The 57,078-nt window shown below is 74.6% G+C and carries 51 protein-coding genes, 3 tRNA genes and 3 pseudogenes (1 of these 57 only partly in view); 36 read left to right on the forward strand and 21 right to left on the reverse strand.

The features are described from left to right. The 9 genes and pseudogenes from WHI96_RS17265 to WHI96_RS17305 all read left to right on the forward strand — a co-directional run. Window positions 1-135, forward strand: a pseudogene (locus WHI96_RS17265) (electron transfer flavoprotein subunit alpha/FixB family protein); the annotation flags it as partial. A gap of 195 nt (window positions 136-330) precedes the next feature. After that, the gene (locus WHI96_RS17270; protein ID WP_345644607.1) at window positions 331-1,098 is read left to right on the forward strand and encodes a GNAT family N-acetyltransferase; all 768 of its coding nucleotides are present in this window, start codon (window positions 331-333) and stop codon (window positions 1,096-1,098) included. 203 nt (window positions 1,099-1,301) lie between these two features. Further along, window positions 1,302-2,222 (forward strand): lysophospholipid acyltransferase family protein, encoded by a 921-nt coding sequence (locus tag WHI96_RS17275; RefSeq protein WP_349302408.1) that lies wholly within the window; start codon window positions 1,302-1,304, stop codon window positions 2,220-2,222. Window positions 2,223-2,289: 67 nt separating this feature from the next. Beyond that, window positions 2,290-3,498 carry a cysteine desulfurase family protein gene (locus tag WHI96_RS17280; protein ID WP_345644563.1) on the forward strand — a complete coding sequence of 403 codons (1,209 nt, stop codon included), beginning with the start codon at window positions 2,290-2,292 and terminating at the stop codon, window positions 3,496-3,498. A gap of 3 nt (window positions 3,499-3,501) precedes the next feature. Further along, a complete protein-coding gene (gene mnmA, locus WHI96_RS17285; protein ID WP_345644560.1) occupies window positions 3,502-4,584 on the forward strand; it encodes a tRNA 2-thiouridine(34) synthase MnmA in 1,083 nt (360 codons plus the stop codon). Between the two features lie 188 nt (window positions 4,585-4,772). Next, entirely contained in the window at window positions 4,773-5,234 is a 462-nt protein-coding gene (locus WHI96_RS17290) for a nitroreductase family deazaflavin-dependent oxidoreductase (protein WP_345644557.1), read from the forward strand. Window positions 5,235-5,335: 101 nt separating this feature from the next. After that, entirely contained in the window at window positions 5,336-5,782 is a 447-nt protein-coding gene (locus WHI96_RS17295; RefSeq protein ID WP_345644554.1) for a nitroreductase/quinone reductase family protein, read from the forward strand. Window positions 5,783-6,116: 334 nt separating this feature from the next. Continuing rightward, window positions 6,117-7,151: a uroporphyrinogen decarboxylase/cobalamine-independent methonine synthase family protein gene (locus WHI96_RS17300; RefSeq protein ID WP_345644604.1), complete on the forward strand. Its 1,035-nt coding sequence runs from the start codon at window positions 6,117-6,119 to the stop codon at window positions 7,149-7,151. Window positions 7,152-7,329: 178 nt separating this feature from the next. Beyond that, a pseudogene (locus WHI96_RS17305) lies at window positions 7,330-7,659 on the forward strand (GMC family oxidoreductase); the annotation flags it as partial. 129 nt (window positions 7,660-7,788) lie between these two features. On the opposite strand, the gene WHI96_RS17310 reads toward WHI96_RS17305, so the two are convergent. Further along, on the reverse strand, window positions 7,789-8,568 hold the full coding sequence (locus WHI96_RS17310) for an isocitrate lyase/PEP mutase family protein (RefSeq protein ID WP_345644551.1): 780 nt from the start codon (window positions 8,566-8,568) through the stop codon (window positions 7,789-7,791). Window positions 8,569-8,672: 104 nt separating this feature from the next. Here WHI96_RS17310 and WHI96_RS17315 point away from each other — a divergent pair, with 104 nt between their 5' ends. The 3 genes and pseudogenes from WHI96_RS17315 (at window position 8,673) to WHI96_RS17325 (ending at window position 10,570) form a co-directional block, all read left to right on the forward strand. Continuing rightward, entirely contained in the window at window positions 8,673-9,074 is a 402-nt protein-coding gene (locus WHI96_RS17315; protein WP_345644548.1) for a hypothetical protein, read from the forward strand. 352 nt (window positions 9,075-9,426) lie between these two features. Next, window positions 9,427-10,014, forward strand: a pseudogene (locus WHI96_RS17320) (SDR family NAD(P)-dependent oxidoreductase); the annotation flags it as partial. 160 nt (window positions 10,015-10,174) lie between these two features. Further along, window positions 10,175-10,570 (forward strand): VOC family protein, encoded by a 396-nt coding sequence (locus tag WHI96_RS17325; RefSeq protein ID WP_345644545.1) that lies wholly within the window; start codon window positions 10,175-10,177, stop codon window positions 10,568-10,570. On the opposite strand, the gene WHI96_RS17330 is transcribed toward WHI96_RS17325, so the two are convergent. Further along, window positions 10,501-11,028, reverse strand: a complete 528-nt coding sequence (locus WHI96_RS17330; protein ID WP_345644542.1) for an SRPBCC family protein — start codon at window positions 11,026-11,028, stop codon at window positions 10,501-10,503. The genes WHI96_RS17325 and WHI96_RS17330 overlap by 70 nt on opposite strands. 66 nt (window positions 11,029-11,094) lie before the next feature. Between WHI96_RS17330 and WHI96_RS17335 the strand changes: the two genes are divergently transcribed. Next, window positions 11,095-11,601 (forward strand): MarR family winged helix-turn-helix transcriptional regulator, encoded by a 507-nt coding sequence (locus tag WHI96_RS17335; RefSeq protein ID WP_345644538.1) that lies wholly within the window; start codon window positions 11,095-11,097, stop codon window positions 11,599-11,601. Here WHI96_RS17335 and WHI96_RS17340 read toward each other — a convergent pair. The 4 genes from WHI96_RS17340 to WHI96_RS17355 are packed head-to-tail and all read right to left on the reverse strand — an operon-like array spanning window position 11,566 to window position 14,896. Next, window positions 11,566-12,450, reverse strand: a complete 885-nt coding sequence (locus WHI96_RS17340; protein ID WP_349302416.1) for a DMT family transporter — start codon at window positions 12,448-12,450, stop codon at window positions 11,566-11,568. The two genes, WHI96_RS17335 and WHI96_RS17340, sit on opposite strands and share 36 nt — an antisense overlap. Window positions 12,451-12,454: 4 nt before the next feature. Further along, entirely contained in the window at window positions 12,455-14,101 is a 1,647-nt protein-coding gene (locus WHI96_RS17345; RefSeq protein WP_345644535.1) for a peptide chain release factor 3, read from the reverse strand. A gap of 9 nt (window positions 14,102-14,110) precedes the next feature. Beyond that, complete coding sequence (locus WHI96_RS17350; protein WP_345644532.1) at window positions 14,111-14,509, reverse strand: VOC family protein; 399 nt, start codon at window positions 14,507-14,509, stop codon at window positions 14,111-14,113. Window positions 14,510-14,512: 3 nt separating this feature from the next. After that, complete coding sequence (locus WHI96_RS17355; RefSeq protein ID WP_345644529.1) at window positions 14,513-14,896, reverse strand: ankyrin repeat domain-containing protein; 384 nt, start codon at window positions 14,894-14,896, stop codon at window positions 14,513-14,515. Between the two features lie 115 nt (window positions 14,897-15,011). Between WHI96_RS17355 and ligA the strand changes: the two genes are divergently transcribed. Continuing rightward, the gene (gene ligA / locus WHI96_RS17360; protein WP_345644526.1) at window positions 15,012-17,327 is read left to right on the forward strand and encodes an NAD-dependent DNA ligase LigA; all 2,316 of its coding nucleotides are present in this window, start codon (window positions 15,012-15,014) and stop codon (window positions 17,325-17,327) included. Between the two features lie 239 nt (window positions 17,328-17,566). Beyond that, on the forward strand, window positions 17,567-18,286 hold the full coding sequence (locus WHI96_RS17365) for a 3-keto-5-aminohexanoate cleavage protein (protein ID WP_062397181.1): 720 nt from the start codon (window positions 17,567-17,569) through the stop codon (window positions 18,284-18,286). A 44-nt stretch (window positions 18,287-18,330) separates the two neighbouring features. Here the strand turns inward: WHI96_RS17365 and WHI96_RS17370 are convergent, their stop codons facing one another. After that, window positions 18,331-18,987 carry an ACT domain-containing protein gene (locus WHI96_RS17370; protein WP_073578441.1) on the reverse strand — a complete coding sequence of 219 codons (657 nt, stop codon included), beginning with the start codon at window positions 18,985-18,987 and terminating at the stop codon, window positions 18,331-18,333. A gap of 337 nt (window positions 18,988-19,324) precedes the next feature. Here WHI96_RS17370 and gatC point away from each other — a divergent pair, with 337 nt between their 5' ends. The 3 genes from gatC to gatB are packed head-to-tail and all read left to right on the forward strand — an operon-like array spanning window position 19,325 to window position 22,649. After that, window positions 19,325-19,651, forward strand: coding sequence for an Asp-tRNA(Asn)/Glu-tRNA(Gln) amidotransferase subunit GatC (gatC, locus tag WHI96_RS17375; RefSeq protein ID WP_226350187.1), 327 nt, complete (start codon window positions 19,325-19,327; stop codon window positions 19,649-19,651). Continuing rightward, on the forward strand, window positions 19,648-21,147 hold the full coding sequence (gatA, locus tag WHI96_RS17380; RefSeq protein WP_345644520.1) for an Asp-tRNA(Asn)/Glu-tRNA(Gln) amidotransferase subunit GatA: 1,500 nt from the start codon (window positions 19,648-19,650) through the stop codon (window positions 21,145-21,147). The genes gatC and gatA overlap by 4 nt, the downstream gene beginning before the upstream one ends. Beyond that, window positions 21,144-22,649: an Asp-tRNA(Asn)/Glu-tRNA(Gln) amidotransferase subunit GatB gene (gatB, locus tag WHI96_RS17385; protein WP_345644517.1), complete on the forward strand. Its 1,506-nt coding sequence runs from the start codon at window positions 21,144-21,146 to the stop codon at window positions 22,647-22,649. Before gatA ends, gatB begins: the two co-directional genes overlap by 4 nt. 213 nt (window positions 22,650-22,862) lie before the next feature. Here gatB and WHI96_RS17390 read toward each other — a convergent pair whose 3' ends face one another. Next, window positions 22,863-23,960 carry a PQQ-dependent sugar dehydrogenase gene (locus WHI96_RS17390; protein ID WP_345644514.1) on the reverse strand — a complete coding sequence of 366 codons (1,098 nt, stop codon included), beginning with the start codon at window positions 23,958-23,960 and terminating at the stop codon, window positions 22,863-22,865. A 55-nt stretch (window positions 23,961-24,015) separates the two neighbouring features. Here WHI96_RS17390 and WHI96_RS17395 point away from each other — a divergent pair, with 55 nt between their 5' ends. Genes WHI96_RS17395 through WHI96_RS17405 form a run of 3 tightly spaced genes read left to right on the forward strand, consistent with a single transcriptional unit; the run spans window position 24,016 to window position 26,466 of the window. After that, window positions 24,016-24,936, forward strand: a complete 921-nt coding sequence (locus tag WHI96_RS17395; protein ID WP_345644511.1) for a 2-hydroxyacid dehydrogenase — start codon at window positions 24,016-24,018, stop codon at window positions 24,934-24,936. A gap of 25 nt (window positions 24,937-24,961) precedes the next feature. Beyond that, on the forward strand, window positions 24,962-25,564 hold the full coding sequence (locus tag WHI96_RS17400; protein WP_345644509.1) for a DoxX family membrane protein: 603 nt from the start codon (window positions 24,962-24,964) through the stop codon (window positions 25,562-25,564). Then, complete coding sequence (locus WHI96_RS17405; protein WP_345644507.1) at window positions 25,561-26,466, forward strand: phosphotransferase; 906 nt, start codon at window positions 25,561-25,563, stop codon at window positions 26,464-26,466. Before WHI96_RS17400 ends, WHI96_RS17405 begins: the two co-directional genes overlap by 4 nt. Before the next feature lie 7 nt (window positions 26,467-26,473). On the opposite strand, the gene WHI96_RS17410 is transcribed toward WHI96_RS17405, so the two are convergent. Beyond that, entirely contained in the window at window positions 26,474-27,856 is a 1,383-nt protein-coding gene (locus WHI96_RS17410; RefSeq protein ID WP_345644504.1) for an NAD-dependent succinate-semialdehyde dehydrogenase, read from the reverse strand. Between the two features lie 182 nt (window positions 27,857-28,038). Further along, window positions 28,039-28,869 carry a hypothetical protein gene (locus WHI96_RS17415; RefSeq protein WP_345644501.1) on the reverse strand — a complete coding sequence of 277 codons (831 nt, stop codon included), beginning with the start codon at window positions 28,867-28,869 and terminating at the stop codon, window positions 28,039-28,041. A gap of 89 nt (window positions 28,870-28,958) precedes the next feature. Here WHI96_RS17415 and WHI96_RS17420 point away from each other — a divergent pair, with 89 nt between their 5' ends. Beyond that, window positions 28,959-29,573, forward strand: a complete 615-nt coding sequence (locus WHI96_RS17420) for a VC0807 family protein (protein ID WP_345644498.1) — start codon at window positions 28,959-28,961, stop codon at window positions 29,571-29,573. Window positions 29,574-29,594: 21 nt separating this feature from the next. On the opposite strand, the gene WHI96_RS17425 is transcribed toward WHI96_RS17420, so the two are convergent. From WHI96_RS17425 to WHI96_RS17435, 3 genes are all read right to left on the reverse strand, one after another. Further along, complete coding sequence (locus WHI96_RS17425) at window positions 29,595-30,581, reverse strand: aldo/keto reductase (protein ID WP_345644494.1); 987 nt, start codon at window positions 30,579-30,581, stop codon at window positions 29,595-29,597. A 160-nt stretch (window positions 30,582-30,741) separates the two neighbouring features. Further along, window positions 30,742-32,583: a dihydroxy-acid dehydratase gene (gene ilvD / locus WHI96_RS17430; protein ID WP_345644491.1), complete on the reverse strand. Its 1,842-nt coding sequence runs from the start codon at window positions 32,581-32,583 to the stop codon at window positions 30,742-30,744. Window positions 32,584-32,753: 170 nt separating this feature from the next. Beyond that, the gene (locus WHI96_RS17435; RefSeq protein ID WP_345644488.1) at window positions 32,754-33,299 is read right to left on the reverse strand and encodes a PH domain-containing protein; all 546 of its coding nucleotides are present in this window, start codon (window positions 33,297-33,299) and stop codon (window positions 32,754-32,756) included. 280 nt (window positions 33,300-33,579) lie between these two features. On the opposite strand from WHI96_RS17435, the gene WHI96_RS17440 reads away from it, so the two are divergent. The 4 genes from WHI96_RS17440 to serA all read left to right on the forward strand — a co-directional run bounded on the left by WHI96_RS17440 (window position 33,580) and on the right by serA (window position 38,936). Continuing rightward, on the forward strand, window positions 33,580-35,523 hold the full coding sequence (locus WHI96_RS17440) for an acetolactate synthase large subunit (protein WP_345644485.1): 1,944 nt from the start codon (window positions 33,580-33,582) through the stop codon (window positions 35,521-35,523). Further along, on the forward strand, window positions 35,520-36,029 hold the full coding sequence (ilvN, locus tag WHI96_RS17445; RefSeq protein WP_062397155.1) for an acetolactate synthase small subunit: 510 nt from the start codon (window positions 35,520-35,522) through the stop codon (window positions 36,027-36,029). Before WHI96_RS17440 ends, ilvN begins: the two co-directional genes overlap by 4 nt. Window positions 36,030-36,073: 44 nt before the next feature. Then, entirely contained in the window at window positions 36,074-37,078 is a 1,005-nt protein-coding gene (ilvC, locus tag WHI96_RS17450) for a ketol-acid reductoisomerase (protein ID WP_345644481.1), read from the forward strand. 247 nt (window positions 37,079-37,325) lie between these two features. After that, a complete protein-coding gene (gene serA, locus WHI96_RS17455; protein ID WP_345644478.1) occupies window positions 37,326-38,936 on the forward strand; it encodes a phosphoglycerate dehydrogenase in 1,611 nt (536 codons plus the stop codon). A gap of 139 nt (window positions 38,937-39,075) precedes the next feature. Here the strand turns inward: serA and WHI96_RS17460 are convergent, their stop codons facing one another. Continuing rightward, window positions 39,076-40,086 (reverse strand): LLM class flavin-dependent oxidoreductase, encoded by a 1,011-nt coding sequence (locus WHI96_RS17460; RefSeq protein ID WP_345644475.1) that lies wholly within the window; start codon window positions 40,084-40,086, stop codon window positions 39,076-39,078. Window positions 40,087-40,332: 246 nt separating this feature from the next. Between WHI96_RS17460 and WHI96_RS17465 the strand changes: the two genes are divergently transcribed. Beyond that, entirely contained in the window at window positions 40,333-41,373 is a 1,041-nt protein-coding gene (locus WHI96_RS17465; protein ID WP_062397147.1) for a 3-isopropylmalate dehydrogenase, read from the forward strand. 43 nt (window positions 41,374-41,416) lie between these two features. On the opposite strand, the gene WHI96_RS17470 is transcribed toward WHI96_RS17465, so the two are convergent. Next, a complete protein-coding gene (locus WHI96_RS17470) occupies window positions 41,417-41,725 on the reverse strand; it encodes an EthD family reductase (RefSeq protein WP_345644470.1) in 309 nt (102 codons plus the stop codon). 116 nt (window positions 41,726-41,841) lie between these two features. On the opposite strand from WHI96_RS17470, the gene gltX reads away from it, so the two are divergent. From gltX to WHI96_RS17490, 4 genes are all read left to right on the forward strand, one after another. Continuing rightward, window positions 41,842-43,320, forward strand: a complete 1,479-nt coding sequence (gene gltX / locus WHI96_RS17475; RefSeq protein ID WP_345644468.1) for a glutamate--tRNA ligase — start codon at window positions 41,842-41,844, stop codon at window positions 43,318-43,320. Window positions 43,321-43,375: 55 nt separating this feature from the next. After that, window positions 43,376-43,447 (forward strand) — tRNA-Gln (locus WHI96_RS17480). Window positions 43,448-43,505: 58 nt separating this feature from the next. Next, window positions 43,506-43,581 (forward strand) — tRNA-Glu (locus WHI96_RS17485). A gap of 47 nt (window positions 43,582-43,628) precedes the next feature. Next, window positions 43,629-43,701 (forward strand) — tRNA-Glu (locus tag WHI96_RS17490). 380 nt (window positions 43,702-44,081) lie between these two features. Here the strand turns inward: WHI96_RS17490 and WHI96_RS17495 are convergent. After that, entirely contained in the window at window positions 44,082-45,839 is a 1,758-nt protein-coding gene (locus WHI96_RS17495) for an Hsp70 family protein (protein ID WP_345644465.1), read from the reverse strand. A gap of 116 nt (window positions 45,840-45,955) precedes the next feature. After that, complete coding sequence (locus tag WHI96_RS17500) at window positions 45,956-46,660, reverse strand: IclR family transcriptional regulator (RefSeq protein ID WP_345644462.1); 705 nt, start codon at window positions 46,658-46,660, stop codon at window positions 45,956-45,958. Between the two features lie 74 nt (window positions 46,661-46,734). Here WHI96_RS17500 and leuC point away from each other — a divergent pair, with 74 nt between their 5' ends. From leuC to WHI96_RS17515, 3 genes are all read left to right on the forward strand, one after another. Continuing rightward, window positions 46,735-48,162: a 3-isopropylmalate dehydratase large subunit gene (gene leuC, locus WHI96_RS17505; RefSeq protein ID WP_345644459.1), complete on the forward strand. Its 1,428-nt coding sequence runs from the start codon at window positions 46,735-46,737 to the stop codon at window positions 48,160-48,162. Continuing rightward, window positions 48,162-48,752: a 3-isopropylmalate dehydratase small subunit gene (gene leuD, locus WHI96_RS17510; RefSeq protein ID WP_100878533.1), complete on the forward strand. Its 591-nt coding sequence runs from the start codon at window positions 48,162-48,164 to the stop codon at window positions 48,750-48,752. Before leuC ends, leuD begins: the two co-directional genes overlap by 1 nt. Window positions 48,753-48,890: 138 nt before the next feature. Beyond that, window positions 48,891-49,379, forward strand: coding sequence for an HU family DNA-binding protein (locus WHI96_RS17515; RefSeq protein WP_345644454.1), 489 nt, complete (start codon window positions 48,891-48,893; stop codon window positions 49,377-49,379). 803 nt (window positions 49,380-50,182) lie between these two features. On the opposite strand, the gene WHI96_RS17520 is transcribed toward WHI96_RS17515, so the two are convergent. The 4 genes from WHI96_RS17520 to cofC all read right to left on the reverse strand — a co-directional run bounded on the left by WHI96_RS17520 (window position 50,183) and on the right by cofC (window position 55,447). Further along, complete coding sequence (locus tag WHI96_RS17520) at window positions 50,183-51,115, reverse strand: endonuclease domain-containing protein (protein ID WP_345644451.1); 933 nt, start codon at window positions 51,113-51,115, stop codon at window positions 50,183-50,185. A 204-nt stretch (window positions 51,116-51,319) separates the two neighbouring features. Next, window positions 51,320-52,267, reverse strand: coding sequence for an NUDIX hydrolase (locus tag WHI96_RS17525; RefSeq protein ID WP_345644448.1), 948 nt, complete (start codon window positions 52,265-52,267; stop codon window positions 51,320-51,322). Then, window positions 52,267-54,648: an RNA degradosome polyphosphate kinase gene (locus WHI96_RS17530; protein ID WP_425571581.1), complete on the reverse strand. Its 2,382-nt coding sequence runs from the start codon at window positions 54,646-54,648 to the stop codon at window positions 52,267-52,269. The genes WHI96_RS17525 and WHI96_RS17530 overlap by 1 nt, the downstream gene beginning before the upstream one ends. Window positions 54,649-54,709: 61 nt before the next feature. Beyond that, window positions 54,710-55,447, reverse strand: a complete 738-nt coding sequence (gene cofC, locus WHI96_RS17535) for a 2-phospho-L-lactate guanylyltransferase (RefSeq protein ID WP_345644445.1) — start codon at window positions 55,445-55,447, stop codon at window positions 54,710-54,712. Window positions 55,448-55,576: 129 nt separating this feature from the next. Between cofC and WHI96_RS17540 the strand changes: the two genes are divergently transcribed. After that, a complete protein-coding gene (locus tag WHI96_RS17540; protein ID WP_345644443.1) occupies window positions 55,577-56,296 on the forward strand; it encodes a lysophospholipid acyltransferase family protein in 720 nt (239 codons plus the stop codon). Beyond that, a protein-coding gene (locus tag WHI96_RS17545) for an NAD(P)H-dependent glycerol-3-phosphate dehydrogenase (RefSeq protein WP_345644441.1) crosses the window boundary here: on the forward strand, window positions 56,293-57,078 show its 5' portion. Its footprint extends 273 nt past the window's final position; 786 of the gene's 1,059 nt are visible here — the first part of the coding sequence; it begins with the start codon at window positions 56,293-56,295; its stop codon lies off the right edge, out of view. Before WHI96_RS17540 ends, WHI96_RS17545 begins: the two co-directional genes overlap by 4 nt.

A 57,078-nucleotide genomic window follows, 5' to 3' on the forward strand; every position in this document is an offset into this window, starting at 1 on the left:
ACGTCGAAGACGATCGTCGCGGTGAACAAGGACGAGGAGGCGCCGATCTTCGAGATCGCCGACTTCGGCATCGTGGGTGACCTGTTCACGGTCGCGCCGCAGCTGCAGGAGGAAGTGGCCAAGCGCAAGGGCTGACCCCTCCCGGTCCTCCACCGCGTCGACGCCCGGGTGCCGCGTGCACCCGGGCGTCGACGTGTGTGCGGGGCCCGTTCACCCGCTCCTGCCTGCGACGACACCTGTCCGGGTCCGTTCACCCCGATGCCACCGACGTGTCGTCGCGGAACCGTCCGGGTGTCGCACCCGGCCGGTACCAAGCCGGGTGTGAACCAGGTGATCGTCTCGACCCCGGAGACCGCCGCCCGGCGGTACTCCCTGCTCCTCACGACCGACGACGGCGACGTCGCCGCGGCGCAGGCGCTGCGGCACCGGGTGTTCGCGGGTGAGCTCGGCGCCCGGCTCGACAGCCCCGTCCCCGGCCGCGACGTCGACCGCTTCGACGCCCACTGCGACCACCTCGTGGTCCGCGAGGACGCCACCGGCGAGATCGTCGGCACCTACCGGATGCTCCCGCCGCAGCGGGCGCGCGCCGCGGGCGGCCTCTACGCCGACGGCGAGTTCGACCTGTCCCGCCTGGACCCGCTGCGCCCCGGCATGGTCGAGACCGGGCGCTCCTGTGTGCACCCCGACCACCGCGGCGGCGCCGTCGTCGGGCTGGTGTGGGCCGGGCTCGCCCGCTACATGCTGCTCACCGGGCACCGCTGGCTGATCGGCTGCGCCAGCGTCTCCCTCGCCGACGGCGGCACCCGGGCCGCCGCGGTCTGGGACCGGGTCCGCGCGAAGCACCTCGCGCCCGAGGAGTACCGCACCGTCCCGCTCCGGCCCTGGGACCCGACCGGCGCGCCCGCGGGCCGGGGCGGCGGCATCCCGCCGCTGCTGCGCGGCTACCTGCGCCTGAACACCTGGGTGTGCGGGCCGCCCGCGCACGACCCGGACTTCGGCGTCGCGGACTTCCCGGTGCTGCTGGGGATGGACCACATCGACCAGCGCTACCTGCGCTTCTTCCTGGGCGAGGACGCCGCCGGGGTGACGGGCGCATGACCCTCGCCGCCGGGCCGGAGGACGACGCCGGCGCGCCCCTTCGCCCGCGCCGCCGGTTCCGGTCGCGCGGCCGTGCCTCCGCCGTCTCCGTCCCCTCTGCCGGGGCCGCGGTGCTGTCGTCCGCCCCGCAGGCGGCCCCGGCTGCCCCGGTCGTCCCGCCGGCCCCGGTAGTCCCGACTGTCCCGGGGGACTCCCGTGGTGCCGTGCACCACCCGGCCCGCGCCGCCCTGCGGACCCCGGTGCACCCGCTCGTCGACCACCCCACGCACCCGCCGGCCCCGCCCGCCGCGCAGCGGCCGGGCGGGCCGTGGGCGGCCTGGTCGCCGTGCACCCCGCAGGAGTGCCTGCCCCCACGCGCGACGACCGGCACGCTGCGCCTGGCCCGCCGTACCGCGGCACTGCTGTCGGTGCTGGCGGTGGCCGTGACCGTCGTCCCGGTCGCCGCGCTGCTCGGCGCCCGTGTGCTGGATCCGGTCCTGCGGGCGTTGCACCGCGCGGTGCTCCGCGCCGCCGGGGTCCGGCTCGTCGTGCGCGGCGGGCCGCTCGCGCCCGCGGACGGGCGGGGCGCGCTGGTCGTCGCCGACCACACGTCGTGGATCGACATCCCGGCGCTCGGTGCGATCGGGCCGGTCACCATGCTCGCCAAGCGGGAGGTCCGGGACTGGCCCCTGATCGGCGCGCTCGCCGCCCGCACCGGCACCCAGTTCGTAGACCGCGAGGGCCTGTCCCGGTTGCCCGACACCGTCGCGACCTGCGCCGACGCGCTGCGGGACGGTGCACTGGTCGGTGTCTTCCCCGAGGCGACGACGTGGTGCGGCGCGATCTCGGGGGACTACCGGCGCGCGCCGTTCCAGGCCGCGATCGACGCGGGCGCCCCGGTCCGGCCGGTCACCGTCGCGGTCACCACCCCGGACGGGCGGCCGACGACGGCCGCCGCGTTCGTCGGCGAGCAGACCCTCGGCGACACCGTCGGCCGGGTGCTGCGGCTGCCCGGCCTGGTCTGCGAGGTCACCGTCGGCGGGCTCGTCGAGCCGGGCCCGCACACCGACCGGCGCGCGCTGGCCGCCCGTGCCCGGGACCGGGTCCGTCACCCGCGCCCGGCCCCGACCGCCACGGCCGTGTGAGACGGACGGTCGTCCACGACGGGTTCGGCACGCACCGCCGTCAGGACGGGGTCTACCCTGGAGGCCGATGACGTACCTGGACCACGCGGCGACCACACCGATGCTGCCCGTTGCCGTCGCCGCCATGAGCGACGCGCTCGGCCGCACCGGCAACGCGTCGTCGCTGCACTCGTCGGGCCGCCGCGCCCGGCGCGCGGTCGAGGAGGGGCGCGAGCGGATCGCCGAGGCGGTCGGCGCGCGCCCGTCCGAGGTCGTGTTCACCACCGGCGGCACCGAGAGCGACAACCTCGCGGTCAAGGGCCTGTTCTGGGCCCGCCGGGCCGTGGACCCGCGCCGCACCCGGGTGCTGGTCTCGGCCGTCGAGCACCACGCGGTCGTCGACGCGGCGGAGTGGCTGGCCACCCACGAGGGTGCCCGGCTGCGGCTGCTCGAGGTCGACGCGACCGGTCGCGTCCACCCGGAGACGCTGCGCGCCGCGCTCGCCGAGGACCCGGACGGGAACGCCCTGGTCTCGGTCATGTGGGCCAACAACGAGGTCGGTACCGTCAACCCGGTGCGCGAGCTCGCCGCCGTCGCCCACGAGTTCGGGGTGCCGTTCCACACCGACGCCGTGCAGGCCGTCGGCATCCTCGACGTCGACTTCGCCGCGAGCGGCGCCGACGCCCTCACCCTGACCGGGCACAAGCTCGGCGGCCCGTACGGCGCGGGTGCGCTGCTGCTCGGCCGCGAGGTGACCTGCACCCCGCTGCTGCACGGCGGCGGCCAGGAGCGCGACGTCCGCTCCGGCACCCTGGACGTGCCGTCGCTGGCCGGGCTGGCGACGGCCGTCGTCGAGTCCGTCGCCGCCGCGCCGCGCCGCCGCATGCACCTGGCCGGGCTGCGGGACGAGCTGGTCCGCGCCGTGCGCACCGAGGTGCCCGACGCGGTCCTGAACGGTGACACCGCCGACTCCCGGGTCGACGGCGGTCCCGGCAGGCTGCCCGGCAACGCGCACCTGTCGTTCCCCGGCTGCGAGGGCGACAGCCTGCTCATGCTGCTCGACGCCAACGGCATCGACTGTTCCACCGGCTCGGCCTGCACCGCGGGCGTCGCCCAGCCCAGTCACGTGCTGCTGGCGATGGGCGCCGACGAGTGCACCGCCCGCGGGTCGCTGCGCTTCTCCCTGGGCCACACCAGCACCTCCGCCGACGTGGCCGCGGTCGCCGGGGCCATCGGGTCGGTCGTGGAGCGCGCCCGCAACGCCGGCCGTCGCACCCCCGCGTCGGTCACGGGCTGAGCCGTGCGGGTCCTCGCTGCGATGAGTGGCGGCGTCGACTCCGCGGTGGCCGCCGCGCGGGCGGTCGCCGCCGGGCACGACGTCGTCGGCGTGCACCTCGCGCTGTCGCGCACCCGCGACGCGATGCGGTCCGGGTCGCGCGGCTGCTGCTCCAAGGAGGACGCGGGCGACGCCGCCCGCGCCGCGGACGTCCTCGGCATCCCGTACTACGTCTGGGACCTGTCCGAGGAGTTCACCCGCGACGTCGTGGACGACTTCGTCGCCGCCTACGCCGCCGGGGAGACCCCGAACCCCTGCCTGCGCTGCAACGAGAAGATCAAGTTCGCGGCCGTGCTGGACCGGGCGCTCGCCCTCGGCTTCGACGCCGTCTGCACCGGCCACTACGCCCGGCTCGACCCGGCCGGGCCGGTGCTGCGCCGCTCGGCCGACGCGGGCAAGGACCAGTCCTACGTGCTGGCCGTGCTGCGCGCCGACCAGTTGCGGCACGCGATGTTCCCGGTCGGCGACACCCCGAAGCCGGAGATCCGGGCCGAGGCCGCCCGGCTCGGGCTGCGCGTCGCCGGCAAGCCCGACAGCCACGACATCTGCTTCATCCCCACCGGCGACACCCGCGGCTTCCTGGCCGACCGCCTGGGCGCCACCCCCGGCGCCCTGGTCGACGCCGCCTCCGGCGAGACCCTCGGCACCCACGACGGCGTGCACGGCTTCACCGTCGGGCAGCGCAAGGGCCTCGGGATCGACCGCCCGGCCGCCGACGGCCGCCCCCGCTACGTGCTCGGCATCGAGCCGGTCAGCGGCACCGTGCGGGTCGGCCCGGAGGCCGCGCTCGACGTCACCGCGATCACCGCGCGCACCCCCGTGTGGACCTCGGGCGCGGCGCCGGACGCACCGTTCGGCTGCGTCGTGCAGGTCCGCGCGCACGGCGGCACCGCACCCGCCACCGTCACCCCGCTCGACTCCGCCGTGCAGGTGGAGCTGGCCGAGCCGCTGCGCGGTGTCGCCCCGGGGCAGGCCGTCGCCTTCTACCGCCCCGACGGCGACGGCGACGTCGTCCTGGGGTCGGCGACGATCACCGGGACGGCCTGACCGAGGCCGCCCGGCGGCACCTGACCGACCCGGGCACGCCCGGTCACGTCGGCCGGACCGCGCCTTCCCGACCCGCCTCCGCCTGGCTCGGTCGCTCTGGTGCCGCTTCGCCCGTGCGGCTCCGCCGCACCGACCTTGACGAGAGCACTGCTCTTGCTTTTGTGCGACGACTGGTGAACACTGCTCTCATGACGAACCAGCGCTCTCAGCCTCACTACCTCGCCCCCGGCCGCATCACCCGCCGGGTGATGAACCCCCTGGTCGCCGGGCTGACCCGGCTCGGCATCCCGCTCGCCGGCTCCGCGGTGCTCGGCGTCCGCGGCCGCCGCTCCGGCGAGGTCCGCACCACGCCGGTCAATCCGCTGCGCCACGACGGCGCCCGCTACCTCGTCGCCGCCCGTGGCGAGACCCAGTGGGTGCGCAACCTGCGCGTCGCGGGGGAGGCGGAGCTGACGGTCGGCCGTCGCACCGAGCGGGTGGCCGCGACCGAGCTGACCGAGCCGGCCGTCGTCGTCCCGGTGCTGCGGGAGTACCTGCGTCGCTGGGCCTGGGAGGTCGGGGCGTTCTTCGACGGGGTCGACGCCTCCTCGTCCGACGCCGAGCTCGCCGCCGTCGCCCACCGCCACCCGATCTTCGTCCTGGCCGCATGATCCTTCTCCGCGGAGCCGGGAGCGCCCTCTCGGGCGCCGTGGGCTCCGGGGAGAGGGATCACCGGAGCGACGGACGCGACGATCGGTGAGAGGCTGTCGCCATGAGCGACCGTGACTACCGAGCACCCGGCCTGCTGGTGCGCCGCGTCCTGAACCCGCTGGTCGGGGCCCTGGCGCAGCGCGGCATCACTCCGGGTGACACGGCCGTGCTCGCCGTCCGCGGTCGGCGCAGCGGCACGGTCCGCACCGTCCCGCTGACCCCGGTCCTGCTCGACGGGACCCGCCACCTCATCTCGCCGCGCGGTGAGACCGACTGGGTCCGCAACCTGCGCGCGGCCGGCGGGAGCGCCGAGCTGCGCGGTCGTGGGGGAGCGGAGCCGGTGTCCGCCACCGAGCTCGACGCCGCGGCGGCCGTCCCCGTACTGCGCGCCTACCTGCGCGGACTCGGCCGGGCCGCCGGGATGCTGTTCGACGACGTCGGTCCCGCCTCCTCCGACGCCGAGCTCGCCGCCGCCGCACCCCGCCACCCGGTGTTCGCCCTGGGGTGATCGCCAGGAGCCGACGCCGAGCTCGCCGCCGCACCCCGCCACCCGGTGGTCGCCCTGCGGTGATCGCCAGGAGTACAGCGCCGGGCGCAGCCCACCCGCCTCCCTACTCCACTCCCTGCGATCATGACCGCCGGCGCCGGACCGGGGGCGCGCGGACCCGGACGGGGCGGCGGAGGACACTGGGGGCGTGACCGTCCCGGACCCCACCGACCCGCTGGCCGCCGCGCTCGCCGCCGCCGGACTCGGCGACGTGCGTCCCGGTGAGACCCTCCCGCCCCCGCCGCGCATCGAGGTCGTCGACGACGCCCCCGCCGAGCCCGCCGCGCCCCGCGCCCTGTGGCCCGCGGGTGTCGGCACCGGGGTCGGCTCGCTGCCCGGCACCGACGTCCGCGAGGCGTGTGCGCTGGTCACCGGTGAGAACCCGGAGTTCCCGGCGCTGCCCGAGCTGCCCGCCCGTGGCGTCGGCGCGGACATGGTCGGCCGCACGGCCGGACTGCTGGTGGACCTGGCCGTCGAGGTCGTGCCGACCGGCTGGCGGGTCACCGCCCACCCCGGGCGCGACCTGCGCCGGGCCCGCGACCTGATGTCCGGCGACCTGGACGCCTTCGACGACGCCTGCGACCGCATCCGCCCGTCCTGGGTGAAGGTCCAGGTCACCGGCCCGTGGACGCTCGCCGCCTCGGTCGAGCTCGCCGCCGGGCACCGGGTGCTCACCGACCGCGGCGCCGTCCGCGAGTTCGCCGCCAGCCTGACCGAGGGGCTGCGCGCCCACGTCGCCGAGGTGGCGCAGCGGACCGGGGCGACGGTCGTCGTCCAGCTCGACGAGCCCGGCCTGCCGGCCGTGCTCGCCGGGTCGCTGCCGACCGCGTCCGGCTACGGCACCGTCCGCTCGATCGCCGCGCCGGACGCCCAGGACCTGCTCCGGGACCTGATCGCCGGCGTCGACGCCCCGGTCGTCGTGCACTGCTGCGCGGACCGTCCGCCGATCCGGCTGCTCGCCGGGACCGGCGCGGCCGCCGTCGGGATCGACGCGACCCGGCCGGCGTTCGCCGGGGCCACCGCCGAACCGCGCGCCCTCGACGCGATCGGCGAGACCTGGGACAGCGGTGTCCCGCTGTTCCTCGGGTTGCTGCCCGGCACCGCGCCGGCCCGCGAACCGGCGATCGGCGACCTCGCCCGCATCGGCTACGACCTCGCCGACCGGCTGGGCTTCGCCCGGCCGCGGCTGGCCCGGCTCGCCGTCCCGACGCCCGCCTGCGGGCTCGCCGGGGCGACCCCGGCCTGGGCGCACCGCGCGCTCGCCCTGTCCCGCGAGCTGGGGAAGGCCTTCGCCGACCCCGACGAGGTCCCGCCCGCCGACGAGCGCTGACCCCGCACGCCCCGCCCCCGCCGGACGCACCGACTCAGCGCTGATCCACTCGTCGCGCGCTGATCCGCTCCGCGCGCGTGTCCGGACGCGCGCGTCGGACGGATCACCGCGCGGCGGGGGGATCACCGCGCGGCGGGGGGATCACCGCGCGGCGGGGGGATCACCGCGCGGCGGGCGGATCGCCGCGGCGCGGGGCGGACCAGCGTGCGGCGGGGAGAGACCCGCGCCGCACCTGAACTACGAGCTGCACCCGAACGACGTCGCGCTCGCGGAGTACGGCATCGGCAAGATCTTCGAGGCCACCCGCGCGGTCGGGGCGGTGGAGACCAACGACACCGGCGTGCTCCACCCGCCGCCGGCCTGGCACCTCATGGGCACCTGCCGGATGGGCAACCACCCCGGCGACTCGGTGCTCGACGAGTGGTGCCAGACCTGGGACGTGCCGAACCTGTTCGTCTGCGACGGCAGCACCCTCACCACGGGCGCCGCGGTCAACCCGACGAGCACCATCGGCGCGCTGTCCCAGCGCACGGGGCGCACATCCTGCGCAGCCGGGATGCCGCACTCATGGAGCTCAAGTCCTGTGGCACCGAACCGAAGCTCCATGAGTGCGGCAACCCCTGGGCGGGTCGGGGGGTCAGTTCAGCTTGCGGGTGCCCTCGGGCAGACCGCCGCCGGCGTAGACGTCCTCGGCGAGGCCCGCCAGCGCGGTCAGTGCCACGTTCTGGCTCCACGGCCCGTAGGACACGCGGGCGACGCCCAGCTCCTGCGCGGTCTTCAGCGGGATCGATCCGGGGATGCCGATCAGGTTGACCCTGCGCTCGCCGAGTGCCTCGACCAGGCGTCCGACCTGGGTCTCGTCGAGCTTGCCGGGCACGAAGAAGTTCGACGCGCCGGCGTCGAGATAGGCCTTCCCGCGCTCGATCGCGTCGGCCAGCACGGTCTCGGGGTCCTTGTCGCCCGCCTTGAGGAACGCGTCGGTGCGGGCGTTCAGCACGAAGTCCACGCCCGCCGACTCCGCCGCGGCGACGGCCGCCTCGACCGCCTTCACGGCGTCGGCGAGCGGCTTGACCTGGTCCTCCAGGTTCGCCCCGACGATGCCGACGTCGATCGCGCGGGCGACGGTGCCGCCCGGGTCGCCGTAGCCGGCCTCCAGGTCAGCGGTGACCGGCAGGTCGCCCGCGACCTTCGCGATCAGCCCGACCTCGGCGATCATGAGGTCGCGCGGGATGTTCTCGCCGTCCTCGTGACCGCGGGAGGCGGCGATGCCGTGGCTGGCGGTGGCCAGGGCCTTGGTGCCCGGCGTCTCGGCGACGACCTTCGCGGTGATCGCGTCCCAGACGTTGACGACGAGCAGCAGCTCGGACGCGGCGTGCAGCTCCTGCAGCTTCGTGGCCTTCTCGGCGGTGGAGGTCATGCGATCACCGTAGGCCGGTTCCGGCGCCGCCGCCGCGTACTCAGAACTGAGGAACTGTCGTGTCACTGACAGCGGTGGGGCCGTCCGACCCGGATTCTGGTGCCGTGCTCCGAGACCGGTCCGACACCCGACACCCGACCACCCCGCGGGGTGGCCTCGGGTCGTCCGCGCTCGTGCTGGGAGCGCTGGGCTCGGTGTTCGTGGCCGTCGCGATCGCGCTGTCCGCGGTGTCGCCGCCGGCCGTCGCCGGTCTCGCCCTCGCCTCCGCCGGGGTGGTCCTGACCATCGGCGGTCTGGTGCTCGGCACGCTGGGCGCGGTCCGCGCCTGCCCGGGCCGGTCGCGCACCGCGATCTCCGCCGCGGGACTGTCGGTGGCCGGGCTGGCCGGCGGACTGATCTGGCTGGCCGTGTTCGTGATCCTCGCCGTCACCGGGCCGGGGTCCGCCCCACTGGACGGCACCGACACCACACCGGCCTGCGCTCCCGGGCCCTGTCACTCGCCCTGACCTGCGACGGTGACCCCGTGAGGCACGTCGGTCCGCCATCGCCCCGGACACCCGATCGGCTCCGTCGCCTACGACGACCCGGGGACCGAGGCGGTCCGGCGGCCGGAGGTCCGCGACGTCCCGGTGCTGGTGGTCGACGACCTGCAACGGCGGCGACCGCCGGCGACGACGGCCCGGTCCGCCGGCGGTGCGACCGGTAGGAGATGCGGCACCCCGTCACGAACGGGACGATCGGATCATGACCGGACGCCTCGACGGCAGGCGGGTGCTCGTCACCCACGCCGACCGCTACATCGGACCCCCGGTGGTGGAGCTGTTCCGCGCGTAGGGCGCGGACGTCGTCGCCGACACCACCGACTACACGACCGGCCCGGAGGTGGCGGCACAGGTCGTCGCCGACGCCGGCGAGATCGACGTTCTCGTCGCCAACTTCGCCGGGCCACCCGGCCGGATGCCGGTCACCAGCATGCTCGGCGACGCCCGGGAGTTCACCGACGCCGAGTTCCAGGACTACCTCGACGAGCTGGTCTGGCCGCTGCTGCGGGTCGTGCGCGCGGCGCTGCCCGCGATGACGCGGCGCCGCTCGGGCAAGATCGTCGCGGCGACCAGCGCCACCCCGGTCCGGGCCGTCCCCGGCCTCGCCGTGTACTCGGCCGCGCGCGGCGCCCAGAACGCGTTCCTCCAGGTGGTCGGGGCCGAGGCCGCACCGTTCAACGTGCAGGTCAACGGCCTGGGCCCGGCGCACGTACGCAACAACATGTACTACACCGACGAGATGCTCGACGACGACGGGGTGCGCGGGTCCTTCGAGGCGCAGATCCCCGCCGGGCGGCTCGGCGAGGGACGCGAGGCGGCCGAGCTCGCGCTCGCGCTGGCGTCGGCGGCCAGCGACTTCATGGCGGGCCAGATCGTGCCGGTGTCCGGGGGATGGACGACGTGATGACGGGGTAACCGGTGGTGTGCCAGCGGTTCCCCGGGGCCGCAGCGTTGCCCGGGGAACGCGCGGGTGGCACGGTGTCCGTCCGGTCGGTCGCCCACGATCGATCCACGTCGCGGCGGGGACCCGTCTGTGTCACACGCCCTCAGTCAGGAGAGTCGCCGTGCCCACCTTCCCCGCCATCCACCACCTCGCCCTGTCGGTCACCGACCTGGACGCCAGCGAGCCCTGGTACACGAAGCTCATCGGTTCCGAGCCGGCCATGACGCTGTCCGACGGCCCGTTCCACCGGCGGGTGTTCGCGCTGCCGTCGGGCCAGCTGCTCGGCCTGACCCGGCACGACTCGGTCGACGCCGGCGACGCGTTCGCCCCGGACCGGCCGGGCATGGACCACGTCGGGTTCGGCGTCGCGGACCGGGCCGAGATCGAGCAGTGGCGCGACCACCTCGACTCCGTCGGGATCGCCCACGACGGGGTCGTGGAGGCCGACTACGGCCTGGCCCTGTCGTTCAAGGACCCCGACGGCAACGCGCTGGAGTTCTTCGTCCTGGCCTCCTGACCGGACCCGTCCGGGACGGGGCCGGACTCGACGAGCGCGCGCAGCCGGGTGAGGTCCCCGCGCAGCCCGCGGGCGAGCAGCCGGCGCAGCGGCCCGGGCGCGAGCCGCAGCAGACCGGGCGGGCGGACGCGCAGCTCCAGCCGGACCCGGCAGGTGCCGCCGGGCAGGGGCTCGACGTCCCGTGCGCCCTCGGCCTCGACGCCGGCGGTGGTGCGCCAGGTGAACCGGCGGCCGGGGGCCACCTCGGTGACGACGCCGTCGTTGTGGGTGGTCCGGCCCGCCGCGCGGAGCACCTCCCGGGTGGTCGTGCCGGTCCGCACCGGGCCGGCCGGGGTCGGGACCATCGACCGCACGCCGCGTCGCCACTGCGGGTCGCGGGCGTAGTCGGCGAGGACGGCCCAGACGGCGTCGGCGGGGGCGGAGACGGTCGTCTCCGCGGACAGAACGATGTGTGTCATGCATCGAATAGTACGACGTCGAAATGTTCGAGGACAGTCTTTTCGACGGCGATCTACCATCGTGCGGTGCCCCGACGCGATGCCGTCGACGACCTCGTCGACCAGTGGCGCCACGAGCGACCCGACCTGAGCCCGGACGGGCTCGCGGCGATGGCGACGATCGGCAGGCTCGGCCGGTTCGCCGCGCTCGTCGCGCCCCGGGTGGAGCAGGTGTTCGCCGGGCACGGGCTGCGGACGGGGGAGTTCGACGTGCTGGCGGCGCTGCGCCGCGCAGGCGAACCGCACGTGCTGACCCCCACCCGGCTCAGCCGGTCGCTCATGCTGTCCCCGGCGGCGATGACCCACCGTCTCGACCGACTGGACGACGCCGGGTGGGTCGAGCGCCGGCTGGACCCGGAGAACCGGCGCAGCATCCTGGTGAGCCTCACCGACGCCGGCCGCGACCTCGTCGACCGGGCCGTCGCCGACCACGTCGTCAACGAGCAGCGGATCCTCGGCCCGATCGACGCGGACGACCGGGCGGTCCTCGACACGCTGCTACGGCGACTGCTCGCCGGGCTCGAGGACGCCTGACCGGTCCTCGGCCCCGGCGCCCGCCCGGGCCAGCGCGACCGTCGCGACCACGAGCACGACCACCAGCACGGCGACGAGCGCCCAGCCGTCCCCGCCGGTGGCCAGGCGCTCGTCGAGCACGGTCACGCCGACGACCGCCGCGACCACCGGCTCCCCGACGACCACCGCGGGCAGCGAGGCCCCCAGCGCCCCGGCCTGGAACGCGGCCTGCTGCAGCAGGGTCCCGCCGACGACGGCGACGACCAGCGCCCAGGTCTCCCACGACGTCAGCAGCGCGACGATCCCGTCGGACAGCGTGTCGACCACGCCCAGGGTGAGCGCGGCGACGACGCCGTAGGCGATGCCGGTGGCCGCGGCCAGCAGCAGCGCCCGGGCCGTCCCCGTCGTCACCCGGGCCGCGACCAGGCAGGCGGCGAACAGCACGAGCAGCACCGACCCCGTCGGCGCCCAGGTGGTGAGCCCGGCCCGGTCGACGCCCGCGGTCGGCTCGCCGACGGTCACGAACAGCACCAGCGCCACCACCAGCACCGCGGCCCAGGCGAGCTCCCGGCGCGACGGCCGCCGCCCGGCCCACCACGCGGCCAGCGGCAGGGCGAACACCAGCTGGGTCACGATGAGTGGCTGCACCAGCAGCAGCGACCCGAACCCGAGCGCGACGGCCTGCATCGCGAACGCCGCCGTGTCACCCAGCGACCCGGCCAGCCAGCGCGGGTCGCGGACCAGCCGCGCCAGCATCCGCAGCCCCCGGTCGTGCGGGTCCGCCGCCGCCGAGGTCTGCTGGGCGACGGCGGCGAGCGCGAACAGCAGCGCCGACAGCAGCGCGGCGCCGACCGCGGCGACGGTGGGCAGCGGATCAGGAGATCGAGGACCCGGCGGGCATGGCCTCGAACCGCATGTCGGGGAACTTGCGCTGGATGATGTCCATCCGCCACTTGTTGGTGAACAGCGCGAGGTGCTCGCCGTCGGCGTCGCGGCGCAGGACCTCGCACTCGGACTGCCCGGCCAGCTTCTCGACCGCCTCGGCGTCGACCAGGCGCGCGATCTGGTACGGCAGCCGGTCGAGGGTGACCGGGGCGTTGAACTCGGTCTCCAGCCGCGTGGTGACGACGTCGAACTGCAGCGGCCCGACCGCGGCCAGCACCGGCGCCTGGTCACCGCGCAGGTCCGAGCGCAGGATCTGGATGACCGCCTCGTTGCCGAGCTGCTCGATCCCCTTGCGGAACTGCTTGTACTTGCCCGCGTCCTTCGCGCGGATCACCGCGAAGTGCTCGGGGGCGAACGCCGGGATCGAGGGGAACTCGACCGGGTCGGCCGCGTAGAGGGTGTCGCCGGGGCGCAGGGCGGTGGCGTTGACCAGGCCGACGATGTCGCCGGGGAAGGCCTCCTCGACGGTCCTGCGCTCGGCGCCGAACACCGACTGGGCGTACTTGGTGGCGAAGGGCTTCCCGGTCGCGGCGTGGGTGAGCACCATGCCGCGCTCGAACCGGCCCGAGCAGATCCGCAGGAACGCCATCCGGTCGCGGTGCGCCTTGTCCATGCCGGCCTGGACCTTGAAGATCAGGCCGGAGGTGGGCGCCTCGAGCGGGCGGTCGTCGCCCTTCACGTCCGGGCGGGGGGCGGGCGGCGGGGCCAGGTCGACCAGCGAGTCGAGCAGCCGGGCGACGCCGATGTTCGACAGCGCCGACCCGAACAGCACCGGGGTGGCCTTGCCGGAGCGGAAGCCCTCCTCGTCGAAACCGGCGCCGATCTCGTCGAGCAGACCCAGCTCGTCCTGCGCGTTCTGCCAGTACTCCGGCTCCTGCGCGGCGATCGTCTCGGCGTCGACGACCTGCGCGGTGGCCTTGGTCGCGCCGCCCGCGGCGCGGGTGAACGCGGTGTACTCGCCGGTGGTGCGCTCGATGAGCCCCTTGAACTGTCCGGCGATGCCCAGCGGCCAGGTCAGCGGCATCGGGCGCAGGCCGATGGTCTGCTCGACCTCGTCGAGCAGCTCCAGGGCCTCGCGGCCGGGCCGGTCCCACTTGTTGACGAAGGTGACGATCGGGACGCCGCGCGAGCGGCAGACGTCGAAGAGCTTGAGGGTCTGCGGCTCGAGGCCCTTCGCGGCGTCGAGCAGCATCACCGCGGCGTCGACGGCGGCGAGCACCCGGTAGGTGTCCTCGGAGAAGTCACCGTGGCCGGGGGTGTCGAGCAGGTTGATCACGCAGTCGCGGTAGGCGAACTGCAGCACCGCCGAGGACACCGAGATGCCGCGGGCGCGCTCCATCTCCATCCAGTCCGAGGTGACGCCCTTGCGGCCGGACTTGCCGTGCACCGCACCGGCGGAGTCGATGACCTCCGCGTGCAGCGCCAGCGCCTCGGTCAGCGTCGACTTGCCCGCGTCGGGGTGGGAGATCACCGCGAACGTCCGCCGCCGGGCGGTCTCACCGACGACGCGCGCGCCGCCGGCGGTTCCGGACGACGGTGCCGTCTCCCTCTGGGCCGCGCTCTCGGTGGTGCTCACACCCGCATTCTAGGCGTCGCCACCGACACTCCCCGACGACGGCGCCCGGCTCAGGTCGACCACGCAGAACACGTTGCCGTCGGGGTCGGCGAGGACGACGAAGTCGGGCTCGGCGGGATAGCCGTCCCAGGCCGGCCGGGTCGCGCCCAGCGACAGCAGCCGCGCCACCTCGGCGTCCTGCTCGTCGGTGGTGTCGACCAGGAGGTCCAGGTGGAGCCGCGGCCTGGGCTCGGGCGGCGACGCGCTGCGCATCAGGCCGAGCACCCGGTCGCCGCCGGGGCCGGTCAGGGTGCGCCAGGACGGGCTCGACCACTCGTCGGAGACGCGCAGGTGCAGCGCGGCGGTCCAGAACGCGGCGGCCCGGCCGGGGTCGGCGACGCCGACGACCGGGAACCCCAGCCTCAGCACGGCTCAGGCCCCCGCTTCCAGCAGCGCCCGCATGTCGGGCAGGTCGAAGTGCTCGACGGTCGCCCATGCCGACGGGCTGCCGTGGTGCGGGTCGGCGCCCGCGGCGAGCAGCGCGGTCACCGACGGCGCCGACCGCGCGAACAGCGCGGCGGCGAGCGCGGTCCGGCCGCGGTCGTTGGTGTGGTCCGGCTCCGCGCCGCGGGCCAGCAGGCCGGCGACGACGGCGTCGTGGCCGTAGTAGGCGGCGAGGATCAGCAGGGTGTCGCCCTTGGGATCGGTCAGCCCGACCGGGACGCCCGCGTCGAGGTAGGCGGCCAGCTGCTCCGCCGCGCCCTCGCGGGCCAGGTCGAACATCCGGTGCGCGAGTTCCACGGCGGCCTGGTCCACCCCGCCACGGTAGGGGCACCGCGGCCGGCCCGCCGGTGCCGGTCCGGCGCCCGCCACCCGGACGGGAGCGCTCGGCGACGGGTGGCTGTCGGGGGGCGCCGCTAACCTGCGCGTCGTGAGTTCCCAGTCCGACGCCCCGCAGGCCCGCGAGCGCCACGCGCAGCTGGCGGCCGAGGTGGCCGACCACCAGTTCCGGTACTACGTGCTGGACGCGCCGGTCGTCTCCGACGGCCAGTTCGACGAGCTGTGGCACGAGCTGCTCGCGCTGGAGGAGGCACACCCCGAGCTGGTCACGCCGGACTCGCCGAGCCAGCGCGTCGGCGGCACGTTCTCCACCGACTTCACCGCGTACGACCACCTCGAGCGGATGCTGTCGCTGGACAACGCCTTCTCGCCCGACGACCTGCGCACCTGGCAGGAGCGGGTGACGAAGGAGGTCGGTGAGGACCTGCACTACCTGTGCGAGCTCAAGATCGACGGGCTCGCGGTGAACCTGCTCTACACCGACGGGCGGCTCACCCGGGCCCTGACCCGCGGCGACGGGCGCACCGGCGAGGACATCACGCTCAACATGCGCACCCTGGCCGAGGTGCCCGAGCAGCTCACCGGCACCGACGAGTTCCCGGTGCCGGGGCTCGTCGAGGTCCGGGGCGAGGTCTACTTCCGGCTGGAGGACTTCGAGCGGCTCAACGCCTCGCTGGTCGAGGCGGGCAAGGAGCCGTTCGCGAACCCCCGCAACACCGCGGCCGGCTCGCTGCGCCAGAAGGACCCGCGGGTCACCGGCTCGCGCCACCTGCGGCTGATCTGTCACGGCCTGGGCAAGCGGGAGGGGTTCACCCCCGACACCCAGTCCCACGCCTACGACGCGCTGGTCGCCTGGGGCCTGCCGATCTCCCCGCGCACGACCGTGCTGCAGGGCATCGAGAAGGTGATCGAGTACGTCGAGCACTGGGGCGAGCACCGGCACGACGTCGAGCACGAGATCGACGGCGTCGTGGTCAAGGTCGACGAGGTGGCGCTGCAGCGCAGGCTCGGTGCGACCTCCCGGTTCCCGCGCTGGGCGATCGCCTACAAGTACCCGCCGGAGCAGGCCACCACGCGGCTGCTCGACATCCGGGTCAACGTCGGGCGCACCGGCCGGGTCACCCCGTTCGCGGTGATGGAGCCGGTCAAGGTCGCCGGGTCCACCGTCGAGATGGCGACCCTGCACAACGCCGACGAGGTGCGCCGCAAGGGCGTGCTGATCGGCGACCGCGTGGTCATCCGCAAGGCCGGCGACGTCATCCCCGAGGTGCTGGGCCCGGTCACCGACGTGCGCGACGGGTCCGAGCGCGAGTTCGTGATGCCGACGCACTGCCCCGAGTGCGGCACCGCGCTCGTGCAGCAGAAGGCGGGCGACGTCGACCGGCGCTGTCCGAACGCCCGCTCCTGCCCGGCGCAGCTGCGGGAGCGGCTGTTCCACGTCGCGGGCCGCGGCGCGTTCGACATCGAGGGACTCGGCTACGAGGCCGCGGTGGCGCTGCTGACCTCGGGCGTGCTGACCGACGAGGGTGACGTGTTCGCCCTGACCGAGGACGACCTGCTGCGGACCGAGCTGTTCCGCAACCAGAAGGGCGAGCTGACGGTCAACGGCCGCAAGCTGCTCACGAACCTGGAGGCGGCGAAGGACCGGCCGCTGTGGCGGGTGCTGGTCGGACTGTCGATCCGCCACGTCGGGCCGACCGCCGCGCAGGCGCTGGGCCGCGAGTTCGGCTCGATGGAGGCCCTCGAACGCGCCGCGGCGCAGGCGAAGACGGGCACCGAGGCGGCCGGGGTCGCGATCGTCTCCGACGGGACGGCGGGGGAGGACGACGCCGCGGCCGAGGCCGCCGCGCCGACGGCCGAGGGCGCCGCCGCCGAGGCGACCGGCGACGTCGAGACCGCGGAGGCGGAGGCGGCGGACGCCGCGGCCGTCGAGGCCGCGAAGCAGGAGCGGGCGGCCGCGCGCGCCCGGGCGAAGGCCGTGGCCGAGGCGCTCGCCCCGATCGCCGGGGTCGACGGCGTCGGCCCGACCATCGCGGCGGCGGTGCGGGACTGGTTCTCCGTCGACTGGCACCGCGAGGTCGTGCAGAAGTGGCGGGCGGCGGGCGTCGCGATGGAGGACGAGGTCGACGACTCGGTGCCCCGCTTCCTGGAGGGCCTCTCGATCGTGATCACCGGCTCGATGGAGAACTGGTCCCGCGACGAGGCCAAGGAGGCGATCATGGCCCGCGGCGGGCGCGCGGCCGGGTCGGTGTCGAGGAAGACGGCGTTCGTCGTCGCGGGGGAGGCGCCCGGCTCGAAGTACGACAAGGCCGTCGAGCTCGGGGTGCCGGTGCTGGACGAGGCCGGGTTCTCGGTCCTGCTCGACCGCGGTCCCGACGCGGCGCGCGAGCAGGCCGCCGACGCCTGACCGCCGGCCCGGGCACCCGGCCGGTCCGTCCCGTCCGACGACACGGCGTGCGCCATGCCGACGGTGAGCGACCGCTCACCGGGCGTGTTCGACGTCCGGCGCGGCCCGGCGGCCGGACGTCGATGTCGCCCGGGCGCGCCCGCGCCCGGACGTGGGCCGCGGTCGATCACCGCCTACTCTCGGTCGCACGGCGGGATCCTCCCGGCGGGAGGACGACCACTCGGATCGGGGAACACACGGTGTTGCAGGCGGCGCTCAACGGCTCACGACCGGCGGACGCGCACCCGGCGCTGCCGACCCTGGCCCGCCATCTCGCCCGTGACGCCCGGGCCGTCGCCCGGCTCGGCGTCACCTCGGTGCACGTGCACCCGCGCGACGACAGCGGTGCCGAGTCGATCGAGCCCGCCGTGGTCGGCGACGTCGTGTCGCTGATCCGCCAGGAGGCCCCGGGCATCGAGATCGGCGTCCCGACCGGGCGCTGGATCCAGCCCGACCCGAAGGACCGCGTCGAGACCGTCCTGTCCTGGGGCCGGCTCGGCTCCGGCAAGCCCGACGTCTGCGGCGTCAACGTGCACGAGCTCGGCTGGACCGAGGTCTGCCACGCCGCGTGGTCGGTCGGCATCGCCGTCGAGCTCGGCGTGTGGACCAGCGGCGACGCCGTCACCCTCCGCCAGAACGGGCTGCCCCCGGGGACCCGGCGGGTGATCGCGGAGTCGACGGTGATCGACCCGGAGACCGCCGTCGCCGAGGGCATCCGGATCCTGCGCGCGCTCGGTCAGCCCCCCGTCCCCGTGCTGCTGCACGGCGAGGAGGAGGGCGCCTGGCCGGTGCTGGAGTACGCGACCCGGGTCAACATCGACACCCGGATCGGCTTCGAGGACGTCCTGGTGCGCCCCGACGGCTGGCTCGCGACCGGCAACGACGACCTCGTCCGCACCGCCCTGTCGATCCGGGTCTGACCGGACCGCGCCCGCCGCGGTCACGGCGGGCGGCGGCGGGCGGGTCAGGCCTTCAGCACCGTCGCGACGATCCCCGCGAGGTGCGCCAGCCGCGCCAGCTCCGACGGCCGGAACACCGGCCCGCCCGGCCGCCCGACCACCAGCGTCTTCGGCGGCACCCCGGTCCCGAACGGCGCGGCGGCCAGCTCGGTGTCCATCGCCCGCCAGGGCTCGGGGACCCAGTGGCTCTCATCGAGGGCGATCGCCCGGTCCAGCGGCAGCCAGGGCAGGTCCCCGGACCGGGTCTCGGGCGCCGCGGAGCTCTCCGCGATCCGGTAGGAGCGGCCGTGCTCGCTGACCGCGACCAGCGCCCAGCCGGCGCGGAACAGCCGCGGCACCTCGGCGGCGAGCAGGTCGAGCCCGTGGGCGTGGTCGCCGGCGATCTCGTCGAGCAGCTCCAGCTCGCGGTGGGTGTCCAGCTGCCCGGTGTGCGGGCGCACCGACTCCACCGACACCCCGGGCACCGACTCGGCGGCGGTGATGAGCACGTCCGGCGGCCGGTTGGTCGGCAGCTCGACGGCGATGTCGTCGACCGCCTGGCCGTCGCCGCGCTCCACGACGTCCACGCTGAGGATGTCCGCCCCGGCCCCGCCGAGGGCGGAGGCGACGGCGCCGAGATTGCCGGGCTTGTCCGGGAGGACGACCCGGAGCAGGAACGACACGGAGTGGATCCTCTCCCTCGGCAGCGGGCGCCTCGTCGGCACGCGTGTGCACCGCACCGGAGCGGCGGGGAGCGGTTCCGGGCGGGAACGATGATCCTGCCACCCGCGGGCCCGTCGGTCACCCGCCACCCGCAGCGGGGTGTGCGCGCCCGGTCACCGGGGGGCGATCGGCCGGTGGACCGGCGGGAATAGACTCGTCGGACAGACCGGCGCGCGCGGGAGCGACCGGGTCGTGTCGGCAGCCGGACCGGCGGTCGCACCGTCGTCGCCGCTGCCACGGCACCGTCGCGACCGTCCACCCGCCGTCGTCATCATCGGACACATCCCGAGGAGGGGCATGACCGCCGATTCCGCGGAGCGGACGGGCGGGGTCATCACCCGGGACGAGGTCGCACACCTCGCCCGGCTGGCCCGCCTGGCCGTCACCGACTCCGAGCTGGACACCTTCGCGTCGCAGCTCGACGTGATCATCGGGTCGGTGGCCCGGGTCGGGGAGGTCGCCGCCGACGACATCCCGCCGACCTCGCACGCCGTCCCGCTGGAGAACGTCTTCCGCCCGGACGAGCGCCGCCCCGGCCTCGACCAGGCGCAGGCGCTCGCCGGCGCCCCGGCCGCCGAGGACGGGCGCTTCCGCGTCCCGCGGATCCTGGGGGAGGAGCAGTGAGCGACCTGATCCGGCTGACCGCCGCCGAGCTCGCCGAGAAGATCCACTCCCGTGAGGTCTCCGCCGTGGAGGCCGCGCAGGCCCACCTCGACCGGATCGCCGCCGTCGACGGCGAGGTGCACGCGTTCCTGCACGTCGGTGCCGAGTCCGCGTTGGCGAACGCCGCGCTGGTCGACGAGCGGATCGCCGCGGGCGAGGCACCGGAGTCCCCGCTGGCCGGGGTGCCGCTGGCGCTCAAGGACGTGTTCACCACCTCGGACATGCCGACCACCTGCGGCTCGCGGATCCTCCAGGGCTGGCAGCCGCCCTACGACGCGACGGTCACCGCGCGCCTGCGCGCCGCCGGGATCACGATCCTGGGCAAGACCAACATGGACGAGTTCGCGATGGGCTCGTCCACCGAGCACTCGGCGTACGGCGTCACCCGCAACCCGTGGGACACCACCCGGGTGCCGGGCGGTTCCGGCGGCGGCTCGGCGGCGGCGCTGGCCGCGTTCGAGGCGCCGCTGGCGATCGGCACCGACACCGGCGGCTCGATCCGCCAGCCCGCTGCGTTCACCGGCACCGTCGGCGTCAAGCCCACCTACGGCCAGGTCTCCCGCTACGGGCTGGTCGCCTGCGCGTCGTCGCTGGACCAGGGCGGGCCGTGCGCGCGCACCGTGCTGGACGCGGCGCTGCTGCACGAGGTCATCGGCGGCCACGACCCGCGCGACTCGACCTCGATCGACCGGCCGGTCCCGGCCGTCGTCGAGGCCGCGCGCCAGGGTGCGACCGGTGACCTGTCGGGGCTGAAGGTCGGCGTCGTGCGCGAGCTGGGCGGCGAGGGCTACCAGCCCGGCGTCCGGTCGGCGTTCGACGCGTCGCTGCGCAGCCTGGAGAAGCTGGGCGCGGAGATCGTCGAGGTCGGGTGCCCGCACTTCGAGTACGGCATGGCCGCGTACTACCTGATCCTGCCGAGCGAGGTGTCGTCGAACCTCGCCCGGTTCGACGCCATGCGCTACGGCCTGCGCGCGGCCGAGGGCCGCTCCGCGGAGGAGGTCATGGCCAACACCCGCGAGCAGGGCTTCGGGCCCGAGGTCAAGCGGCGGATCATGCTCGGCACCTACGCGCTGTCCAGCGGCTACTACGACGCCTACTACGGCCAGGCACAGAAGGTCCGCACGCTCATCAGCCGGGACTTCGACGCGGCGTTCGCCCAGGCCGACGTGCTCGTGTCGCCGACCGCGCCGACCGTGCCGTTCCCGATCGGGGACAAGGTCGACGACCCGCTGGCGATGTACCTGAACGACCTGGCCACCATCCCGACCAACCTGGCCGGGGTGGCCGGCATGTCGGTGCCCAACGGGATCTCCGAGGGGCTCCCGACCGGTCTGCAGATCATGGCCCCCGCGCTCGGCGAGGCCGTCATGTACCGCGTCGGGGCGGCGTTCGAGGCCGCCCGCGACGCCGACGAGGGCGGCCCGCTGATCGCGCGCGTTCCGGAGGTGACCCGGTGACCACCACCGAGCCCGAGCTCGTCGACTTCGACGACGTCGTCGCACGGTTCGACCCCGTCCTGGGCATCGAGGTGCACGTCGAGCTGTCGACGAACACCAAGATGTTCTGCGGCTGCCCGACGGAGTTCGGCGCCGAGCCGAACACCCAGGTCTGCCCGGTCTGCCTGGGTCTGCCCGGCGCGCTGCCGGTGGTCAACCGGGCCGCGGTGGAGTCCGCGATCCGGATCGGCCTGGCGCTGAACTGCTCGATCGCGCCGTGGGGCCGGTTCGCCCGGAAGAACTACTTCTACCCGGACATGCCGAAGAACTTCCAGACCTCCCAGTACGACGAGCCGATCGCCACGGGCGGGTTCCTGGACCTGACCCTCGACGACGGCGAGGTCGTCCGGATCGGCATCGAGCGCGCGCACATGGAGGAGGACACCGGCAAGTCGCTGCACGTGGGCGGCTCCGACGGTCGCATCCACGGCGCGGACCACTCGCTGCTCGACTACAACCGGGCGGGCGTCCCGCTGATCGAGATCGTCACGAGGATGATCCCGGACACCGGGGCCCGCGCCCCGGAGGTGGCCCGCGCCTACGTCACCGCGCTGCGCGACCTGATCCAGTCCCTGGGCGTCTCCGACGTCCGGATGGACCAGGGCTCGATGCGTGCCGACGTGAACCTGTCGCTGTCGCCCAAGGGCGGCGCGCTGGGCACCCGCACCGAGACGAAGAACGTCAACTCGCTGCGGTCGGTCGAGCGCGCGGTCCGGCACGAGATGAGCCGGCAGGCCGGCGTGCTCGACGCGGGCGGTGAGATCGTGCAGGAGACCCGGCACTTCGACGAGTCCACCGGCCACACCCGCGCCGGGCGGCGCAAGGAGACATCGGAGGACTACCGGTACTTCCCGGAGCCCGACCTGGTCCCGATCGCGCCGTCCGCCGAGTGGGTCGAGGAGCTGCGCGGCACCCTGCCCGAGCTGCCCTGGGAGCGCCGCAGGCGCATCCAGACCGATTGGGGCATCTCCGACGAGGAGATCCGCGACCTGGTCAACGGCGGCGCGCTGGAGCTGGTCGAGGCCACCGTCGCGGCGGGTGCGCCGTCGCAGGAGGCCCGCTCGTGGTGGGTGTCCTACCTCGCCCAGCAGGCCAACACCCGCTCCGTCGAGCTCGTCGACCTCGCGATCACGCCGGAGCAGGTCGCCCGGGTGGTCGAACTGGTCGCCACGGGGGAGCTGACCAACAAGCTCGCCCGCCAGGTCGTCGACGGCGTGCTCGACGGCGAGGGCGGCCCGGACGAGGTCGTCGCGGCCCGCGGGCTGGAGGTCGTCTCCGACGAGGGCGCGCTGATCGCCGCCGTCGACGCGGCGCTGGCCGAGCAGCCCGACGTCGCGGAGAAGATCCGCGGCGGCAAGGTGCAGGCCGCCGGGGCGATCGTCGGTGCGGTCATGAAGGCGACGAAGGGCCAGGCCGACGCCAAGCGGGTCCGGGAGCTGATCGTCGAGCGGGTCGGGGCCTGACCTCGAGCTGCTACGGGCCCGGGCCGGTCGGATCCCGACCGGCCCGGGCCCCGGCGCGTACGGGACGGACGTCCGCGGGATGGACTCGGCGACGTTGCCCGACGACGCCGCGGGTGGTGGCGGCCCGGCGGACGGTGCGCCTGATCTCGCACTGACGTATGAGACCGCGCACCCGCGGGCGCCGCTGCGGCGCCCGATCGGTGCCGGGCGGTGTCAGATGGCGCTGGCGCCGCCACCGGTCGGCGGCTGGATGCGCACGACCCGGTCGTCGGTGGCGCCGGGGGAGCCGCCGTCGCGGTTCACCGTCCCCAGCCACAGCAGGCCGTCCGGGGCGAGGGTGACCGGGCCGATCCGGCCGTAGGTGCCCTCCAGGACCGGCTTCGGGTCGCCGGTGAAGGTGCCCTCGGCGCCCGGGTTGAGCACGAACAGCGCCTTGCCGGTGCTCTGCGCGACGACGACCGCGCCCGGCAGCACCGTGCACCCGGCGACGCCCGGGCGGTCCGGCCAGGTCCAGGCGGGCGCGCCGAGCGTGCCCGGCGTGACGCGGTGCAGGACGTCGCGCCCCGCGGTGCGGTCGGTGACCCAGGTGGTCCGCGCCGCGGGGTCGACGCACACCCCGCCCGGCGCGGTGAGCCCGCGGGCCAGGACCGGCGAGGCGCGGTCGGGGTTGCCCGGGGCCGGACGGCCCAGGGTGTCGATCCGCAGCACCGCCCCGGCGAGCGGGCCCGTCCCGGCGGGCGTGGCGACGAGCAGCGAGGAGCCGTCGGCGTCGACGGCCAGCGCCCCGCCCGGCGGCAGCCCCTCCAGCACCGGCTTCGGCGCCTCACCGGGCGCGATCCGCCAGACCCGGCCCTCGGACAGGGCGTAGAGCAGGCGGTCCTCGGCGTAGCCGGGGGACAGGACCAGACCGGTCAGCCCGCCCGCCGGGTCGACCGGCACGGTCGCGACCGGCTGCGGGGTGGCGTTGCGGCGTACCTCCAGCACCCGCCCGGTCCGCCGCTCGGCGACGAGTGCGCGGTCGCCCTGCGGGAGCACCGCCACCGCCCCGACCGGCCCCAGGCACGCGGCGACGACCTGCGGGTCCGGGTCGACGCACGGCTGGGGCGCCGCCGCCGGCCCCTGCTGCTGCGGCGACGGGGCCCGGCTCGACGGCGGCGCCTGCTCCTCCGGGGCCACCCGGGGCGGTCCGCCGAGCTCGCCCTCGCCCTCGGCCTGCGGGCGCCAGTCGCGGGAGCCCGCGTCGGGGAAGGTGGCGCAGCCGCCCAGCAGCACGACGAGCGTCGCGACGATCAGCAGCAGCCGGGCGGTCACGAGGAACCAGGCTAGGCCCCGCGAGGTGAGTGCCCGGTGAGTACGGTCGGGCGTCATGAGCAGCCCCGTGACCGTGCTGGTGCCGCACACCGTCGGAGCCGAGATCCTGTCCGGTGTGGACGGGCTGGACCCGGTCGTCTACGACCCGGAGAAGCCGCTGCCCGACGAGGCCGCCCACGCCCGCGTGCTGGTCGCGCCGTTCCTGGCGGGCTCCGACGCCGTCGGCATCGTCGAGCAGGTCCCGGACCTGGAGCTGGTGCAGCTGCTCACCGCGGGCGCCGAGACCTGGATCGGGCAGCTGCCCGAGGGGGTCGGCCTCTCCGACGGCCGCGGTGCGCACGGCGGCGCCACCGCCGAGTGGGTGGTGTCGGTGCTGCTGGCCGTCTACCGGCACCTGGACCGCTTCGTGCGTGCCCAGGACCGCGGCGAGTGGGACCATCACCAGACCGAGGAGCTGGCCGGCAAGAAGATCCTCATCGTCGGCGCGGGCGACGTCGGGCAGAAGACCCGGGCCCGTCTGGAGCCCTTCGAGGTGGAGACCGCGCTGGTCGGGCGCACCGCCCGCGACGGCGTCCACGGCTGGGACGAGCTGCCCGCGCTGCTGCCGCAGTACGACGCGACCGTGCTGATCGTCCCGCTCACCGGCGAGACCCGCGGCATGGTCGACGCCGGCTTCCTGGCCGCCATGCCCGACGGGTCGCTGCTGGTCAACGGCGCCCGCGGGCCGGTGGTGGACACCGACGCGCTGGTCGCGGAGCTGACCTCGGGGCGGATCCGGGCCGCCGTCGACGTCACCGACCCCGAGCCGCTCCCCGCGGGCCACCCGCTGTGGTCGGCGCCCGGTCTGCTGCTCACCCCGCACGTCGGCGGCAGCGTGCCGCTGGCGATGCGCCGCGCCTACGGCGTCGCCGCCGAGCAGCTCGCGGCGTTCGCCGCCGGTGACGCGCCGCCGAACCTCGTGACCGGCGCCTACTAGGCGCGCGCCGGTACTGTCGTCGACCATGAGCGGGCCCACGCAGCAGTACGACTGGGGCAACATCTCCGGCGACGAACCGGCGGAGAAGACCCGCCCGGAGCGCCTGCCGGTCCCCGCCCACCTCTCCTCCGACATCGGGCTGCTCGTGCTGCGGCTGGTCGTCGGGGCGTCCTTCGCCGCGGCGGGCGCACGGAAGCTGTTCGGCGTCGCGGGCGGGATCGGCCTCGACGCCAGCGCGACCGCGCTCGCCGACGCGGGATTCGTGTCCTTCGCCGGGCCGCTGGCCTGGGTGCTCGCGGTCGGCCAGCTGGTCCTCGGCGTGCTGCTCGTGCTGGGGCTGCTGACGCCCTTCGCCGCGGCGGGCCTGCTCGCGGCGAAGGGCGTCGCCGTGGTGGTGGCGCTGGTGCCGGCCCTGTCGGTGCCGCTGTTCGCCTCGGACGGCGCGAACGCGCTGGAGCTGGACCTGCTGCTGGGCGCCGGGGCCGCGGCCCTGGTGTTCGCCGGGGCCGGTCGGATCGCCCTCGACGCCGGGCGCACCTACCAGCGACGCCCGCTGCCGTGGTCGGTGCTGTCGCTGCTGGTCGCGGTCGCGGTGGCGCTGCTGGTCCTGTTCGTGCTGCGCCGGTGACCCCTGCCGGCGACGACGCGTGGCTGCGCCCGCTCGCCCGGCGCCGCCGTCGCGACCTCGCGGTGCGGGCACGGACCCCGCTGACCGGCGGGTACGCCTCCGGCAGGGCCGAGCGGATCGACCTCGACGACGGCACCGCGGTCGTCCTCAAGCACACCGGGGCGGTGGAGACGGCCGCGTTGCGCGCCGTCGCGGTGGTGAACGGGCCCGTCCGGCTGCCGCGGATGCTCGGCTCCGGCGACGGCTGGGTGCTGCTCGACCACGAGCCCGGCGCGCCGCTGCCGGCCGGGGACCCGGTGCCCGACGACGTGTGGCGCACCCTCGCGCTGGTCCACGCGCACTGGCGGCGCAACCGGCCGCGCGGCGTCCCCGTCGTCGACGACACCTGGTGGGCGCGGCGGTGCGGGCAGGCCGCGGACCGGCTGACGGCGGCCGGCTACGACACGGCGGCCGCGTCCGCGGTGGCCTGGGCCGGGGACGACCGCGCCCGTACCGCGCTGCGCGCCCTGCCCCGCACCCTGTGCCACGGCGACGCCCACCGCGGCAACGTCGTCGCCGGTCCGGCCGGTGCGGTGCTGCTGGACTGGGGCAACGCCCGCGTCGCGGTGGGGTCGCTCGACGTCGTGGTGCTGACCGCGCCACCGCCCGACGGCCCGGCCGACGCGCCGTCGTCGCCGGTGCCCGCGGTCTACCGCGACACCCTGCACACCGCGCTCGGCGCGCCGGACCCGCCCGTGATGGTGGCGGTGGAGACGGCGTGGGCGCGGGCGGCGGCGCACGTGCAGTACCTGCCGTTCGCCGCCGACCACCAGGACCCCGACCGGGTCACCTCGATGGTCCGGGTCGCCGCCGCGGCCCTCGACGAGCTGGGCGACCTGCTCGCCACCGCCCGCCGCGGTTGATCCCGGCTCAGCCCTTCGGCTTGGCCGTGCGACGCAGCCGGGTGTTGACGAACTCGCCCATGCCCCAGCGGCCCAGCTCGCGACCGAAGCCGGAGCGCTTCACCCCGCCGAAGGGCAGGCCGGGCAGCGTCGTGCCGTGCTCGTTGACGTAGGCCATGCCCACCTCGAGCCGGTCGGCGATCTCCTGCGCGCGCTCGATGTCGCCGCTCCACACCGACCCGCTGAGCCCGTAGCTCACGTCGTTGGCCAGGGTGACCGCGTCGTCGACCGAGTCGACGCCGTACACCACGGCCACCGGTCCGAAGATCTCCTCGGAGTAGGCGTCCATGTCCTTGGTGACGCCGGTCAGCACGGCCGGGCGGAGGAACGCGCCGTCGCCGTCGGGTACCTCGCCGCCGGTGTGCAGGGTGGCGCCCTGCTCGACGGCGCGACGCACCTGCTCGGCGACGCCGTCGCGCGCCGTGACCGAGGACAGCGGGCCGAGCCGGGTACCGGGGTCGGTCGGGTCGCCGTGCTCGGTGGCCTCGAACGTCGAGACCAGCACCGACACGAACTCCTCGACCTTGTCGGTCGGCACGATCATCCGCTTCGGGGAGTTGCAGGCCTGGCCGCCGTTCATCAGGCGGGCCCGGGCGGCGACCTTCGCGGTGCCGGCGACGTCGGCGTCGTCGAGGACGATGAGCGCGTCCGACCCGCCCAGCTCCAGGACGGCCTTCTTCAGGTTGCGCCCCGCCGTCTCGGCGACCGAGGCACCGGCCCGCTCGCTGCCGGTCAGCGAGATCCCCTGGATCCGCGGGTCGGCGATCATGTCGGCGACCTGCTCGTTGGTCGCGTAGACGTTGACGTAGACGTCGGCCGGGACGCCCGCGGTGTGGAAGATCTCGTCCATCACCTCGGCCGAGGCGGCACAGATCGGGGCGTGCTTGAGGACGATCGTGTTCCCGACCACCAGGTTCGGCGCGACGAACCGGGCCACCTGGTAGTACGGGAAGTTCCACGGCATGACGCCGACCAGCGGCCCGATCGGCTCGGTCTGCACCACCGACTCCTGCGCGCCCTGCGGGTCCAGGGTCTCCCGGGTCAGCAGGTCCGGGCCGTGCTCGGCGTACCAGCGGTAGATCGACGCGGCCAGCGCGACCTCGCCCGCGGCCTCCCTGACGGGCTTGCCCATCTCGGTCGCGATCAGCGCGGCCAGCTCGTCGCTGCGGGCCTCGTAGGCCTCGGCCACCCGGACGAGGATCTGCGCCCGCTCCGCGACCGGGGTCGCACGCCACCCGGGGTAGGCGTCGGTGACCCGGGTCAGGACCTGGTCCACCGCCGCGTCGTCGAGCTGCGGGAACTCCTTCTCGGTCCGGCCGGTGGCGGGGTTCGTCGTCACGTAGGTGCTCATGACTTCCTTCCGTTGCGGGGTGGCGGGGACGGGGTGTGCCCGGCGTCCCGCCGTGGCGCGGGTGGCGCTCCTCCCCGACGGATGTCCGGTCCGGGGGGACCGGCAAACATCGGGTCCGTCCGTGCCGGGCCGACGGCGCCGCCGTTCACCGCCGTCACCGGTGCTGCGTCACCGGTGCTGCGTCACCGCACGCCGGCCGCGTGGAGCCGCGACCGGACGTGGGCCCGCGCCGGCGGGACGTACCGGGCCAGCACCGCGGTCAGCCGACGGACGACGTCCTGGGCCGGCCAGTCCGGCGGGAGCAGGGCGGTGGGCAGCCCGGGCGCCCGGACCAGGTCGACGAACACCGGGTTCGTCAGCTCGACGAGCTGTCGCAGCCCGTCCGCGCCCCCGGCGGGCGGGGTCGCCGCGGCCGCGGCCAGCCGGTCGCGGTGCCCGCGCAGGACCGCTGCGACGCCGTCGAGGTCCCACGCCCCGACCGCGACGCGGGCCGCCTCGGCGGTGTCCACGGCGAGCTCGGCGACGAGCACCCGGGCGCCGGGCGGCGCGTCGCCCAGCACGTCGGCGAGATCGCCGGAGCGGTCGGTCGCGGCGATGAGCACCCCCGGCTGCAGCACCCCGTACCCGGCGAGGACGGCCGTGCGGCGCAACCGGTCCCGGTAGGCCCGTTCCTGCTCCGGCACGGCGTGCAGGAGGGCCTGGAACGCGCCCGTCCACTCCGGCGGGCGGGCGCCGAGGTCGTCGCCGAGACGCCGCACGGCCGCCCCGAACGGGCCGTCGAGGCGCAGGTGCACGGCGCGCCCGTCGCGCCGGCCCGCGAGCTGGCCGTCCTCGCGCATCCGGGCCAGCAGCCGTCGCGCGGCGGGCTCGCGCATGCCGAGATCGCCCAGCAGTCCGACGAGCACGGCGGCGGGCAGCTCGTCGCGGCCGGCGACGCGCAGCAGCGACGCGACCACACCGCTCGTCGGGTTGCGCCTTGCCACCAGCGCGCCCAGCTCTACACTTCTGCTCACGGTCGTGAACCATTCCGTCCAGTTCGGGGGAACCGATGGTAGAGGCAGCGGGCCGGAGCGGGACGGGGCAGGCGCTGTCCTGGGCACAGATGATCGTGCTGAGCGTCGCGGTGCCCGTGGTGGTCTACGACGTCCTCACCGACCGCGGGATCGGGCCCGTCCCGGCCCTGCTCGCCGGGAGCGTCGGGCCGCTGCTCGACATCGGGATCACCTGGCTGCGCAGCCGCCGGGTCGACGAGTTCGGGGCGCTCGTGCTGGTGTTCCTGGTGGTCGGCGCCGTGGTCGGTCTGCTGTTCTCCGACCCGCGGATCCTGCTGCTCAAGGAGTCGGCGACGACGGGCGCGCTCGGCCTGGTCCTGCTGGGCTCGCTGGTGCTGCTCCCGCGCCCGCTGATGTTCTACTTCGGACGCCGCTTCGCCACCGGCGGCGACCCGCGACGCGTCGCCTGGTGGGACGGGCTCTGGCGGTACGCCGGGTTCCGCCGCACCCAGCGCGTGCTCACCGCGGTGTGGGGCGTGGTGCTGGTCGCCGAGGCGGTCGTGCGGATCGTGCTGACCTACCGGCTCCCGGTCGGGACGACGGTGGTGGTGAACGCCGTCGTCCCGCTCGTGGTGCTGGGCGCGCTGATCGGCTGGACCGTGCTGTACGCCCGGCGGGCGCAGGCCGCGGGACAGCGCCGCGCCGCGGCCGCCGCCTCCGGCTGAGACGGCGGCCGGGCGCCCTGCTCAGCGGCCGACGTTGCGCTGCAGGTGCGCCGGGTAGCGCTCCCCGGCCACCGCCGACGACGGGGCGGCCGCCTCGATCTCGGCCAGCTCGTCCGCGGACAGCTCCAGCGCGACGGCCTCGACGTTCTGCTCCAGGTAGGTCCGCCGCTTGGTCCCCGGGATCGGCACGACGTGCTCGCCGCGGCTCTGCACCCAGGCCAGCGCGAGCTGCCCGGCCGTCACGCCGCGGCGCTCCGCGATGACCTTCAGGGCGTCGACGATGGCCAGGTTGGCTGCCAGGTTGTCGTCGGAGAAGCGGGGGAGCCCGCGGCGCATGTCGCCCTCGGGGAACTGCCCGGTGGAGGTGATCGCGCCGGTCAGGAAGCCGCGGCCGAGCGGGGAGAAGGGCACCACGCCGATCCCGAGCTCGGCGCAGGTGGGCGCGACGGACTCCTCGATGCCGCGGGTCCACAGCGACCACTCCGACTGCACGGCGGCGGGCGGGTGCACGGCGTGGGCGCGGCGGACGGTGTCCGCGCCGCACTCGGAGAGCCCGTAGTGGCGGATCTTCCCCTCCTCGACCAGCCCGGCGAGCGCGCCGACGGTCTCCTCGATCGGCGTGTCCGGGTCGACGCGGTGCTGGTAGTAGAGGTCGATGTGGTCGACCCCGAGCCGGCGCAGCGACGCCTCGACGCACGTCCTCACGTAGGCGGGGTCGCCCTGCGCGCCCTGGTTGCCGTCCGCGTCGCGCACGATGCCGAACTTCGTCGCCAGGACGACGCGGTCGCGGCGGTCGGCGATCGCGGCGCCCACGAGTTCCTCGTTGGCGCCGTCGCCGTAGACGTTCGCGGTGTCGAGCAGCGTGACGCCGAGGTCGAGCGCGCGGTGGATCGTCGCGATCGACTCGGTGCGGTCGGAGGTGTCGCCGTAGGCCTGGCTCATGCCCATGCAGCCCAGGCCCTGGGCGGAGACGGTCAGGTCGCCGAGACGGCGGGTTCCGATAGCCATGCCAACCAACCTATCCCCACGGGCGCCGCCCCGCCGTGCCCTGCGCGCACCTCCCCTCCGGGTCCGCACTCATGGAGCTCATGCACGGTGGCACGAGGCTTTTGCTCCATGAGTGCGCGACGGGGCGGGGTGGCGCGCGAGGGAGGAGGGGGCGGGGTGGTCAGGGGATGCGGCGGACCGCCCCGGTGTCGGCGCTGGTCGCCATGTGGGCGTAGGCGCGCAGGGCCTTCGACACGACGCGCTGGCGGTCGACGGGCTGCCAGGGCCGCTCGGAGGACTCCATCTTGGCGCGCCGGTCGGCGAGCACCTCGGCGTCGACGAGCAGCTCCAGGGACCGGGCGCGGACGTCGAGCCGGACCCGGTCGCCGTTCTCCACCAGCCCGATCGTGCCGCCGGCGGCGGCCTCGGGGGAGATGTGGCCGACCGAGATGCCCGACGAGCCACCGGAGAACCGGCCGTCGGTGATCAGTGCGCAGACCTTGCCCAGCCCGGCACCCTTGAGGAACGCGGTCGGGTGCAGCATCTCCTGCATGCCCGGCCCGCCCGAGGGTCCCTCGTAGCGGATGACCAGCACGTCGCCGGGCTTGATCTCCTTCTTGAGGATCGCCGAGACGGCGTCCTCCTGGCTCTCCAGCACCACGGCCGGGCCCTCGAACTCCCAGATGTCCTCGGGGATGCCCGCGGTCTTGATCACGGCGCCGTCGACCGAGAGGTTCCCGCGCAGCACGGCCAGGCCGCCGTCGGCGGAGTAGGCGTGCTCGAGGTCCCGGATGCACCCGCCCGCCGCGTCGGTGTCGAGGGAGGACCAGCGGTTCTCCGTCGAGAACGCCTGCGTGGTCCGGACCCCGCCCGGCGCGGCGTGGTAGAGCTCGACCGCGGTCTCCGACGGGGCCGACGACCGGACGTCCCACTCGGTCAGCCACTGCTCCAGCGACGGCGAGTGCACCGAGCGCACCCCGGTGTTGAGCAGCCCGGCCCGCCACAGCTCGCCCAGCAGGGCGGGGATGCCACCGGCCCGGTGGACGTCCTCCATGTGGTAGTCCGAGTTCGGCGCGACCTTGCTCAGGCACGGCACCCGCCGGGAGATCGCGTCGATCGCGGCGAGGTCGAAGTCGATCTCGCCCTCCTGCGCGGCGGCCAGGATGTGCAGCACCGTGTTGGTGGAGCCGCCCATCGCGACGTCGAGCGCCATCGCGTTCTCGAACGCCTCGCGGGTGGCGATGTTGCGGGGCAGCGCGGACGCGTCGTCGTCGCGGTACCAGCGGGTCGCCAGATCCATCACGGTGCGCCCGGCGTTCAGGAACAGCTCGCGGCGCGCGGCGTGCGTGGCCAGCGTGGAACCGTTGCCCGGCAGCGAGAGCCCGAGCGCCTCGGTGAGGCAGTTCATCGAGTTCGCGGTGAACATCCCGGAGCAGGACCCGCAGGTCGGGCAGGCCGAGCGCTCGACCTCGGCCAGGCCGGCCTCGTCCACCTCGGACGACGCGGACGCCGAGATCGCGGTGATCAGGTCGGTGGGCGCCTGCGCGACCCCGCCGACGACGACCGCCTTGCCGGCCTCCATCGGTCCGCCGGAGACGAACACGGTCGGGATGTTCAGCCGCATCGCGGCGTTCAGCATGCCCGGCGTGATCTTGTCGCAGTTGGAGATGCACACCAGGGCGTCGGCCGCGTGGCCGTTGACCATGTACTCGACCGCGTCGGCGATGATCTCGCGGCTCGGCAGCGAGTAGAGCATCCCGCCGTGGCCCATCGCGATGCCGTCGTCGACGGCGATCGTGTTGAACTCCTTGGCGACCCCGCCCGCCTCCTTGATGGCCCCGGCGACCAGATCACCCATGTCCTTGAGGTGCACGTGTCCGGGCACGAACTGGGTGTAGGAGTTGGCGATCGCGACGATCGGCTTGCCGAAGTCGTCGTCGCCCATGCCGGTCGCGCGCCAGAGCGAACGCGCTCCGGCGGCGTTGCGACCGTGGGTGGTGACGCGGGAACGCAGGGCGGGCATCGGTCTTCTCCAGCCGGGTCTTCCGTGGTGGTTCGTGGGGGGACCCCGGTGGGCGCGTCGCGGAGCGTGGGCACGAGCCGCCCGGGGGTGCGGCGCGACGGCGGCGGGGCGGGTCGCGTCCCGCCGGCCGGCGGGCCGATCGCCCGCAACCGTACGCCCAGCGACGGACGTCAGTGACCCTCGGCCGGATCCTCCGGGTCGGTCACCGCGGCCGGGTCGGCGAACCGGCCGCCGCTGGCGACGGAGAGCGCCGGCAGGTCGCGCGCGTGCACCGCGGGCAGGACGAGGTCGTCGTCCTCGCCCAGCACCGCGCTGACCCGCGAGCGCGAGCCGATCCGCAGACCGCGCACGTCGTCCCAGGCCACGGTGCGGGAGGAGAACGCGCCGCGCGCCGTGACCGTCTCCGGGTCCACGGTGGTGCGGACCCGCAGGATCCAGGCGATCGCCGCGGCCGGGGCCAGCAGCGCGACCCAGAACCACGGCAGGCTGAACACCAGCGGCGTCGACCCGACGACCGCGACCAGGATGGCGAAGATGGTCAGCCGGCTCGGCTTGAACACCAGCGCGCGCGAGCCCACGCGGAGCTTGCGGCCCTCGTCGCGGACCCGGGGGGTCCACGCCAGCTCGCCGTCCACCTGCTGGGACGCCTCCGTGGCCCGCCGCGGGTCGGCGGAGGTGGTGTCGGCGGGGACGGCGCGGTCGTCGGTGCTGCTCACGACCCCAGTGTGACAAATCCGGACCGTGACCCGACCGCCCGGACGGGTGGGGTCGTTTGACTCCGTCCGTGGGACGCGTGCTAGCGTCGATGCATGTTCGCCGTTCGAATTCCCGTACTTCTTGGGCGCGTCGTCGCCTGAGTTCGACCTTCTCGAACGACGACGCGCTCACCCTCGCAGCGCCCGGAGCACCGGGCGGCGGGGGTTTTTTCATGTCCAGCTCCGAGTCCAGCCCATGTCCGGCATCTGATCGACACGATCTCCAGCGAGGCAGACCCAGATGACCACCGTCCCCGCCAAGCCCGGCTCGCCCGGCCCGAAGCCGGGCCCGCCGCCCGGCCGGTCCGCGGCCTCCGGCACGTCCCGCAGCGCGGCCCCGGCACCCGGTGAGACCACCGTGCCCGGCCCGCGCGTCGTGGACGAGCCCATGACCGGCGCCCAGTCCCTGGTGCGTTCGCTCGAGGAGATCGGCTGCGAGGTCGTCTTCGGGCTGCCCGGCGGGACGATCCTGCCCGCCTACGACCCGCTCCTGGACTCGACGAAGGTGCGCCACATCCTCGTCCGCCACGAGCAGGGCGCCGGACACGCGGCGACCGGCTACGCGCAGGCCACCGGCAGGGTCGGGGTCTGCATGGCGACGTCCGGGCCGGGGGCCACGAACCTGGTCACCCCGATCGCGGACGCCCACATGGACTCGGTGCCGCTGGTGGCCATCACGGGTCAGCAGACCCGTCCGCTGATCGGCACCGACGCCTTCCAGGAGGCCGACATCACCGGCATCACCATGCCGGTGACCAAGCACAACATGCTGGTGACCGAGGCGAGGGAGATCCCGCGCGCGATCGCCGAGGCCTTCCACCTGGCGTCCACCGGCCGGCCCGGCCCGGTCCTGGTGGACATCCCGAAGGACGTGCTGCAGGAGCAGACCACGTTCTCCTGGCCCCCGGAGCTGCAGCTGCCCGGCTACCGGCCGACGACCCGGCCGCACGGCAAGCAGATCCGCGAGGCCGCCCGGCTCATCCGCGAGTCGGCCAAGCCGGTGCTCTACGTCGGCGGCGGCGTCCTCAAGGCCGAGGCCGCCGAGGAGCTCAGGGAGCTGGCCGAGCTGACCGGGGCGCCCGTCGTCACCACCCTGATGGCGCGCGGTGTGTTCCCCGACAGCCACCCGCTGCACCTGGGCATGCCCGGGATGCACGGCACCGTCGCCGCGGTCGCGGCGATGCAGCGGTCCGACCTGCTGGTCGCACTCGGCTCCCGGTTCGACGACCGGGTCACCGGCAAGCTGTCGAGCTTCGCCCCCGGCGCGAAGATCATCCACGCCGACATCGACCCGGCCGAGATCTCCAAGAACCGGCGCGCCGACGTGCCGATCGTCGGGGACTGCAAGGAGGTCCTGGCGGACCTGGTCGAGGCCGTCCGCGCGGACCGTGCCGAGCACGGTGAGCCGGATCTGTCGTCCTGGTGGAAGCAGGTCGGCGGGCTGCGCGACCGCTATCCGCTCGGCTACGACGAGCCGACCGACGGCGCGCTCTCGCCGCAGTACGTGATCGAGCGGATCGGCGCGATCGCCGGGCCGGACGCGATCTACACCGCGGGCGTCGGCCAGCACCAGATGTGGGCCGCGCAGTTCGTCAAGTACGAGAAGCCGCGGACCTGGCTGAACTCCGGCGGGCTCGGGACCATGGGCTACGCGGTCCCGGCCGCGATGGGCGCCAAGGTCGGTGAGCCGGACGCCGTCGTCTGGTGCATCGACGGCGACGGCTGCTTCCAGATGACCAACCAGGAGCTCGCCACCTGCGCGATCGAGGGCATCCCGATCAAGGTCGCCGTCATCAACAACGGCAACCTCGGCATGGTCCGCCAGTGGCAGAACCTCTTCTACGGCGAGCGGTACTCCAACACCGACCTCAACACCCACAAGCTGCGCATCCCGGACTTCCCGATGCTCGCGCAGGCGATGGGCTGCGAGGGGCTGCGGGTCGAGTCCAAGGAGGACGTCGACCGGGTCATCCACCAGGCCATGCAGATCAACGACCGGCCGGTCGTCGTGGAGTTCGTCGTCGGCGCCGACGCCCAGGTGTGGCCGATGGTCGCCGCGGGCATGAGCAACGACGAGATCAACGTCCGGCGCGACATCCGGCCGGAGTTCGAGCACGACGAGCTGGCCGCGTCGGTCGACGCGGTCGCCGACGTCACCGAGCAGGCCCTGGAGGGCGAGAAGTGAGCGAGCTCCACACCCTCTCGGTCCTGGTCGAGGACAAGCCGGGTGTCCTGGCCCGGGTCTCCGGGCTGTTCTCGCGGCGCGGGTTCAACATCAATTCGCTCGCGGTCGGCCCGACCGAGCACCCCGACGTGTCCCGGATGACGATCGTCGTCGAGGTGGACGAGCTCCCGATGGAGCAGGTCACCAAGCAGCTCAACAAGCTGGTGCACGTCATCAAGATCGTCGAGCTGGAGCCGGACGCCTCGGTGCAGCGCGAGCTGCTGCTGGTCAAGGTCCGGGCCGACGCCACGGTGCGCAGCCAGGTCGTCGAGACCGTGCAGCTGTTCCGCGCCAAGGTCGTCGACGTCTCCCCGGAGGCGGTCACGGTCGAGGCCACCGGGTCGGCCGACAAGCTCAACGCGCTCCTGCGCATGCTGGAGCCCTACGGGATCCGCGAGATGGTGAAGTCCGGGATGGTGGCCGTCGGCCGCGGCCCCCGGTCCATCACCGCCGCGGCCGTCCGCTAGACAGTCGTCGCTACACAACCTCCGAGAGGAACCGTCCCAGAGCCATGAGTGTCAACATCTACTACGACGCCGACGCCGACCTGTCGATCATCCAGGGCCGCAAGGTCGCCGTGATCGGCTACGGCTCCCAGGGGCACGCGCACTCGCTGTCCCTGCGCGACTCCGGGGTCGAGGTGAAGATCGGTCTGCCCGAGGGGTCGAAGTCGCGGCAGAAGGCCGCGGACGAGGGCCTCGAGGTCGGCACGCCGGCCGAGGTCTCCGCCTGGGCCGACGTGATCATGGTCCTGGCGCCGGACACCAAGCAGCGCTTCATCTACTCGCAGGACATCGAGCCGAACCTGAAGGACGGCGACGCGCTGTTCTTCGGCCACGGCTTCAACATCCGCTTCGAGCTGATCAAGCCCCCGGCGAACGTCGACGTGGCCATGGTCGCGCCGAAGGGCCCGGGCCACCTGGTCCGCCGCCAGTTCGTCGACGGCAAGGGCGTCCCCGCCCTGATCGCCGTGGAGCAGGACGCCTCGGGCAACGCCAAGGCGCTCGCGCTCTCCTACGCGGCCGGGATCGGCGGCGCCCGCGCGGGCGTCATCGAGACCACCTTCACCGAGGAGACCGAGACCGACCTGTTCGGTGAGCAGGCCGTCCTCTGCGGCGGTGCCGCCGCGCTGGTCCAGACCGGCTTCGAGGTGCTGACCGAGGCGGGCTACGCCCCGGAGATCGCCTACTTCGAGTGCCTGCACGAGCTCAAGCTGATCGTCGACCTCATGTACGAGGGCGGCATCGCCAACGAGCGCTTCTCGATCTCCGACACCGCCGAGTACGGCGACCTCACCCGCGGCCCGCGCGTCATCACGCCCGCGGTCAAGGCCGAGATGCAGAAGATCCTGGGCGAGATCCAGGACGGCACCTTCGCCCGCGAGTGGGTGGCCGAGGACGAGGCGGGCCGCGGCAACTACACCAAGCTGCAGCAGCAGGGCGCCGAGCACCCGATCGAGCAGGTCGGCGAGAAGCTCCGCGGTCTCATGAGCTGGGTGGGCGAGAAGGCCAAGTGATCTCCCGCCGGACGCGTCCGGCAGGATGAATCGCGCGGGCCCCAGACGGCCCGCGGACGTCCGGGTCCTGACGCACCCATCCGGACCGGACGACGTGGAACCCCCGTACCGGCGACACCGGGCGGGGGTTTCGCGCGTTCCGGGCGTGCCGGGCGGCGACCTGTCCGTGCGCCCGGGGCCACGACGGCCCCCGCGGTCCTAGGATGGTCGACGTTCGCGCACCGACCTCGGGGAGCACTCGCACACCGTGAGCACCGCAGCCACCGACCACCGTCCCGTCGTCCTGCTCGCGGAGACGCTCGCGCCCTCCGCCGTCGAGCTGCTCGGTGACGGCGTCGAGATCCGCCACGTCGACGGCACCGACCGCCCCGCGCTCCTGGCGGCGCTCGCCGACGCCGACGCGCTGCTGGTCCGGTCCGCCACCACCGTCGACGCCGAGGCGCTCGCCGCGGCCGGCCGCCTCAAGGTCGTCGCCCGGGCCGGGGTCGGCCTGGACAACGTCGACGTCCCCGCGGCCACCGCGCGCGGGGTGATGGTCGTCAACGCCCCGACCTCGAACATCGTCTCCGCCGCCGAGCACGCCATCGCGCTGCTGCTCGCGACCGCGCGCCACATCCCGCCGGCGGACGCCGCACTGCGCTCCGGGGCGTGGAAGCGCTCGTCCTACGGCGGGGTCGAGTTGAACGGCAAGACCGCGGGCATCGTCGGGCTCGGCAAGATCGGGCAGCTCGTCGCGCAGCGGCTCGCCGCGTTCGGCATGACGCTGGTCGCCTACGACCCCTACATCGCCCCGTCGCGGGCCGCGCAGCTCGGCATCGAGCTGATGAGCCTCGACGACCTGCTCCGCACCGCCGACATGATCACGGTGCACCTGCCGAAGACCCCCGAGACCCTCGGCCTGATCGGCAAGGACCAGCTCGCGCTGACCAGGCCGGGCGTGCTCGTCGTGAACGCCGCCCGCGGCGGTCTCGTCGACGAGGACGCGCTCGCCGAGGCGGTCCGCTCGGGGCACGTCGGCGGCGCCGGGATCGACGTCTACGTCACCGAGCCGACGACGTCGAGCCCGCTGTTCGAGCTGGAGAACGTCGTCGTCACCCCGCACCTGGGGGCCTCCACCACCGAGGCGCAGGACCGGGCGGGCACCGACGTGGCCCGCTCGGTGCAGCTGGCCCTGGCCGGGGAGTTCGTGCCCGACGCGGTCAACGTGCAGATCCACGGGGCCGTCGGGGAGGAGGTCCGGCCCTGGCTGCCGCTGGTGCAGAAGCTCGGCACCACGCTGCACGCCGTCGCCGGGCGCACCCCGACCTCGGTCACCGTCGACGTGGCGGGCGAGCTCGCGAACACCGACGTCCAGGTCCTCGGCCTGGCTGCGCTGCGCGGGGTGTTCACCCACGTCGTCGAGGACCAGGTGACGTTCGTGAACGTGCCCCAGCTCGCCGAGGAGCGCGGGGTCACCGTGGAGATCACCACCAGCCCGGAGAGCGCCAACCACCGCAGCGTGGTGCAGCTGCGCGGCGCCATGCCCGACGGCGAGAAGGTCACCGTGTCCGGCACCCTGACCGGCCGCGCCGAGGTCGAGAAGCTCGTCGAGATCAACGGACGGCACTTCGACCTGCGCGCCGAGGGCGAGGTCGTGCTGCTGGAGTACGCCGACCGCCCCGGTGTGATGGGCCGGGTCGGGTCGCTGCTGGGGGAGGCCGCGGTCAACATCGAGGCCGCCCAGATCTCGCAGACCACCGACGGCACCGACGCCGTCATGCTGCTGCGGGTGGATCGCCAGATCGACCCGGCGGTGCTGGAGCCGATCGGCGCCTCGGTCGGCGCCCGGACGATCCGGCTGATCTCGTTCGACGACTGACGTCCCGTGTCGCGGGAACTCTCCTGCGCGGACCCGCCGCGGCGCGGGATCGTGTCCGCCCGCCACGAGCGGACCTGACCCGGCCCGCCGGGCGCTGCCGCGCGCCCGAGCCCGGGGCGACCGTGCCCCGGCCGCCGGGTCAGCCGCGCGGGGCCCAGCCCAGCGCCGGTCCGAGCGCGCCGGCGATGTCGGTGACGATCTGGACGTAGTCGTCGTGCGGGAAGCCGAACGGCAGCGCGAACACCGCCTCGTCGACCTCCCGGAACCCGGCGTCGGCCCACAGCCGCTCGGCGATCGCGGCGGAGGTGCCGACCAGGTCGCGGGCGAACAGCAGCCCGGCCGGGCCCTGCGGGACGCCGACCCGGGCGTCGCGCTCGCGGGCGTAGGCGGCGTAGCGCTCGCGCTGGGCGGGCGTCGCGGAGTCGGTCGGGACGACGACCAGGCCCTGCGACACGCGCCCCGCGGGGTTCGCCGCGCGGTAGGCCCGGATCTGCCGGGACTGGATCGCGGCGAAGTCGGTCTCCCCACCGGAGCGCACCACGTTGCTCGTCAGCAGGTTCAGCCCCTGCCCCGCGGCCCAGACGGCGGACGAGTCGCTGCCCGCCCCGTACCACATGCGCCCGGCCAGGCCGGGGGAGTGCGGCTGCACCCGCTCGGAGAACGCCTCGATCCCGACCGTCCCCGAGAAGGTGCTCGCCCGCTCCCCGCGCACCAGGCGCAGCAGCCGCGACACCCGCTCCCGGCCGAAGTCCTCGACGTCGGCGGTGTCCGGGTAGAGCGCGTCCCGCACGTGCTCCCACTGCATCGGCGGCCCGACCGAGACGCCCGGGTTCAGCCGGCCGCCGGAGAGCACGTCGACCGTCGCGAGGTCCTCGGCGAGGCGCAGCGGGTTCTCCCAGCCCAGCGGCACCACGGCCGTCCCCAACTCGATCCTCGACGTCCGCTGGGTCGCGGCGGCGAGCACAGCGACCGGCGAGGAGATGCCGAACTGCAGGTGACGGTGCCGGACGAAGGCCGAGTCGAAGCCCAGACGCTCGCCGAGGGCGATCATCTCCAGGGTCGTCTCGTGTCCGGGGCGGGGGTCGTCGCCGTCGAAGGAACCGATGGTGAGGAAGCCGAGGCGACGCAGCGGGCGATCGGGCGTGGGCACGTCCGGGGCAACGACGCCGTCGCCGCGCTTCTTCCCCGCCCACCATCCGGACGGGTGACGGCCGCGCCGGGCGTCCCACCCCCGGGAACGGGCCGGAGTCCCCGGAACGGCCGCGTGTCGCCGGTCCTCCGACCGCGTGCGGCGCACGCGTCACCCGGACGGGACCATCCCACCGGGTGGCCGAACGATGACCCTGCGTCGGCAGGCGGTAGCGTGCGGCCAGCAGTACGACGAGAGGACGAGGTCATGCGCCTTGCGGTCATCCCCGGTGACGGCATCGGCCCGGAAGTGATCAACGAGGCACTCAAGGTCCTGGGCGAGGTCGCCCGCGACGTGGAGACGACCGAGTACGACCTCGGTGCCGCCCGCTGGCACTCCACGGGCGAGCTGCTCCCGGAGACGGTGCTGACCGAGATCAAGCAGCACGACGCGATCCTGCTGGGCGCGGTCGGCGACCCGTCGGTGCCCAGCGGCATCCTCGAGCGCGGCCTGCTCCTGCGTCTGCGCTTCGAGCTGGACCACCACGTGAACCTGCGCCCCGCGCGGCTCTACCCCGGGGTGCGCGGGCCGCTGGCCGGCAACCCGGAGATCGACCTGGTGGTCGTGCGCGAGGGGACCGAGGGTCCGTACGTCGGCACCGGTGGCCTGCTCCGCAAGGACACCCCGCACGAGATCGCGACCGAGGTCAGCCAGAACACCGCGTTCGGCATCGACCGTGTCGTGCGCGACGCGTTCGCCCGCGCCCAGCGGCGGCCGAAGAAGCATCTGACGCTGGTCCACAAGACCAACGTCCTGACCTTCGCCGGTGCGCTGTGGTCGCGGATCGTCGAGGAGGTGTCGCTGGAGTACCCCGAGGTGTCGGTGGCCTACCAGCACGTCGACTCGACCACGATCCACCTGGTCACCGACCCGGGCCGGTACGACGTGATCGTCACCGACAACCTGTTCGGCGACATCCTCACCGACCTGGCGGCGGCGGTCACCGGCGGCATCGGCCTGGCGGCCAGCGGCAACATCGACGCCAGCCGTACCAACCCGTCGATGTTCGAGCCGGTGCACGGCTCCGCCCCGGACATCGCGGGCCAGGGCATCGCCGACCCGACGGCCGCCGTGCTGTCGGTCGCGCTGCTGCTCGACCACATGGGCCAGCGTGACTCGGCCCGCCGCATCGAGGCCGCGGTCGCGTTCGACCTGGCCACCCGGGACCACGCGGCGACGGGCAACACCTCCTCGATCGGGGACCGGCTCGCCGCGCTCGTGTCGAGCCGTGAGGTCGCCACCAACTGACGCGGGACGGGTGGCGGCCGGAACCCGGCGGCCACCCACCGGTTCAGATCTGGTCCGACGGCCCGGTCAGCAGGGACACCCCGGCGCCCGCGAAGTTCTCGAGGTCGGCGACGGCCGCCTGCCCCTCCTCGCCGCCCATGCCGGACTGGAACGCGGCCGCGTCCGGGAACTCCAGCACGGCCACCAGGTGGTACGCCGGCGCCGCCCCGTCCGGACCCGGTGCGGGCCGGGAGACCGTGAACCGCGCCAGGCCGGGGATCTTCCGTGCCAGCGGCGCGTGCACCGTGTCGTAGTGCGTGTCGAACGCGGCGACGTCCTCGGGGTGGTTGTAGAGAGCGGTCAACTGGAACACGGGGTTCCCTCCTCACGTCGCACGGCGCTCCGGTGCGCCGCGACTGCCCCCACCATGGTCCATCCGGCGCCCGCGTGCACCACCCCGCAGTACGGGGTCGATACGCTGGACCGACCATGAGTACTCCAGCCCAGGTCCGGGTGCGGTTCTCCCCGTCGCCCACCGGTACCCCGCACGTCGGCCTCATCCGCACCGCCCTGTTCAACTGGGCCCACGCCCGTCACCACGGCGGGGCCCTGGTGTTCCGGATCGAGGACACCGACGCCTCCCGCGACTCCGACGAGTCCTACCGGGCCCTGCTCGACGCGCTGGACTGGCTCGGCCTCGACTGGGACGAGGGCGTCGAGAAGGGCGGCCCGCACGGGCCGTACCGGCAGAGCGAGCGCGGCGAGGTCTACGCCGACGCCCTGCGCCGGCTGATCGACGCCGGCGAGGTCTACGAGTCGTTCTCCAACGCCGAGGAGATCGAGGCCCGGCACCGCGCCGCGGGCCGCGACCCCAAGCTCGGCTACGACAACGCCGACCGCGACCTCACCGACGACCAGCGCGCCGCGTTCCGCGCCGAGGGGCGCGCCCCGGTCTACCGGCTGCGCATGCCCGACCACGACCTCAGCTTCACCGACCTCGTCCGCGGCGAGATCACGTTCCGGGCCGGGCAGGTGCCCGACTTCGTGCTGGCCCGCGGCGACGGCACCCCGCTGTACCCGCTGACCAACCCGGTCGACGACGCGCTGATGGAGATCACGCACGTCCTGCGCGGGGAGGACCTGCTGGCCTCCACCCCGCGGCAGATCGCGCTGCTGGAGGCGCTGGCCCGGGTCGGCATCGGCCACGGCCCCTTCACCTACGCACACCTCCCGCTGGTCACCGGCGAGGGCAACCGCAAGCTGTCCAAGCGGGACCCGCAGTCGAACCTGTTCCACTACCGTGACCGCGGGTTCGTGCCGGAGGGGCTGCTCAACTACCTCGCGCTGCTCGGCTGGTCGATCGCCGAGGACCGCGACGTGTTCTCCCTCGACGAGATGGTCGCCGCCTTCGACGTGTCCCGGGTGTCGAGCAACGCCGCCCGCTTCGACCTGAAGAAGGCCGAGGCGATCAACGCCGCGCACCTGCGCCTGCTCGCCCCCGACGACTTCGCCGAGCGCGTCGTGCCCCACCTCGCCGCCGAGGGGGTCACCGACCCCGACCGCGCGGTGCTCGCCGCCGCCGCGCCGCTGGTGCAGGAGCGCAGCCAGGTGCTGTCCGACGCGGCCCGGATGCTGGCCTTCCTGTTCCGTGACGAGGACACCTTCACTCCCGACGACGACGCCGCCGCGAAGAACCTGGGCGCCGACGCGGCCCCGGTGCTGGAGGCCGCCGTCGCCGGGCTCGCGGACCTGCCGGAGTGGTCGGCCGCCGCGATCGAGGAGTCGCTCAAGACCTCGCTCGTGGACGGACTGGGGCTCAAGCCGCGGAAGGCGTTCGCCCCCGTCCGCGTCGCCATCAGCGGCCGCACGGTGTCCCCGCCGCTCTACGAGAGCATGGAGCTGCTGGGCCGCGAGCGGTCCCTCGCCCGCCTGGGGGCCGGTGTCAGACGCTCCCGGGACATGGGTTAGAGTACCTACATCAACGGAGAGCGGGCCTCGCTCCGGAACGGGGCCCGCTTTTCGATGGGGTATGGTGTAATTGGCAGCACGACTGATTCTGGTTCAGTTAGTCTAGGTTCGAGTCCTGGTACCCCAGCGGAAATCACGAGTTCTCCGGAATGATGATTTCTGACAATCGGCACGGTCTCGTCCATGGTCCCGTCGTCTAGCGGCCTAGGACGCCGCCCTCTCAAGGCGGTAGCGCGGGTTCAAATCCCGTCGGGACTACCACGGACTCCCTCGCAGGGGTCCGCACTCGAGATCGAGCCGACTGTCCTGGTCCCGTCGTCTAGCGGCCTAGGACGCCGCCCTCTCAAGGCGGTAGCGCGGGTTCAAATCCCGTCGGGACTACTCCACGAAGGCCCCGCTCCACGGAGCGGGGCCTTCGTCGTGTCGGGTCCCTTCCGGGCACGGCCGGACGCACCCCGCTGTGCCCCGGGCACCCCCGCAGCGGTCCCGGCGACGAGGAGGCCCGGGCGGCACGGTCCGGGTCACTCCGGGCCGGGGGACCGGGTCCTGATGCCGGACCCGGCTGTGTGTCGGGAGGACGACGATCCGATCCTGCCCTCGGGGTGGGTCCGGTGATCGCATCGGGTGAGGGGTCCGGTGCCACATCCGGCACCGGACCCCTCACTCGTGGTGATCATGGTCGTCGCCCGGGGCGCGGCCGGTGGGCCGGGGGATGCACCGTCACCTGCACGACGGCTCCGGACGGCCGGCGGGCGCCCGGGTCAGGGGTTCGGTGCAGGTTCCGAGGGGGGCGAGCTCGACGGTTCCGAGGGCGGTGAGCTCGGCGGACTCGACGGCGGCGAGCTCGGCGGGCTGCTCGGCGGCTCGCTGGGCGTGGTCACGACCGGCGGCGGTACCGGGATCGGGGCGTCGGTCGTCGTCGGGACGGCCTCGGTGGAGCGCTCCCGGGTCCGCTCCGGCTGGCGGACCGGCTCCTCCTCGACGGTCGTCGGGGGCGGGGCCTCGGTGGTCGTCGGCGTCGCGGGCAGGTTGGGGATCGCGTTGCCGATCGAGTGGTCCTGCGGCCAGAGGAACACCGCGCCCAGCACGGCCAGAGCCGCGACGACCCCGCCGGCGCCGATGAGCAGCGCGGGGGAGCGGCGGACCGGTCCGGGCCCGGGCGCGACGGTGGTCTCGCCGTCGTCGTAGCCGCCGTACCCGCCGTAGCCGTGCACGGCGGTCCGGTCGTAGCCCACCGGCGGCACGACGGGGAAGCGGTCGGTGGGCGGGTCGGCGCGGGCGCCCTCGAGGTAGGCGGTGCGGTCGCCGTCGAGCTGGGTCGTGCCGCCGGTCGGCACCCGGTCGGTGACCGGGTCCGGGTTCTCCCAGGGCAGCGGGCCGGGGTCGGGGGCCAGCGCGAGACCGCTGCTCGCCGACACCGCGCCGAACCCACCCGAGCCGGTGCCGGGCACGGGGTCGGCCGGCCCGAGCGCGACGACGGCGCCCTTCGCGATGGTGTTCTTCGGGTCCGCGTCGACCTGTACGGGACGCCCGAGCCCGGTGGAGACCAGCTCGGCGACCAGCGGGACCCGCGAGGACCCGCCCACCAGCAGCACCACCGACGGCCCGGACGCGGCCAGCCCGGCCGAGGCGATCGCGCGCTGCAGCGCCTCGACCGACTCCTCGAGCCGGGGCCGGATGCGCTCCTCGAAGTCGCTGCGGTGCAGGCGCACCGTCGTGCGGACCTCGCCGAGCCACACCGGGATGGAGACCTCGGTGTCGGCCGACAGGCCCTCCTTGGCCTCGCGGCAGTCGCGGCGCAGCCGGGCCATCGCGGACAGGACGTTCGGGTCGGTCTCGTCGAGCCCCTCGAAGGCGGCCGGGACGGCGTCGCGCACGTGGTCGACGACGGCCTGGTCGAAGTCGGCGCCACCGAGCTGCTCGACGCCCTCGGGCCTGCCGAGCAGCGTGAACCCGCCGCCCGCGGCCTCCTTGCGCACGACGGCGGCGTCGAAGGTCCCGCCGCCCAGGTCGTAGACGGCGACGGTCGCGCCGGGTTCGACCCGCTCGTTCGTCGCGTAGTGCAGCGCGGCGGCCTGCGGCTCGGTGAGGAAGGTGACGGTCAGCCCGCGGTCGGCCAGGGCCGCGGCGAACAGGTCGCACTTGTGTGTGCCCCAGGACGCCGGGTGGGTCACCGCGATGCGCTCGGGCGCGCCGCCCTCGGTGCGCGCGACGACGTCGACGACGTGCTCGGCCAGCAGCGCGGACAGCTGCTCGGGGGCGAAGGACCGCTCGCCCAGCGGGATCGGCGTCGGGTCGCCGATGCGCCGCTTGAACTCGCGGGCGACGCGGTCCGGCTCGGTCAGCGCACGGCGCTCGGCGGCCTCGCCGAACAACAGCCCACCGTCGGGCGCCACGTAGACCACGGACGGGATGTCGACCGAATGGTCACCGAGCGTGACCATCTCGACGGTGCCGGAGCCGATGACCGCAGCCGCGGTGCGGGTGGTGCCGACGTCGATGCCCAGCAGGTAACCCATCGTCTCCCCGGTGTGCCGACCATGTCCGAAGGGTCCGGCCCGGTGCCGGACCTCCACACGGTAGTGGAGCCCGGAACCGTCACCTCAGTCGCGTCGGTGCCGCGGCCGGGGGCCGATCAGGTGAGTCGGTGCTGCAGCGCGTCGGCCGCGGCGAGCAGGTCGGCGGCCCAGCGGACCCCCGGACGGCGTCCGATCCGGTCCACCGGCCCGGACACCGAGACGGCGGCGACGACCTGGCCCGCCGCGTCGCGCACCGGGGCCGACACCGACGCCACCCCGGCCTCGCGTTCGGCGACGCTCTGTGCCCAGCCGCGGCGGCGGACGTCGACGAGCACGCGCTCGGAGAAGCTCGCGTCGGCGAGGATGAGCCGCTGGGTGGCCGGCTCGCACCAGGCGGCGAGCACCTTCGCCCCGGAGCCCGCGGTCATCGGCAGCCGGGACCCGACGGGCACGGTGTCCCGCAGGCCGGACGGCGGCTCGGCGTGCGCGATGCAGATGCGGTGGATCCCGTCGCGCCGGTAGAGCTGGACGCTCTCGCCGGTGATGTCGCGCAGCCGGGGCAGGACGGCGGCCGCGGCGTCGAGCAGCGGGTCCGGCCGCCCGCCCGCGAGCTGGCCGAGGGTCGGGCCGGGGTGCCAGCGCCCGTCCGGTGTGCGCAGCAGCATCCCGTGCGCCTCGAGCCCGACGGCGAGCCGGTGGGCCGTGGCCCGGGGCAGGCCGGTGCGCTCACAGAGCTCCGCCAGGCCGCACGGCCCCTCCGCCGTCGCCCGGAGAACCCCCACGGCCTTGTCGAGCACGCCGATCCCGCTAGACTGTCCCACGTTCCGATACTAACTTCCCACGATCTGGGAAGTCCACGTCGAATCCCATCGACCAGATCACAGAGGAGGCGGGCGTGACCACCGCAGAGAAGCCGCGCACGCTGGCCGAGAAGGTCTGGGACCGGCACCTCGTCCGCAAGGGCGAGGGCGACGAGCCCGACCTGCTCTACATCGACCTGCACCTGGTGCACGAGGTCACGAGCCCGCAGGCGTTCGACGGGCTCCGGCTCGCGGCCCGTCCGGTGCGCCGTCCGGACCTCACCATCGCCACCGAGGACCACAACGTCCCGACCCTCGACGTCCTCGCCCCGATCGCGGACGAGGTCTCGCGGACCCAGGTGGAGACCCTCCGTCGCAACTGCGAGGAGTTCGGTGTCCGCCTGCACCCGATGAACGACCCCGAGCAGGGGATCGTCCACGTGGTCGGGCCGCAGCTGGGGCTGACCCAGCCGGGCACCACGGTGGTCTGCGGGGACTCCCACACCTCCACCCACGGCGCGTTCGGCGCGATGGCGTTCGGTATAGGCACCTCCGAGGTCGAGCACGTGCTCGCCACCCAGACGCTGCCGCTCAAGCCGTTCCGGACGATGGCGATCGAGGTGACCAGCGCCGACGGCACGCTGCGCCCGGGCGTCACCTCCAAGGACGTCATCCTCGCCGTGATCGCACGGATCGGGACCGGCGGCGGGCAGGGTCACGTACTGGAGTACCGGGGCAACGTCATCGAGAACCTCTCGATGGAGGCCCGGATGACGGTCTGCAACATGTCGATCGAGGCCGGCGCCCGCGCCGGCATGATCGCCCCGGACGACACGACCTTCGCCTACCTCGAGGGCCGCGAGCACGCCCCGGCCGGCGAGGACTGGGACGCCGCCGTCGCCGACTGGCGGTCCCTGCGCACCGACGACGGCGCCGAGTTCGACCGGGTCGTGCGGATCGACGCCGACGAGCTCACCCCGTTCGTCACCTGGGGCACCAACCCCGGCCAGGGCCTGCCGCTGGGCGGGTCCGTGCCCGACCCGGCCGCCATCTCCGACGACGGCGAGCGCGCCGCGGTGGAGAAGGCGCTGTCCTACATGGGCCTCACCGGTGGGACCCCGCTGCGGGAGGTGCCCGTCGACGCGGTGTTCGTCGGCTCCTGCACCAACGGCCGGATCGAGGACCTGCGCTCGGTCGCGGAGGTCCTCGACGGGCGCTCGGTCGCGAAGGGCGTGCGGATGCTCGTCGTCCCGGGGTCGATGCGGGTGCGCTTCCAGGCCGAGGAGGAGGGCCTGGACAAGGTCTTCACCTCCGCGGGCGCCGAGTGGCGCTCCGCGGGCTGTTCGATGTGCCTGGGCATGAACCCCGACCAGCTCGCGCCCGGTGAGCGCTGCGCGTCCACCTCGAACCGCAACTTCGAGGGGCGGCAGGGCAAGGGCGGTCGTACCCACCTGGTGTCGCCGCTGGTCGCCGCCGCGACCGCCGTGCGCGGCACGCTGAGCAGCCCGGAGGACCTGGACTGATGGAGAAGTTCGACACCCACACCGGGATCGGCGTGCCGCTGCGCTGGTCCAACGTGGACACCGACCAGATCATCCCGGCCGTCTACCTCAAGCGGGTCACCCGCACCGGCTTCGAGGACGGCCTGTTCTCCGCCTGGCGCGACGACCCGTCGTTCGTGCTCAACAACGAGCCCTTCGACCGGGGGTCGGTGCTCGTCGCGGGCCCGGACTTCGGCACCGGCTCCTCGCGTGAGCACGCGGTCTGGGCGCTGATGGACTACGGCTTCCGGGTCGTCATCTCGTCGCGGTTCGCCGACATCTTCCGCGGCAACTCGGCGAAGGCGGGTCTGGTGGCCGCCGAGGTCGCCCAGCCCGACGTCGAGCTGATCTGGAAGAAGCTCGAGACCGAGCCCGGCACGGAGATCACCGTGGACCTGGGTGAGAAGACCGTGCAGGCCGGCGACCTGACCGTGCCGTTCGAGATCGACGACTACGCCCGGTGGCGGCTGCGGGAGGGTCTCGACGACATCGGACTCACCCTGCGGCACGAGGCCGACATCACCGCGTTCGAGGGAACCCGGCCCGCCCGGATGCCACGCACCCTGGCCTGAACCGACACGGGTGGTCACCGTGCTCCGACAGATGTTGCCGTGATCACCCGTTCGGACCTGTACTGGTGGACGGTATGCGACCTGGACTCGCGTCGGGATCTGGTGCGCGGCAGGGGCGCAGCCTTACCTTTCGTGACCATGAACAAGGCTCAGCTCGTCGATGCGCTGACCGCCCGGCTCGGAGACCGTCGTGCCGCCACGTCGGCCGTCGACGCGATGGTCGAGGTGATCGTGGACGCGGTCGGCCGTGGTGAGACCGTCACCCTGACCGGGTTCGGTGTCTTCGAGCCGCGACGACGCGCACCGCGCACCGCCCGCAACCCGCGGACCGGGGAGACGGTGCCCGTCGGGGAGACCGTGGTGCCGTCGTTCCGGCCCGGCGCCGCCTTCAAGGAGCGGGTGGCCGCCAGCGAGGCCGCCGCCGCGAACGCGACCAGCGCCCCCCGCCGTACCGAGCGGGCCGCGACGGGCAACGGCCGCAGCACCGCGACCCGCAAGACGATCCCCCCGGAGACCGCGGCGGCTCCGGCCGCTCCGGCCGCTCCGGCGAAGAAGGCGGCTGCCCCGAGGAAGGCGGCCGCGTCGGCGAGGAAGCCGGCCCGACGGAAGGCCGCTGCGGAGAAGTAGCCGCGCCACCGCACTGCCCGTGGTCGGCGCCGCCCTGTGCTGTGCCGCGGTGTTCCGCCGTGCCCGCACCGTGCTGCCCGCACCGCGCTGTACCTGCCGCGCCGCCCCGTGCAGCGCCGTCTCGTGTACCGCCGCCCCGCGCAGCGGTGTCGTCGCGCCCCGCCGCATCACGTCGGCCTACCGCCTGCGGCCTCGTCGTGCCGTCGTGCCGGTGCGGCCCACGTGCGCCCTCCACTCCCGCCACGCTGTCCTGTACTCACCGCCCAGCGCTACCGCGGGTGCGTCGATCAGTACACGAGTGCTGTTCGAGCGGGTGTGGACAGCGCTCATGTACTGATCGACTGAGCTTCCGGCCGGTGGGCGCCCTGGGGCTCGGCACGGGCCCGCCGGGCGCTCCGGCGTATGCCCCGGCCTTGTGGCGCCGCCCTGCCCCGGCCTCGTGGCGCTGCCCTGCTCCGCGTTCGTGTCCTGCGTTCGTGTCCTGCGTTCGTGTCCTGCGTTCGTGCTCTGCGTTCGTGCTCCGCGTTCGTGCTCTGCGTTCGTGCTCCGCGTCCGCGCTCCGCACCCCGCTGCGCACCGTGCCGCCCCGCCCTGCCCCGCCGCGCACTGTGCCGCCCCGGCCCCCTCACCCCGTTCGTGTGTCGATCAGTACATGAGCGCTGCCCGGCCGGAACGCGGCAACGCTCATGTACTGATCGACGGGGAGCGCGCGCGGCACGGTGGTGGCGCGGGCGGGACCGGGGGAGGGCGGTCGGCGTCGAGCAGGGAGCCGAGCGGGGACCTGTCACGCGGCGCGGTGTGGTTCAGCGGGGTGCGAGACGGGTCCGTTGGGCGAGCAGGGCGCGGACCGTCCCGACGGTGCGACCGGCGTTGCGGGTGAGTCCGTCGGCGGTGATCCGGAGGGTCTGCCATCCCAGCGCCGCGGTGCGGATGTCGCGGATGCGGTCGAGCGGGTCGTCGTGGTGGGTGCCGTCGTACTCGATCGCGAGCAGGGCGTCGGGGTAGGCGAGGTCGAACCGCGCCCAGGGGCGGCTCCGGCCGTCGTACAGCGGGAACTGGACCTGTGGGACCGGGAGCCCGGCGAGCACGAGCAACAGCCGTAGCCGGGTCTCGGGCGGGGACTCCGCGCGCGGGTCGGCGAGTGCGACGACCCGGTCCAGCCGGGCCGAGCCCCGTACGTGCGGGTGGAGCGACCGCAGGACCAGCAGGTCGGCGGGGTCGAAGCCGGGGCACGGCGCCGTCATCCGGGACAGCTGCCGCTGCTCGGGTGCCGGGGTGCCCCGCACCGGGACGAACACCGGCCGGTCCCGTCTCCGAGCGGCGAGCGCGTCGAGGGCGACGACGGCGTCGACGAGATCGAGCCGCCGGCACAGCTCCCACGCCGTGGCGCGGGGCGAGGTGACCCGGACTCCGTCGCAGAGACCGGGTTCGAGCGGGACGCCCTGGTGGGCGAGCAGGTCCGGGCGGGGCCGGATCCGCCGTGGTGCGACGAGCTCGGCCGGTGCACCCCACGGTCCGCAGGACGCGCCGAGGATCTCGGCCGCCGAGTAGGCCGACGCCGCACCGAGGGGTCCGGCGTGGATCGATGCGGCGCGGGCCCGGAGCACCGGCGTCACGGGGACCGCGGCGGACACGTACACGTCGGGGAGCAGGCGCACGAACCGTGGCCCGCGCAGCCGCCCCGGCGTGACGATCCCGCGCGCGACGGCCTCCGACCCCCGGAACGGCTCCTCCACCCGCGCACCCTGCACCCCGGCCCGCGCCCGGCGGGCCGGAACCGGTGCACCCGTTCGCGATCGCACACTCCGCCGCCGGGAGCGCGCCTCCGATCCCGGTCGATCAGTGCACCAGTGCTGCCGGCCCGGGGACGAACAGCACTCAGGTACTGATCGACGAGCGGCACGGACCCGGGGACGCCGGGTGCGGGACGGCGCGGCGGGTCAGGAGGGTGGGCGGCGGTAGTAGTCGGCCGACAGCAGGGCGCCGTCGGCGCCGAAGCCCAGGACCCAGGTGCTGGCCTTGTGCGAGGGCAGGTCGGGGTCGGGGGGCCGGCCCGCGGCGGCGAGCAGGTGCCCGACGACGTCCGGGATGACCCCGCCCTGGCTGCACAGCAGCGTCACGCCGGCCTGCGCCGCGAGGGTGCGGAAGCGGGCCAGGCCGTCGGCGGGGGAGACCCAGTAGCCGTGCTCGCCGAGCAGCGGCTCCACGTCCGGTTCGCCCGCGCCGGACGCGAGGGCGTACGGCTCGATCGTCTGGCCGCAGCGCAGCGGCGGGGCGGTCGCGAGCCGGTCCGGGCCGAAGCGGCCGAGGAAGTCCGCGAGCCGGTTGGCCTGGGTGAACCCGGTGCCGGACAGGGGGCGCAGGTCGTCGTCGCCCTCCCAGGCGGTCCGGCTGCCCGCCTTGGCGTGCCGCACGAGCACCACCGTCGACGACGGCGGCCCCACCCGGTCGAGCCGGTCCAGCAGGTCGGCGTCGGCCGGGCGGGTGAGCAGCGCGGCGGCCTCGTCGCGGGGCAGCCAGCGCAGGTCGTCGGTCTCGTCGGTGACGGTGAAGCCGTGGTCGCGGACCGCCTCGGCGGCCCAGTAGTGCACGACCTTGGGGCCCCTGCCGGGCACGGTGTACGCGGTGTGGCCGAGCCGGGCGCCGAGGCGGCACCCCAGGTGCGACTCCTCGGCGGTCTCGCGCAGCGCGGTCAGGGTCAGCGCCTCGCCCGGGTCCTGGTGGCCCTTGGGCCAGGACCAGTCGTCGTAGCGGGGGCGGTGGACCAGGGCCACCTCGACGGTGCCGTCGTCCGCGCGGCGCCACGGCACCGTCCCGGCCGCGACGACGTCGGCGATCCCCGCCGGGTCGACCTCGGCGCCGTCGGTCCGGAGCTGTGCGGACAGCATCAGTCCTCGCTGCTGCCGCGGCGGGAGTTCATCATCTCGACCTGGTGGTCGCGGACCCGGATGTTCTCCGAGCCCGGCGCGGGCGACGGCGACCAGGTCCCGTCCGGCCCGAGCGTCCAGCAGCGCGTCGCCGGGTCCAGGCAGGAGTCGAACATCGCGCCGAGCTGGTCGGCCAGCTTCGGGTCGGCGACCCGCAGCATCACCTCGACCCGGCGGTCGAGGTTGCGGTGCATCATGTCCGCCGAGCCGATCCAGTACTCGTCGGCCGAGCCGAAGTGCAGCACCCGGGAGTGCTCCAGGAACGGCCCCAGGATCGACCGGACGGTGATGTTCTCGCTGAGTCCCGGCCGCCCGGGGACGATCGCGCAGATGCCGCGCACCACGATGTCGACCGGCACGCCCGCCTGCGACGCCCGGTAGCAGGCGTCGATGATGGCCTCGTCGACCAGCGAGTTCGCCTTGATCTGCACCCGCGCGCCGGACTCGCCGGACAGGTGCGCCTCGATCTCGTCGTCGATGCGGCGCACGATGCCGCGGCGGATCCCGTACGGCGCGACGAGCAGGCTCCGGTAGGAGGTCTGCCGCGAGTAGCCGGTGAGGGAGTTGAACAGGTCGGTGAGGTCCGCGCCGATGGTCGGGTCGGCGGTGAGCACGCCGACGTCCTCGTAGAGCCGCGCGGTCTTCGGGTTGTAGTTGCCGGTGCCGATGTGGCAGTAGCGGCGGATCTCCGACCCCTCCTGGCGCACGACCAGGCAGGTCTTGCAGTGCGTCTTGAGCCCCACCAGGCCGTAGACGACGTGCACGCCGGCCTTCTCCAGCTCGCGCGCCCAGCGGATGTTGGCCTGCTCGTCGAACCGGGCCTTGATCTCGACCAGCGCGACGACCTGCTTGCCCGCCTCGGCGGCGTCGATCAGGGCGTTGACGATCGGGGAGTCACCGGAGGTGCGGTAGAGGGTCTGCTTGATCGCGAGGACGTTCGGGTCGGCGGCGGCCTGCTCGATGAAGCGCTGCACCGACGTCGAGAACGAGTCGTAGGGGTGGTGCACGAGCACGTCGCCCTCGCGCAGGGTCGCGAACACGCTGCGTGGGGTCTCCCGCTCGGCGAACGCCGGGTGCGTCGCGGGGCGGAACGGCTCGTCCTTCAGGTCGGGGCGGTTGACCCCGTGCACCTGCCACAGGCCGGTGAGGTCGAGCAGCCCGGGGACGGTGACGACGTCGTTCGGGTCCACGTCGAGCTCGCGCAGCAGCAGCTCCAGCACGTGCTCGGACATCGTGTCGAGCACCTCGAGGCGGACCGGCGGGCCGAACCGGCGCCGGGCCAGCTCCCGCTCCAGGGCCTGCAGGAGGTCCTCGTCGCGGTCCTCCTCGACCTCCAGGTCCGCGTTGCGCGTGACCCGGAACGGGTGGACCTCGGTGACCTCCATGCCGGTGAACAGGTCCCCGAGGTGCGCGGAGATGAGGTCCTCGATCGGCAGGAACGTGACCTGCCGGTTCCCGGCGCGGGTGTCGGTGTCCGGCGGGTCGACCGTCACCAGGCGGGGCACGTTGTTCGGCACCTTCACCCGGGCGAACCGCTCGGTGCGGCCCTCGGGGTCGCGGACGGTCACCGCGAGGTTGAGCGACAGCCCGGAGATGTAGGGGAACGGGTGCGCCGGGTCCACCGCGAGCGGGGTGAGCACCGGGAACACCGTCTCGGTGAAGTAGTCCGACAGCCGCAGGCGCTCGGCGTCGGTCAGGTCCTCCCAGCTGCGCAGGTGGACGCCGGCCGCGTCGAGCTCGGGGAGCAGTTCGTCCCTGAACACCTCGGCGTGCGCCCGCGACAGCGCGCGGCTCCGCTCGGTGATCCGGGCCAGCTGCTGGCGCGGGGTGAGGCCGTCGGCGCTGCGCACGGACAGGCCGGTCTCGTCGCGGCGCTTCAGGCCCGCGACCCGGACCATGTAGAACTCGTCGAGGTTGGAGGCGAAGATCGCGAGGAACTTCGCGCGCTCCAGCAGCGGCTGGCTGGAGTCCTCGGCCAGGGCCAGCACCCGGGCGTTGAAGTCGAGCCAGGACAGCTCGCGGTTGAGGTAGCGGTCCTCGGGGAGCAGCTCGGCCATCGTCGACGCCGGGGCGGTCGCCCCCGCGGGCGGCGCGATCGGGGCGGCCCCCTGGACCTGCGACGGCGCGGCGGCCGGCGGCGCGGACGGCGCCGCGGGGCCCGACGGCGCGTGCTGCTGGGCCGGGATCTCCGCGGACGGTGCCTGGTCGGTGACGCTGCGGCTCGCGGTGTGCAGCCGCCGCGACGCCGGACGCGGGGCACGGCGCGCCGTCGTCCGGGGACGGCCCCCCGGGTGCGCGGAGGTGCCGTTCCGTCCGTCCGGGGTCGCCGAGTCGTCACTCACGTCACGATTGTTTCGTACCGTTCCGCAACCGTCCACGGGGACACGGCCCCGCCCGGCGATGTCACGTACGTGGTGTGCCACACCGTCGGGCGACGGCGTCACCGGGCGGGGGACATCCGGGTGGGTGAGGTGCGGCGGGCGGCGGGTGCCGGGCGTCGACCACGGCCCGGGTCCACGCGCCCACCCCGAGGGCGACGGCGTCGTCGAGGTCGGCGGCGGTGTCGACGTCGCGGCGCAGACCGGGACGCTCACCGGGCAGCGGGCGGGCCCCGGAGGCGCCGTGCCGGGCGGCGGACCCGCGGCCGAAGTGCGGGTCGAGATCGTGCCCCGGGGCGACGAGCAGCAGCGTGGTGCCCTCGCCGGGGGCGTCGGGCTGGAAGGCCCGGGTCGTGCCGGCGGCGAACAGCACGGCGGCCGCGGCGACGGCGTCGTCGAGCTCGGCCGGGCGCAGCGCGGGCAGGTCGGCCTGCAGCGCCCCCAGCGCGACGTGCGGGTCGCGCGAGCGCAGCAGCGCGGCACCGTGGCGCAGCGCGCCGTTGAGCCGGCGGCCGGGGTCGGTGACGACCTCCGCGCCGAGCGCGCCCACCTCCATCGCCACCGCCGGGTCCGAGGAGATCACCAGCACGTGCCGGACCGCGGTCGCGGCGACGGCGGCGGCGACGGTGTCGCGGGCCAGGGCCAGCGCGAGCCGCTGGTGCGCGTCGAGATCACCCACCCCGTCGTCGGCGGCACCGCGCAGCCGGGTCTTGGCGCGGGGCAGCGGCTTCACCGGTACGACCAGGTCCACCCGCAGGGTCACGGCCCCAGTCTGGCACCCCGCGTGACACCGTGGAGCCCCTGTGGGGAGACTCCACGGACGAGATCCGGATCATCCCGATCCGCGACGACCCCACGTCCCGCCGCAGAGGCGGGCAGGAGGAGGCCGCCGGTGGCACGCGAGAAGGGCGGATTCTGGGTCGGTTTCGCCGTCCCGTTCTTCTACTCGATCGGCTGGCTCACCGGCCGGCCGCGCTACCAGGGCCGTGAGCACCTCCCGGCCCGCGGCGGCGCGCTGCTGGTCGGCAACCACATCTCCCACCTGGACCCGATCCACACCGGGACCTACGTGCACAGCGCGGGGCGGGTGCCCCGGTTCCTGGCCAAGAGCAGCCTGTGGCAGGTACCGGTGCTCGGGCAGGTGCTGCGCGGCTCGGGGCAGATCCCGGTCTACCGCGACTCCGCCGACGCCCAGCAGAGCCTGGCCGCCGGGACGCAGGCCCTGGCCGACGGCAAGATCGTCATCATCTACCCGGAGGGCACGATCACCCGTGACCCCGACGGGTGGCCGATGCGCTCGCGCACCGGCGTCGCGCGGATGGCGCTGGCCTCGGACGTGCCGGTCATCCCGATGGTGCACTGGGGGACCCGCGAGGTCCTGAACGGCTACGAGAAGAAGTTCCGCCCGCTGCCGCGCACCGACGTCGTGCTGCGCGCGGGTGACCCGGTGGACCTGAGCGCCTACCGCGGGCGCCCGCTGGACGCCCACGTCCTGCGCGAGGTCACCGACCTGATCATGGGCCGGGTGCGGGAGCTGCTCGCCGAGGTCCGCGAGGAGGACGCGCCGGAGGAGTTCTACCGCCGCCGCCCGGAGAGCGGGGCGGGCCGATGAGCATCCCCCCGGCCCCGTCGTTCGGGGAGCGTCCGGTCAACGAGCCCGTGCACTCGATCCACCGCGTCGCCGTGCTCGGCGCGGGCAGCTGGGGCACCGCGTTCGCGAAGGTCCTCGGCGACGCCGGCCGCGACGTGCGGCTGTGGGCGCGGCGGCGCGAGGTGGCCGACGCGGTCAACGCCGACCGGCGCAACCCCGACTACCTGTCCGACGTCGCGCTGCCGGACACGCTGCGGGCCACCCACGACGCGGCCGAGGCCCTCGACGGGGCCGACGCGGTGATCCTCGCGGTCCCGTCGCAGTCGCTGCGCGACAACCTGGAGCGCTGGCGCGACCTGGTCCCGGCCGGGGTCACCGTCACCAGCCTGGCCAAGGGCGTCGAGCTGGGGACGCTCAAGCGGATGACCGAGGTCATCGACGACGTCACCGGCGTCGGGGTGGACCGGCTCGCGGTCGTCTCCGGGCCGAACCTGGCCGCGGAGATCGCGCACGAGCAGCCGACGGCCACCGTCATCGCCTGCGAGGACCACGACCGCGCCGTGGCGCTGCAGACCGCCTGCGCGACCGGCTACTTCCGCGCCTACACCAACACCGACGTCGTCGGGGCGGAGCTGGGCGGGGCGGGCAAGAACGTGATCGCGCTGGCGGTCGGCGTCGCGTCCGGGATGGGGCTGGGCGACAACTCGCGGGCGTCGCTGATCACCCGCGGGCTGGCCGAGATGTCCCGGCTCGGGATGGCGCTCGGTGCCTCGCCGCTGACCTTCGCCGGCCTGGCCGGCATG

Source organism: Pseudonocardia tropica (assembly GCF_040105315.1).
GTDB classification, from domain to species: domain Bacteria; phylum Actinomycetota; class Actinomycetes; order Mycobacteriales; family Pseudonocardiaceae; genus Pseudonocardia; species Pseudonocardia alni.

Excerpts from the sequence above, each read along its gene's own strand:
- WHI96_RS17515 (WP_345644454.1), top strand. The coding sequence starts at position 48,891 with ATGAACAAGGCTCAGCTCGTCGATGCGCTGACCGCCCGGCTCGGAGAC.
- WHI96_RS17410 (WP_345644504.1), bottom strand. The coding sequence starts at position 27,856 with ATGAGCACCTACGTGACGACGAACCCCGCCACCGGCCGGACCGAGAAG.
- WHI96_RS17395 (WP_345644511.1), top strand. The coding sequence starts at position 24,016 with ATGAGCAGCCCCGTGACCGTGCTGGTGCCGCACACCGTCGGAGCCGAG.
- WHI96_RS17295 (WP_345644554.1), top strand. The coding sequence starts at position 5,336 with ATGAGCGACCGTGACTACCGAGCACCCGGCCTGCTGGTGCGCCGCGTC.
- WHI96_RS17425 (WP_345644494.1), bottom strand. The coding sequence starts at position 30,581 with ATGGCTATCGGAACCCGCCGTCTCGGCGACCTGACCGTCTCCGCCCAG.
- WHI96_RS17525 (WP_345644448.1), bottom strand. The coding sequence starts at position 52,267 with ATGCTGTCCGCACAGCTCCGGACCGACGGCGCCGAGGTCGACCCGGCG.
- WHI96_RS17280 (WP_345644563.1), top strand. The coding sequence starts at position 2,290 with ATGACGTACCTGGACCACGCGGCGACCACACCGATGCTGCCCGTTGCC.
- WHI96_RS17420 (WP_345644498.1), top strand. The coding sequence starts at position 28,959 with ATGATCGTGCTGAGCGTCGCGGTGCCCGTGGTGGTCTACGACGTCCTC.
- ilvD (WP_345644491.1), bottom strand. The coding sequence starts at position 32,583 with ATGCCCGCCCTGCGTTCCCGCGTCACCACCCACGGTCGCAACGCCGCC.
- WHI96_RS17465 (WP_062397147.1), top strand. The coding sequence starts at position 40,333 with ATGCGCCTTGCGGTCATCCCCGGTGACGGCATCGGCCCGGAAGTGATC.
- WHI96_RS17310 (WP_345644551.1), bottom strand. The coding sequence starts at position 8,568 with ATGACCTCCACCGCCGAGAAGGCCACGAAGCTGCAGGAGCTGCACGCC.
- leuD (WP_100878533.1), top strand. The coding sequence starts at position 48,162 with ATGGAGAAGTTCGACACCCACACCGGGATCGGCGTGCCGCTGCGCTGG.
- WHI96_RS17290 (WP_345644557.1), top strand. The coding sequence starts at position 4,773 with ATGACGAACCAGCGCTCTCAGCCTCACTACCTCGCCCCCGGCCGCATC.
- ilvC (WP_345644481.1), top strand. The coding sequence starts at position 36,074 with ATGAGTGTCAACATCTACTACGACGCCGACGCCGACCTGTCGATCATC.
- WHI96_RS17440 (WP_345644485.1), top strand. The coding sequence starts at position 33,580 with ATGACCACCGTCCCCGCCAAGCCCGGCTCGCCCGGCCCGAAGCCGGGC.
- WHI96_RS17400 (WP_345644509.1), top strand. The coding sequence starts at position 24,962 with ATGAGCGGGCCCACGCAGCAGTACGACTGGGGCAACATCTCCGGCGAC.
- WHI96_RS17495 (WP_345644465.1), bottom strand. The coding sequence starts at position 45,839 with ATGGGTTACCTGCTGGGCATCGACGTCGGCACCACCCGCACCGCGGCT.
- gltX (WP_345644468.1), top strand. The coding sequence starts at position 41,842 with ATGAGTACTCCAGCCCAGGTCCGGGTGCGGTTCTCCCCGTCGCCCACC.
- gatC (WP_226350187.1), top strand. The coding sequence starts at position 19,325 with ATGACCGCCGATTCCGCGGAGCGGACGGGCGGGGTCATCACCCGGGAC.
- WHI96_RS17330 (WP_345644542.1), bottom strand. The coding sequence starts at position 11,028 with ATGACACACATCGTTCTGTCCGCGGAGACGACCGTCTCCGCCCCCGCC.